The 47,329-nt window shown below is 65.4% G+C and carries 36 protein-coding genes, 1 tRNA gene, 5 pseudogenes and 1 other annotated feature (2 of these 43 cut by a window edge); of the genes and pseudogenes, 25 read left to right on the top strand and 17 right to left on the bottom strand.

Annotated elements, in window-relative coordinates; translation table 11 throughout:
• Window positions 1-725, bottom strand: the 5' portion of a protein-coding gene (locus tag QE360_RS07450; protein WP_309700464.1) for an aldehyde dehydrogenase (NADP(+)). The gene continues 799 nt to the left of window position 1, outside the view; the window shows 725 of its 1,524 coding nt (coding positions 1-725); its start codon is at window positions 723-725; its stop codon lies beyond the left edge, outside the window.
• A 107-nt stretch (window positions 726-832) separates the two neighbouring features.
• Between QE360_RS07450 and QE360_RS07445 the strand changes: the two genes are divergently transcribed.
• Window positions 833-1,624: a FadR/GntR family transcriptional regulator gene (locus QE360_RS07445; protein ID WP_309700462.1), complete on the top strand. Its 792-nt coding sequence runs from the start codon at window positions 833-835 to the stop codon at window positions 1,622-1,624.
• 57 nt (window positions 1,625-1,681) lie between these two features.
• Here the strand turns inward: QE360_RS07445 and QE360_RS07440 are convergent, their stop codons facing one another.
• From QE360_RS07440 to QE360_RS07430, 3 genes are read right to left on the bottom strand one after another with little or no spacing between them, the layout of a single operon-like run.
• Complete coding sequence (locus QE360_RS07440) at window positions 1,682-2,545, bottom strand: SMP-30/gluconolactonase/LRE family protein (RefSeq protein WP_307101293.1); 864 nt, start codon at window positions 2,543-2,545, stop codon at window positions 1,682-1,684.
• A gap of 29 nt (window positions 2,546-2,574) precedes the next feature.
• Complete coding sequence (locus QE360_RS07435; protein ID WP_309690705.1) at window positions 2,575-3,360, bottom strand: SDR family oxidoreductase; 786 nt, start codon at window positions 3,358-3,360, stop codon at window positions 2,575-2,577.
• Between the two features lie 14 nt (window positions 3,361-3,374).
• Window positions 3,375-4,520, bottom strand: a complete 1,146-nt coding sequence (locus QE360_RS07430) for a fumarylacetoacetate hydrolase family protein (protein WP_309700458.1) — start codon at window positions 4,518-4,520, stop codon at window positions 3,375-3,377.
• Between the two features lie 186 nt (window positions 4,521-4,706).
• Here QE360_RS07430 and QE360_RS07425 point away from each other — a divergent pair, with 186 nt between their 5' ends.
• On the top strand, window positions 4,707-5,081 hold the full coding sequence (locus QE360_RS07425) for a hypothetical protein (protein WP_309700456.1): 375 nt from the start codon (window positions 4,707-4,709) through the stop codon (window positions 5,079-5,081).
• Window positions 5,082-5,164: 83 nt separating this feature from the next.
• Here QE360_RS07425 and QE360_RS07420 read toward each other — a convergent pair whose 3' ends face one another.
• Complete coding sequence (locus tag QE360_RS07420; protein WP_309700454.1) at window positions 5,165-6,955, bottom strand: IlvD/Edd family dehydratase; 1,791 nt, start codon at window positions 6,953-6,955, stop codon at window positions 5,165-5,167.
• A gap of 13 nt (window positions 6,956-6,968) precedes the next feature.
• Window positions 6,969-8,063, bottom strand: coding sequence for an aldose epimerase family protein (locus tag QE360_RS07415; protein WP_309700452.1), 1,095 nt, complete (start codon window positions 8,061-8,063; stop codon window positions 6,969-6,971).
• Between the two features lie 182 nt (window positions 8,064-8,245).
• On the opposite strand from QE360_RS07415, the gene QE360_RS07410 reads away from it, so the two are divergent.
• Both QE360_RS07410 and QE360_RS07405 read left to right on the top strand, forming a co-directional pair.
• Complete coding sequence (locus QE360_RS07410) at window positions 8,246-9,550, top strand: sugar MFS transporter (RefSeq protein ID WP_307101306.1); 1,305 nt, start codon at window positions 8,246-8,248, stop codon at window positions 9,548-9,550.
• A gap of 137 nt (window positions 9,551-9,687) precedes the next feature.
• Window positions 9,688-10,296, top strand: coding sequence for a DUF1826 domain-containing protein (locus tag QE360_RS07405; protein WP_309700450.1), 609 nt, complete (start codon window positions 9,688-9,690; stop codon window positions 10,294-10,296).
• A 268-nt stretch (window positions 10,297-10,564) separates the two neighbouring features.
• On the opposite strand, the gene QE360_RS07400 is transcribed toward QE360_RS07405, so the two are convergent.
• Genes QE360_RS07400 through QE360_RS07380 form a run of 5 tightly spaced genes read right to left on the bottom strand, consistent with a single transcriptional unit; the run spans window position 10,565 to window position 15,105 of the window.
• The gene (locus tag QE360_RS07400; RefSeq protein ID WP_309700448.1) at window positions 10,565-11,989 is read right to left on the bottom strand and encodes a copper resistance protein B; all 1,425 of its coding nucleotides are present in this window, start codon (window positions 11,987-11,989) and stop codon (window positions 10,565-10,567) included.
• Window positions 11,986-13,788, bottom strand: a complete 1,803-nt coding sequence (locus QE360_RS07395; RefSeq protein ID WP_405052578.1) for a copper resistance system multicopper oxidase — start codon at window positions 13,786-13,788, stop codon at window positions 11,986-11,988. The genes QE360_RS07400 and QE360_RS07395 overlap by 4 nt, the downstream gene beginning before the upstream one ends.
• Before the next feature lie 32 nt (window positions 13,789-13,820).
• Complete coding sequence (locus QE360_RS07390) at window positions 13,821-14,381, bottom strand: RNA polymerase sigma factor (RefSeq protein WP_309700446.1); 561 nt, start codon at window positions 14,379-14,381, stop codon at window positions 13,821-13,823.
• A complete protein-coding gene (locus tag QE360_RS07385) occupies window positions 14,378-14,809 on the bottom strand; it encodes a periplasmic heavy metal sensor (protein WP_309700444.1) in 432 nt (143 codons plus the stop codon). The genes QE360_RS07390 and QE360_RS07385 overlap by 4 nt, the downstream gene beginning before the upstream one ends.
• Before the next feature lie 8 nt (window positions 14,810-14,817).
• On the bottom strand, window positions 14,818-15,105 hold the full coding sequence (locus tag QE360_RS07380; protein ID WP_309700442.1) for a hypothetical protein: 288 nt from the start codon (window positions 15,103-15,105) through the stop codon (window positions 14,818-14,820).
• 504 nt (window positions 15,106-15,609) lie between these two features.
• Between QE360_RS07380 and QE360_RS07375 the strand changes: the two genes are divergently transcribed.
• From QE360_RS07375 to QE360_RS07320, 12 genes and pseudogenes are all read left to right on the top strand, one after another.
• Entirely contained in the window at window positions 15,610-16,128 is a 519-nt protein-coding gene (locus QE360_RS07375; protein ID WP_309700440.1) for a hypothetical protein, read from the top strand.
• A 1-nt stretch (window position 16,129) separates the two neighbouring features.
• A complete protein-coding gene (locus QE360_RS07370; RefSeq protein WP_309700439.1) occupies window positions 16,130-16,771 on the top strand; it encodes a hypothetical protein in 642 nt (213 codons plus the stop codon).
• Window positions 16,768-17,166 carry a hypothetical protein gene (locus tag QE360_RS07365; protein ID WP_309700437.1) on the top strand — a complete coding sequence of 133 codons (399 nt, stop codon included), beginning with the start codon at window positions 16,768-16,770 and terminating at the stop codon, window positions 17,164-17,166. The genes QE360_RS07370 and QE360_RS07365 overlap by 4 nt, the downstream gene beginning before the upstream one ends.
• A gap of 69 nt (window positions 17,167-17,235) precedes the next feature.
• A complete protein-coding gene (locus QE360_RS07360; RefSeq protein WP_309700435.1) occupies window positions 17,236-17,736 on the top strand; it encodes a hypothetical protein in 501 nt (166 codons plus the stop codon).
• 166 nt (window positions 17,737-17,902) lie between these two features.
• Window positions 17,903-18,831: pseudogene (locus QE360_RS07355) on the top strand (tyrosine-type recombinase/integrase).
• A gap of 7 nt (window positions 18,832-18,838) precedes the next feature.
• Window positions 18,839-19,018: pseudogene (locus QE360_RS07350) on the top strand (transposase zinc-binding domain-containing protein); the annotation flags it as partial.
• Between the two features lie 246 nt (window positions 19,019-19,264).
• Window positions 19,265-22,411 (top strand): SNF2-related protein, encoded by a 3,147-nt coding sequence (locus QE360_RS07345; RefSeq protein WP_309700433.1) that lies wholly within the window; start codon window positions 19,265-19,267, stop codon window positions 22,409-22,411.
• Window positions 22,408-26,412 carry an Eco57I restriction-modification methylase domain-containing protein gene (locus QE360_RS07340; protein ID WP_309700431.1) on the top strand — a complete coding sequence of 1,335 codons (4,005 nt, stop codon included), beginning with the start codon at window positions 22,408-22,410 and terminating at the stop codon, window positions 26,410-26,412. Before QE360_RS07345 ends, QE360_RS07340 begins: the two co-directional genes overlap by 4 nt.
• Entirely contained in the window at window positions 26,412-27,968 is a 1,557-nt protein-coding gene (locus QE360_RS07335) for an AAA family ATPase (protein WP_309700429.1), read from the top strand. Before QE360_RS07340 ends, QE360_RS07335 begins: the two co-directional genes overlap by 1 nt.
• Window positions 27,969-28,033: 65 nt before the next feature.
• Window positions 28,034-29,566: an ATP-binding protein gene (locus QE360_RS07330; protein ID WP_309700427.1), complete on the top strand. Its 1,533-nt coding sequence runs from the start codon at window positions 28,034-28,036 to the stop codon at window positions 29,564-29,566.
• A 337-nt stretch (window positions 29,567-29,903) separates the two neighbouring features.
• A protein-coding gene (locus QE360_RS07325) for an IS630 family transposase (protein WP_309698743.1) occupies window positions 29,904-30,850 on the top strand; the annotation gives its coding sequence in 2 pieces (ribosomal slippage) (window positions 29,904-30,240 and window positions 30,240-30,850; 948 coding nt in all).
• A gap of 78 nt (window positions 30,851-30,928) precedes the next feature.
• A pseudogene (locus QE360_RS07320) lies at window positions 30,929-31,860 on the top strand (IS3 family transposase); the annotation flags it as partial.
• Window positions 31,210-31,326, top strand: a sequence feature (AL1L pseudoknot). (Overlaps the previous pseudogene by 117 nt.)
• Window positions 31,861-31,867: 7 nt before the next feature.
• Here the strand turns inward: QE360_RS07320 and QE360_RS07315 are convergent.
• Window positions 31,868-33,277: an IS30 family transposase gene (locus QE360_RS07315; RefSeq protein WP_309698497.1), complete on the bottom strand. Its 1,410-nt coding sequence runs from the start codon at window positions 33,275-33,277 to the stop codon at window positions 31,868-31,870.
• 44 nt (window positions 33,278-33,321) lie between these two features.
• Here QE360_RS07315 and QE360_RS07310 point away from each other — a divergent pair.
• A pseudogene (locus tag QE360_RS07310) lies at window positions 33,322-33,624 on the top strand (integrase core domain-containing protein); the annotation flags it as partial.
• A 312-nt stretch (window positions 33,625-33,936) separates the two neighbouring features.
• Here QE360_RS07310 and QE360_RS07300 read toward each other — a convergent pair.
• Window positions 33,937-35,102 (bottom strand): IS3 family transposase gene (locus QE360_RS07300; RefSeq protein WP_405052577.1). Its coding sequence is split into 2 segments (ribosomal slippage): window positions 33,937-34,841 and window positions 34,841-35,102, totalling 1,167 coding nucleotides; the frame shifts between segments, so codons are not numbered across the junction.
• 73 nt (window positions 35,103-35,175) lie between these two features.
• Between QE360_RS07300 and QE360_RS07295 the strand changes: the two genes are divergently transcribed.
• The 3 genes from QE360_RS07295 to QE360_RS07285 all read left to right on the top strand — a co-directional run bounded on the left by QE360_RS07295 (window position 35,176) and on the right by QE360_RS07285 (window position 39,913).
• On the top strand, window positions 35,176-35,589 hold the full coding sequence (locus tag QE360_RS07295; protein WP_309700423.1) for a hypothetical protein: 414 nt from the start codon (window positions 35,176-35,178) through the stop codon (window positions 35,587-35,589).
• A 224-nt stretch (window positions 35,590-35,813) separates the two neighbouring features.
• On the top strand, window positions 35,814-36,716 hold the full coding sequence (locus QE360_RS07290; RefSeq protein ID WP_309700421.1) for an HNH endonuclease: 903 nt from the start codon (window positions 35,814-35,816) through the stop codon (window positions 36,714-36,716).
• A 260-nt stretch (window positions 36,717-36,976) separates the two neighbouring features.
• Window positions 36,977-39,913 (top strand): MobA/MobL family protein, encoded by a 2,937-nt coding sequence (locus tag QE360_RS07285; protein WP_309700419.1) that lies wholly within the window; start codon window positions 36,977-36,979, stop codon window positions 39,911-39,913.
• A 174-nt stretch (window positions 39,914-40,087) separates the two neighbouring features.
• On the opposite strand, the pseudogene QE360_RS07280 reads toward QE360_RS07285, so the two are convergent.
• Both QE360_RS07280 and QE360_RS07275 read right to left on the bottom strand, forming a co-directional pair.
• Window positions 40,088-40,489: pseudogene (locus QE360_RS07280) on the bottom strand (recombinase family protein); the annotation flags it as partial.
• A 148-nt stretch (window positions 40,490-40,637) separates the two neighbouring features.
• Window positions 40,638-40,889 carry a hypothetical protein gene (locus QE360_RS07275; RefSeq protein WP_309700417.1) on the bottom strand — a complete coding sequence of 84 codons (252 nt, stop codon included), beginning with the start codon at window positions 40,887-40,889 and terminating at the stop codon, window positions 40,638-40,640.
• A 518-nt stretch (window positions 40,890-41,407) separates the two neighbouring features.
• Between QE360_RS07275 and QE360_RS07270 the strand changes: the two genes are divergently transcribed.
• From QE360_RS07270 to QE360_RS07255, 4 genes are all read left to right on the top strand, one after another.
• The gene (locus QE360_RS07270) at window positions 41,408-42,724 is read left to right on the top strand and encodes an AAA family ATPase (protein ID WP_309700415.1); all 1,317 of its coding nucleotides are present in this window, start codon (window positions 41,408-41,410) and stop codon (window positions 42,722-42,724) included.
• A gap of 81 nt (window positions 42,725-42,805) precedes the next feature.
• On the top strand, window positions 42,806-43,129 hold the full coding sequence (locus QE360_RS07265; RefSeq protein WP_309700413.1) for a helix-turn-helix transcriptional regulator: 324 nt from the start codon (window positions 42,806-42,808) through the stop codon (window positions 43,127-43,129).
• Window positions 43,126-44,370 carry a type II toxin-antitoxin system HipA family toxin gene (locus QE360_RS07260; RefSeq protein WP_309700412.1) on the top strand — a complete coding sequence of 415 codons (1,245 nt, stop codon included), beginning with the start codon at window positions 43,126-43,128 and terminating at the stop codon, window positions 44,368-44,370. The genes QE360_RS07265 and QE360_RS07260 overlap by 4 nt, the downstream gene beginning before the upstream one ends.
• 299 nt (window positions 44,371-44,669) lie before the next feature.
• Window positions 44,670-45,980 (top strand): hypothetical protein, encoded by a 1,311-nt coding sequence (locus QE360_RS07255; RefSeq protein WP_309700411.1) that lies wholly within the window; start codon window positions 44,670-44,672, stop codon window positions 45,978-45,980.
• Between the two features lie 193 nt (window positions 45,981-46,173).
• On the opposite strand, the gene QE360_RS07250 is transcribed toward QE360_RS07255, so the two are convergent.
• Both QE360_RS07250 and cpdR read right to left on the bottom strand, forming a co-directional pair.
• Window positions 46,174-46,248, bottom strand: a tRNA-Val gene (locus QE360_RS07250).
• A 45-nt stretch (window positions 46,249-46,293) separates the two neighbouring features.
• Window positions 46,294-46,671: a cell cycle two-component system response regulator CpdR gene (gene cpdR, locus QE360_RS07245; protein ID WP_307104665.1), complete on the bottom strand. Its 378-nt coding sequence runs from the start codon at window positions 46,669-46,671 to the stop codon at window positions 46,294-46,296.
• A gap of 100 nt (window positions 46,672-46,771) precedes the next feature.
• Between cpdR and QE360_RS07240 the strand changes: the two genes are divergently transcribed.
• Window positions 46,772-47,329, top strand: partial view of an N-formylglutamate amidohydrolase gene (locus QE360_RS07240; protein ID WP_309700408.1) — the 5' portion only. Its footprint extends 300 nt past the window's final position; 558 of the gene's 858 nt are visible here — the first part of the coding sequence; its start codon is at window positions 46,772-46,774; the stop codon falls past the right edge of the window.

Raw genomic sequence — 47,329 nt, 5'->3', positions numbered from 1 at the left:
GGGATCGGCCGCTCCTGCGCGATCTTCAGCAGCGCCAGGCCGCCCGCGCGCGAGCCGGTGAAGCCGACCGCCGCGATGCGCGGATCACGGACCAGCGCGCCGCCCAGTTCGTTGCTGGGGCCGGTCAGATGGCCGAACACGCCCTTGGGCAGGCCGCAGGCCTCGACCGCGCGCTCGATCGCGGCGGCAACCAGCGCGCCGGTCTGCGGATGAGCGGGATGGCCCTTGACGATCACCGGACAACCGGCGGCCAGCGCCGAGGCGGTGTCGCCACCGGCGGTCGAGAAGGCGAGCGGGAAGTTGGACGCGCCGAACACCGCGACCGGACCCAGCGGCACCATGCGCAGGCGCAGATCGGGGCGCGGCAGCGGCTGGCGGTCGGGCATGGCGGGGTCGATACGGACCTGGAGATAGGCCCCGGCGCGCAGCACCTTGGCGAACAGGCCGAGCTGGCCGACCGTGCGGCCGCGCTCGCCCTCCAGGCGCGCGCGCGGCAGACCGCTTTCACGCATCGCCGCCTGGATCAGATCGTCGCCAATGGCCATGATCTCGGCACCGATCCTGTCGAGGAACACGGCGCGCTCCTCGCGGCTGGTGGCGCGATAGACGTCGAACGCCTCCTCTGCCGCGGCACAGGCCGCATCGACATCGGCCGGTCCGTGCACCGCAAAGGCGTCGCCCACCGGCTGTCCGGTGGCGGCGTCGATCGAGCGGAAATCGGTCATAGGGGAAGCTCCTTTATATTACTCCGACATATTCGTTTGACGGAGCGATGGCAATGTTAAAGGTAATGCGCGAGGATAGGGGCGGAGAGGTACGATCGATGGATGACATGATGACGAACGGGGACGCCGCGCCCGAACCCCTGGTCGATTCCCCGGTCGAGTCCTCGGCCGATTCCGAGGTTCCCGCACCCAAGACCCGGCGCGGCACCGGCCGCCGTCTGCACGGCGCGATCGCGCACAAGCTGGGCGCGGCGATCGTGTCGGGCGAATATCGCCCCGGCGACACGCTGTCGGGCGAGGTCGCCTTTTCCGAGGCGCTCGACGTGTCGCGCAGCGCCTATCGCGAGGCGGTGCAGGTGCTGAGCGCCAAGGGGCTGGTCGAGAGCCGACCCAAGACGGGCACCCGCGTCCTGCCGCGCAACCGCTGGAATCTGCTCGATCCCGATGTGCTGGCCTGGGCCTTTTCGGGTGAGCCCGACATCCAGTTCGTGCGCAGCCTGTTCGAGCTGCGGTCGATCGTCGAGCCCGCCGCCGCGCGGCTGGCGGCCGAGCGACGCGACAAGGCCGACCTGAAGGAGATGCGCGACGCGCTGGCCGCGATGCGCCGCCACACGCTGGCGACCGAGGCGGGGCGTACGGCGGATCGCGAATTTCACAACGCCGTGCTGGCCGCGACCCGCAACGATGCGCTGGTCGTGCTGACCGCCAGCATCGGCGCGGCGGTCGCCTGGACCACCCAGTTCAAGCAGCGGTCGCGCGCGCTGCCCCGCAATCCGGTGCCCGACCATGTGAAGGTCTATGACGCGATCGCCGCGGGCGATGTCGAGGGCGCGGGAGAGGCCATGCGGCTGCTCGTCGATCTGGCGCTGGAGGATACCCGCAGCGCGATGGAAGGATAGAAGGCCCGCCCCCGTTCAGGAGCGGGCCACCCGAGACGCCGGGTTCGGAGATGGGGGTCAGAAGGCCGCGCGGTGGAGCGGCTTGGCCGGGACTGCGACCCGGAAGGTGAAGATGTCGCCCGCCTGGACCTGCTCGGCGAGTTGCTCGTCCGACAGGCCCTGCCGCGCGGTGGTGGCATAGGCGGTGCGGCCGTCGGGGCCGCCCAGCGCGATCTTGGTGATGTTGGACACGGGGAAGCGCACCTCATCGGTCATCACGCCGTCGGGGCCGTAACGCCGCGCCGCCCAGCCGCCGTAAAAGCCGACCCACACCCCGCCCTCGGCATCGCAGATCGCGCCGTCGGGATGACCGTCCGCATCGCCGAAGCGCGCGAACTCGGTCGCGGGGCCGAGCGTCCCGTCCGCCAGGATCGCATGAGCCAGGATCACCTTGCCCAGCGTGTCGACATGATAGAGCGTCGAATCGTCGGGCGAGATGGCGGGACCGTTGGTGATGCACACCGCATCGGCGCTGGACGGCGAGACCAGTCCCGCGACCCAGCTGAACAGGCGGCCCGACAGCGCGGTTTCGTCATTGTCCATCGTGCCGAACCAGATCCGCCCCTGCCCGTCGACGCACGCATCGTTCAGGCGGTTGGCGGGGAGATGCGTATCGACCTCGGCCATACGCTCGAACCCGCCGGTGGCGGGATCGAAGTGATGCGGGCCCGACTTCAGCCCGGCGACGAATCCGCCGCGCTGCGCCGGCACCACCCAGCCGACCATTTCGGGCGAGTCCCAGTGATCGAGCGTGCCCGCCACCGGATCATGGGCATAGATGCGCTGCTGCTTGATATCGACGAACCACAGCAGGCCGTCGACCCAGATCGGGCCCTCGCCCAGCGTCGCACCCACGGTCAGACAATGTTCGGCCTGCTGCATCACTCTCTCCTATGCTCTCGCCCGGTCTGTCAGCGCCAACCGGCGTCGATGAAATAGTCGTGGCCGGTGCACATCCGGGCATCGTCAGAGGCCAGGAACAGCACCAGCGCCGCGACATCGGCGGGTTGGATGCGGCCGTCGAGGCACTGGGCCGCGACGATCTCCGCCTCGCCTTCGGGCGTGTACCATTTTTCCTGGCGCGGCGTCTGGACGTTGCCCGGCACGATGGTGTTCACGCGGATATTGTCGCGCCCCAGATCGCGCGCCAGGCTGCGGGTCAGGCCCTCGATCGCGGCCTTGCACGTCTGGTAGAGGACCAGGTCGTTGAGGCCCAGGTGCCAGCTGATCGACCCGAAGTTCAGGATCGCGCCGCCACCGGCGCGCTTCATCGCGGGGATCACCGCCTGCGCGGCAAAGAACTGGTGCCGCAGATTGACGTTCAGCCGCTCGTCCCAATAGGCCGGGGTCACGTCCGCGATGCTGTGGCGGTCGTCATTGCCCGCATTGTTGACCAGGATGTCGACCCCGCCCAGCGCCTCTTCCAGCTCGGCGAAGATCGTCTTGAGATGGTCGAGATCGGTCAGGTCGCAGCGGCGATGGATCGGCGCATGGCGGGCATCGCCCGACAGCCGCTCGACCAGCGCCCGGCTCGCTTCCTCGGCGATGTCGACGAACGCGACGCGGGCGCCCTGCGCGACGAACGCCTCGACCAGCCCCTCGCCGATCCCCGAGCCGCCGCCGGTCACGATCACCCGCTTGTCGGTCAGGCTGGGATAGCGCGCGACCAGATCGGCGGCGCTGGTCTTCTGCAACATGTCTTGAGTCTCCGTCACAACAGGCCACGCTTGGCCAGGTTGCGCATCAGGTCGCCCAGACCGAAGGTCCAGGCCGGGGCGTCGGCGCTGGTCATCACCGGATTGACCAGCGTGCCCAGACGCGGGTTGGCGATGACGACGGTGTCGCCGACCTTGTGGGTAAAGCCGCGGCCGGGCTCGTCACGGTCCTGGGTCGGCGCGAACAGCGTGCCGAGGAACAGGACGAGGCCGTCCGGATAATGATGCTCGCTGAGCGCCTGGCCCAGCAGGTCCTCGGGATCGCGGCTGATCTGGTCCATCGAGCTGGCGCCTTCCAGCACATAGCCGTCGGCGCCGGTGATGGTCAGCTTGACCTCGCTCGACCGGACATCGTCCATGGTGAAGCCGTCGTCGAACAGCCGGACGAGCGGCCCGAGCGAGCAGGAGGCGTTGTTGTCCTTCGCCTTGCCCAGCAGCAGCGCCGAGCGCCCCTCGAAATCGCGCAGATTGACGTCGTTCCCCAGCGTCGCGCCGACCGCCTTGCCATGCGCGTCGGCGACCAGCACCACCTCGGGCTCCGGGTTGTTCCAGGTCGAATCGGAGCGGACCCCGACCGGCATGCCCCAGCCCACGGTCGACAGCACCGGCGACTTGGTGAAGATCTCGGCATCGGGGCCGATCGCGACCTCCAGATATTGCGACCACAGCCCCTCGGCGATCAGCACGTCCTTGAGCTGCGCGGCCTCGGGCGAGCCCGGCACCACCGAACGGATATTGCCGCCCAGCGCCTGTTCCAGCGTGGCGCGCAGCCCCGCCGCCTTGGCATGGTCGCCGCGCGCACGCTCCTCGATCACCCGCTCCAGCGCCGACACGGCGAAGGTCACGCCCGCCGCCTTCACGCATTGCAGATCGATCGGCGAGAGCAGGCGGTTGGCCGCGCCTTGCTCGGGGGACAGGTTCAGGTCGCCCAGATCGCCCAGCGATTCACCCTGCCCGGCCTCGATCGTACCGGCCGCGATCAGCGCCGAAACGGTCGGGGCGACGCGGCTCATGTCGAAAACTTCCCCGCCCTGCACCAAAATAGGACATGGCCCCTCGCCGCGATCGATACGGCCGACGAAACGGCCCGTCCGCCAATCCTCGGGCAGGGCATCGATCAGAGGAGTGGAATTGCTTGCCATGTCTTACTCTCCGCGATTTTTGTTAGCGGTATCGAGTGCCGCCCGGTTCAGGTCAAGAGGCGCTCGCGGTCGTCCAGCCGTCACCGCCATAGCGACATTTGGGTCATTCCCAATGGGTCCATTTTGGTTTTAACCACTTGGACAGCGACGCCATGCCATCTGGTGCCGGAGGGGGAAAACAGGCCCATGCGAATCGACGACCCCGGATTCTCCGTCTGGCTGGACGACGGCTTCATCATTCAGGTCCGGACGCGAACCGCGTGGACCGTCGAGATCGCCGACCGCTACTGGGCCTGCTTCCAGCCCTTCCTCGACGCATCGCGTGCGCAGTGGGGCCATGCCAGGGTGCTGGTCGATCGACGCGACACCCCCATCATGCCGATCACGATGGTCCAGGTGATGCGCGACGGCATCATGGCATTCTATCGGCCCGGCGACCGGCTGGCGCTGGTCGTCGATTCCAGCCCCCTGAAGATGCAGGTCCGGCAGAATTACCAGCTGCCCAATATCGACGCCTTTCTGTCCTACGACGCCGCCCTGGCCTGGCTCGAGAACAGCTAGACGAAACGGCCGATCCCCCGCCGGGCGGCCGGACGGGATGGACCCGCCCGACTTTCCTGCACCCGATCAGTGCCTGCGCCCCATCAATGGTTGTCGCGCGGCAGCCCCTGGGTCTGGGCGATACGCTGATACTTCTCGGCCCCCTCCAGGATCGCGCCGGTCGACATCTGGCCGACCACCGAACGCTGGATTTCCTGCCACGGGGTCTGCGACGCGGGATATTTATACCCGCCCGCCGCCGCGAGGGTCTTGCGACGCTCGGCCAGTTCCTCGTCGGAGATGAGGATGTTGGCGGTGCCCTTGTTCAGGTCGATGCGCACCCGGTCGCCGGTCTCGATCAGCGCCAGGCCACCCATCGCCGCCGCTTCCGGGCTGGCGTTCAGGATCGAGGGCGAACCCGAGGTGCCCGACTGACGCCCGTCGCCGATGCAGGGCAGCGAGTGCACGCCCTCGGTGATCAGATAGGCGGGCGGGCGCATGTTGACGACTTCCGCCGCGCCCGGATAGCCGATCGGCCCCGCGCCGCGCATGAACAGCAGCGTCTGCGGCGTGATGCCGGTCGCGGGATCGTCGATCCGGTGGTGATAATCCTCCGGCCCGTCGAACACGACCGCCGGACCTTCAAAGGCATCGGGATCGTCGGGGTTGGACAGATAACGCTCGCGGAATTCCTCCGAGATCACGCTGGTCTTCATCACGGCGGCGTCGAACAGATTGCCCGACAGGACGATGAAGCCCGCCTCTTCCTTCAGCGGCTGGGCGAAGGGGCGGATGACCTTTTCGTCCTCGATCGCGACGCCCCGGCAATTCTCGCCCATGGTCTTGCCATTGACGGTCATCGCGTCCTCGTGGATCAGCCCCTGCTCGATGAGCTGGTTGACCACGGCGGGCACGCCGCCCGCGCGGTAATAATCCTCGCCCAGATATTCGCCCGCCGGTTGCAGGTTCACGAGCAGCGGGATCTTGTGCCCCTCGGTCTCCCAGTCCTGCACGGGCAGGTCGACGCCGATATGGCGCGCGATGGCGGCGAGGTGGATCGGCGCGTTGGTCGAGCCGCCGATCGCCGAGTTCACCTTGATCGCGTTGTGGAACGCTTCCTTGGTCAGGATGTCGGAGGGCTTCAGGTCCTCGTTCACCATCTCGACGATGCGCTTGCCGGTCAGATACGCGACTTCCTGGCGATCGCGATACGGCGCGGGAATCGCGGCCGAGCCGGGCAGCGACATGCCCAGCGCCTCGGCCAGCGAGTTCATCGTGGTCGCGGTGCCCATGGTGTTGCAATAGCCGGTCGACGGCGCCGACGAGGCGACCAGGCGGATGAATTCCGCATCGTCGATCTCGCCCGCCGCCAGCATCTGGCGCGCCTTCCAGACGATGGTGCCCGAGCCGGTCCGCTCGCCCTTGTGCCAGCCGTTGAGCATCGGCCCGACCGACAGCGCGATCGCGGGGATGTTGACGGTGGCGGCGGCCATCAGCGCGGCCGGGGTCGTCTTGTCGCAACCGATGGTCAGCACGACCGCGTCGAGCGGATAGCCGTACAGCACCTCGACCAGCCCCAGATAGGCCAGGTTGCGGTCGAGGCCCGCGGTCGGGCGCTTGCCGGTTTCCTGGATCGGGTGGACCGGGAATTCCAGGACGATGCCGCCCGCCTCGCGCACGCCCTCGCGCACCCGCTCGGCCAGCACCAGATGATGGCGGTTGCAGGGCGAGAGGTCCGAGCCGGTCTGCGCGATGCCGATGATCGGCTTGCCCGACTGAAGCTCCTCCAGCGACAGGCCGAAGTTCAGATACCGCTCCAGATAGAGCGCGGTCATGTCGATATTCTCGGGATTGTCGAACCAGGCGCGGCTGCGCAGTTTGGGCGTGTCGGTCATGTCAGGCTTTCGGTCAGCGAACGGTGGAGAAGCGGTAGATCATGGTATGCCGGTAGGGCTTGCCGGGATCGACGCGCGGCGAGACGAAATCGGGCTTGTTGGGCGAATCGGGGAATTTCTGCGGCTCGAGCGCGATGCCGTCGCCCATGCGGTACAGATGGCCCTTCTTGCCGACATAGGTGCCGTCGAGGAAATTGCCCGTATAGAATTGCACGCCCGGTTCGGTCGACAGCACCTCGAGCACGCGGCCCGAGGCGGGGTCCTCCAGCCGGGCCGCCAGCTGCGGCGTCGCGGTCAGCCCCTTGTCGAGCGCGAAATTATGGTCGTAGCCCTGGCCATAGCGGATCTGCTGGTCATTGCCGTCGCGAATGCCGTCGGCGACCACGCGCGGGCTGCGGAAGTCGAAGACGGTGCCCGCGACCGGACGGCGCTCGCCGGTCGGGATCAGCTTGGCATCGACCGGGGTATAGGTCGTCGCCGGGATGGTCAGCTTGTGGAAGGTCGCGCCCAAAGGCGAGCCTTCGCCGTTCAGGTTGAAGATCGCGTGGTTCGTCATGTTGACGATGGTCGGCTTGTCGGTCTTCGCCTCGAACGCGATGGTCAGCGCCCCCGCCTCGTCGAGCGAATAGGTGACGGTCGCATCGACCTTGCCCGGATAGCCCTGGTCGCCATCGGGGCTGGTCAGCGCCATGACGACGCTTGCGGTCGGGCCGTCCTTCATCGAGACGATGCGCCACAGATGCTTGTCGAAGCCCTTGGTCCCGCCGTGCAGCGAATTGACCTTGTCGTTCAGCGTCAACTGATAGGGACGCCCGTCGAGCGTGAAGCGGCCGCTGCCGATCCGGTTGGCGAAGCGGCCGACCGTCACCCCGAAGAAGTTGGGATGGTTCACATAATCGTCGGCCTTGTCATAGCCGAGCAGGACATCGGCCAGCTTGCCGTCGCGGTCGGGCGCCATGACCGACTGCAACGTGGCGCCGTACGTCAGGACGCGCGCCGACAGCCCGGCCTTGTTGGTCAGGGTCACCGCCTCGATCGCGGCACCATCGGCCAGTTGCCCGGCGGGGGCGCGTTTCGCCTCGCCCGCCAGGGCCGCAGTCGAACTCATTACGGACGTTACCGCTACCAACGTGAAAAAGGTCTTGATTGACGCCCTCGACATGCCTCACCCTTTCGTCGCCAGACGCCATTGACGCGCCTTTTGCGTCACTATAGTCAGACAAAATATCAGGAGCAAGCCGGTCTGCGAACAGTTTTTCGCGAGATTACCGGTCCGAAGGAGAGGATTGCATGGCCGCACCCGTCGTTTCCCGCGCCAACGGCGCGTCGCCAGCCGCGGGAGGGGGCAGATACGGCTCCGCACTGGCGCTGCTGGCCAGCCTGTTCTTCATGTGGGGCTTCATCACGGTCATCAACGGGACGCTGCTGCCGCACCTGCGCAGCGTGTTCGAGCTGAGCTATTTCCAGGCGTCGCTGATCGAGAGCGTCTGGTTCATCGCCTATTTCTTCGCCTCCATCCCCTCGGCCAAGCTGATCGAGCGGATCGGATACCAGAAGTCGCTGGTGACGGGCCTGCTCATCATGGCGGCGGGTGCGGTCGGCATGATGCTGGCGGCGTCGCTGCCCTCTTATGGCGTCACGCTGCTGATGCTGTTCGTGATCGCCAGCGGCATCACCCTGCTCCAGGTCGCGGCCAACCCCTATGTCGCGGTGCTGGGCCCGGCGGACACGGCGTCGTCACGCCTCAACCTCGTCCAGGCGATGAACTCGATGGGCACGATGCTGGCCCCGCTGTTCGGCGCCTATCTGATCCTCGGCCGGTCCAAGGGCGGCACGGCGCAGGCCGGTGAGGCGCTGACCCAGGCCGAGCGCCTGGCCGATGCGCATGCGGTGGTCCTGCCTTACGGCCTGGTCGCGATCGTTCTGGTCGTGCTGGCGCTCGTCATCGCGCGCTTCCCGCTGCCCGCCATGGGTTCGGCGACCAGCCGGATCGCCAAGGAGGAGCGTAAGAACCATTCGCTGTGGAAGCATCGCAACCTGGTGTTCGGCATCGGCGCGATCTTCATCTACCTGATCGCCGAGATCGGCGTGGGCAACCTGTTCGTCAACTTCGTCAGCCGCCCCGACATCGGCAACATGACCACCGAGGCGGCGGGCCGTTACCTGACGCTGCTGTGGGGCGGGATGATGGTCGGCCGCTTCGTCGGCTCGGCGATCATGCAGAAGGTGCCGGCGGGCGCGGTGCTCGCGGTCTTCTCGATCGGCGCGTTCCTGACCATGCTGGTCACCGTGTTCGCCGATGGTCACATCGCCATGTGGTCGCTGATCCTGGTCGGCCTGTTCCACTCGATCATGTTCCCGACCATCTTCACGCTGGGCATTCGTGGTCTCGGCCCGCTGACCGAGGAGGGCTCGGGCCTGCTGATCATGGCGATCGCGGGCGGCGCGCTGGTCGCGGTGCATGGCTGGCTGGCCGATCATTACGGGTTGCAGCAGTCGTTCCTGCTGACCGCGGTGTGCGAACTCTACATCCTGTTCTACGCGGTCTGGGGCTCGAAGCCGACCAACGCCTTCCCCGACGAGGACGCAGGCTGATACCGGACGATCCTCGTTCGAAAACGGGGGGCGGTGCCGCAGGGTGCCGCCCCCTTCTGCTTTGGAGCGGCGGTATCTTTCGCCAATGGGTACGGCGTAGTACGATACATCATACCATTTAGCCGAGTATCCCGCCCTTGTCCCCTTCCCTCGACCTGCTCCACGCCGCACCCCTCGCCCTTCCCGATCATGTCCGCCTGGGACGCGACTCCAGCGTGCTGGGCGCGATCGACGATCCGGCGGTGACGCTGGCGATATGGAAGCGCGCGTCGCCGCTGCCCCGGCCCGATCTGGCGGGGTTTCCGGCGCTGCGCTTCGCGGCCGATGCCGGATCGGTCGCGGCGAAGGTGCGGGCCACGCTGGCGGATGCGGTTCAACAGGACTGGCATGACGGGCTTGCCCGCGATGTCGAGACGCTGGCCCGGCATTATGCCACGCTGACCGGCGAGGACCGGGTCGAGGTCCGTATCGAGCGGGTGACGGGCAATGGCTGCTGGAAATTCCATGCCGACTATGTCGCGCTGAGGATGATCACCACCTATTGCGGGCAGGCGACCCAATGGCTGCCCCATGGCGCCGATCCACAGTCCCCGCCCCGCGCGCTGGCGCCGGGCGATGTCGGCCTGTTCAAAGGCCGCGAGCGCGCGGGCGACCGGGCGATCATCCACCGCTCTCCCCCGATCGCGGGCAGTGGCGAGGACCGGCTGTTGCTGGTCATCGATACCGAATGGCCCGACCGTGGCTGACCTACGCCGGTCTGCCGCGACCAAGATGCCTTCTTCTTACCTCTCCCCTCGCAGAGGGGAGAGGGTTGCGCAGACTTGGTCTTTGCGAAAGCAAAGGCTTAGTCGGAGCTGGGTGAGGGGTGGGCGCTCGCCTTGCGAGCGCGCGAGCCTTTAGGCTCGCTCAACCCCTCACCCAAGCTGCGCTAGCCAGCACGCTGGCAAGCTCCGCTAACCCTCTCCCCTGTCCAGGGGAGAGGGGAAGAAGATGCAATACTAAATGGCATCCGGCCTAAAACCAGCCACGGATGCCCAGCGCCAGCGCCGCGCCGCTGCCCCGGGCGGGGCCGTAGCGACGTTCCCAATTCACCCCGACATAGGGAGCGAATTCGCGGGCGATCTCGTAGCGCAGGCGCAAACCCAGCTCGATATCGGAGACGCCCGCCGCGATCCGCTGATCGGGCACGTCCTGCGCGGCGAGATTGACCTCGATGCGCGGTTGCAGGATCGCCCGCTGGGTGATCCGCTGGTCCACCCAGGCCTCGGCGCGGGCCAGCACATCGCCCCTGTCCGACAGGAACAAGGCGCCCTCGACATCGAACCAATAGGGGGCGAGCCCCTCGACCCCGACGACCGCATAGGTGCGCCTTACCCCGCTGCCGACATCCTGCCGGACGCCCGCCTGGAGGTTCCAATAGGGATCGATCGCACGGGCATAGAGCGCCTGCACCTCCGCCGCGCCGATCCGGTCGCCAAAATCCCCCTCGCCCTCGCTCTTGACGACCAGCCGGTGGATGTCGCCGCCGAACCAGCCCTCCCCGTCCCAGCGATAGCCGTCGCGCCCGTCGCGGACCTGGATCTCGGCCAGGTTGAACAGGATCTGGTGAAAGGCCATGCCGCCATGCTCCGCCCGCATCCGGCGGTCGGCGGCGGCCATGACGGCGGGGTCGTAGAAGCGATCCGCTGCGCGCGTCGTAGGTGCGGGCGGCGGCGGGACATGGCCCACCATTGCCGCTGGGGTGGCAGCGGGCTGGCAATGGCCCATCGCGGCATGTTCCGGCGGACAGGCCTCCGCCCCCATCGCCATGCCCGGCATCGCGACGGGATCGGCTGCGCGGGTTTCGGCCGCCGGTGCAGGTTTGCAGTGGCCCATGGCGGCGTGCTCGGGCGAACAGGCCACCGCCCCCATCGCCATGCCGGGCATCGCGGCGGGATCGGCTGCGCGGGTTTCGGCCGCCGGTGCGGGCTTGCAGTGGCCCATCGCCGCGTGCTCGGGCGAACAGGCCACCGCCCCCATCGCCATGCCGGGCATCGCGGCGGGATCGGCTGCGCGGGTTTCGGCCGCCGGTGCAGGTTTGCAGTGGCCCATCGCGGCGTGCCCGGGCGGACAGGCCACCGCCCCCATCGTCATGCCGGGCATCGCGGCGGGATCGGCCGCTCCTGCTTCCAGGGCCGGGGTCGCCTGGCAATGGCCCATCACCGCATGTTCGGGGGAGCAGGCCGACGCCGCCGCCTTATGCTCCATGGCATGATGCGCCATTCCGGCCTGGCCCGGCGCGGCGTGCGGAGCGCGGGTGGTCTTTTTCCGGGGCCTGGCCTTGCCCGGCTTGCGGAGCTCGGCGGGCTTCGGAGCGGCCATCGGCATCGTCATGCCGGGCATCGCCATGCCCTGATGCTGCATCATCGGATCGGCGAGCAGAAGCGACAGCAGGATCATGCCGCATCTCCCTTCGTCGCCGGATCGGGCCGAACGGTCACCACCTGCATCATGCCCGCATGCATGTGATAGAGGAGGTGACAGTGGAACGCCCAGTCCCCCTCGGCATCGGCGGTCAGGTCGAAGGTGACGGTCCCCCCCGGCGCGACATTGACCGTATGCTTGCGCGGCGCATGATCGCCATGCCCGGTCACCAGCTCGAAGAAATGACCGTGCAGATGGATCGGGTGCGCCATCATCGTGTCGTTGACCAGCGTGACCCGCACCCGCTCGTTCAAACGAAAGGGAATGGGCGCGGTCACGGCATTCAGCTTCACCCCGTCGAACGCCCACATATAGCGCTCCATATTGCCGGTCAGATGGATGGTCAGCGCGCGCGAGGGCGTGCGGCGATCGGGATTGGGCCGGGTGCTCGCCAGGTCGCGATAGGTCAGCACCCGGTGCCCGGCATCGGCCAGCCCTTGTGGCGGCTCGCCGGTGCGGTCGACCGGCATCGGCGAAACCGTCTGGACGACCGGCGTGCGCGGCAGGCCGGGCGCATTGGCGAAGTCGCGCATGCCGTGCTTCATCGCCCCATGGTCCATGGCTCCAAGGTCCATCGCGCCATGATCCATGCCGCCCCCGCCGGGCTGGCAATGCCCCATCGCGGCATGTTCGGGCGAGCAGGCGGCGGCGCCCTGGTCCATCCCGCCCATCCCCATATCCTTCATCGTCGCCAGCGGCCGGGGGCGCAGCGGCGGCACCGGCGCGACCATGCCGATCCGCGGCGCCAGCGTGGCCCGCGCCATGCCCGACCGGTCCCAGGTCTCGGCGACCAGCGTATAGGCGCGGTCCTCCGCCGGGGTGACGATCACGTCATAGGTCTCGGCGACCGCGATCTGGAGCTCGTCGACCGCGACCGGCCGCACATCCTGCCCGTCCGCCTGCACGACGGTCATCGCCAGCCCCGGAAGCCGCACGTTGAAGATCGTCATCGCTGACGCATTGACCAGCCGCAGCCGCACCCGCTCGCCGACCGCGAACAGCCCGGTCCAATTGTCCGCCGGGCCATGGCCGTTGACCAGATAGCGATAGGTCGAGCCGGTCACGTCCGACACGTCGCTGGGGTCCATCCGCATCGCGCCCCAGCGCAGCCGCTCGGCCAGGGGCTGGTCGCGCCCCGCCAGCAATCCGCCGACGGTCTGTTTCTGATAGTTGAAATACCCGCCCTGCAATTTCAGGCGGCGAAAGATCGCATGCGGATGCAGCGCGCTGTGATCGGACAGCAGGACGACATGCTCGCGCTCGGCGACGATCGGATCGGGTTCGGCGGGATCGATGACGATGGGGCCGTACAGCCCCTCCTGCTCCTGCAACCCCGAATGGCTGTGATACCAATAGGTCCCCGCCTGGACGACCGGAAACTCATAGGTGAAGCGCCCGCCCGCCGGAATGCCCGGAAAGCTGATCCCCGGCACCCCGTCCATCTGGAAGGGCAGGAGCAGCCCGTGCCAGTGGATCGAGCTTTCCTCGTCCAGCTGGTTGACGACGGTGATCCGCGCCCGCTGCCCCTCGCGCAGCCGGATCAGCGGCGCCGGGGCCGAGCCGTTGATCCCGATCGCGTGATAAGGCTTGCCGTCGATCATCATGTGCTGGCGCGCGATGGTCAGGGTGATGTCGGGGCCACTCAGCTCGGGGCGCGCCATATCCAGGCCATGCGCATGGCTCTGCGCCCAGCCCGGCACCGCGACCAGCGCGCCCAGCCCAGCCCCTCCCGCCAGCAGATCGCGGCGGCGCATCATCGTCTTCGGATCGATCATGCCCCCTTATACGCAGGCCCGGCGTGCGCCCCTCACCCGGTCCTGTCGCGCAATTCGGCACGGGCCCGGCGGATGCGCAGTTCGACCGCCTTCACGCTCAGCCCCAGCGTCTCGGCCGCCTCGGCCTGGCTCAGCCCCTCGATCGCGCACAGGATCAGCGGCGCGCGCAAGGCCTCGGGCAACGTGTCCAGCGCGGCCAGCGTGCGCGCCAGCGAGTCGCGCTCGATCGCCGCGGCTTCGCCCCCGATCCGGTCGTCGGCCACCGCCTCGGCCGCCTCGACCGGCAGGAAACGCGCGATCACCGCGCGCACCCGCCGCCGCCGCGCCCAGTCGCGGCATTTGTTGAGCGCGATCCGGCTAAGCCAGGCGCGCAGGCTGCGCGTCGTATCGAACCGCGCCAGCGCGCCGTGCGCGGCGACGAAACTCTCCTGCACCAGGTCCAGCGCCTCCTCGGCGTCGCGGACATGCGCCAGGATCAGGCGATACAGCGCCGCCTTGTGCCGGGCGACGATCGCGGCATAGGCCTCGGGCCGACCGCCCCGCACCAGCGCGACCAGATCGCCGTCGGACAAGCCCGCATAGTCCCGGCTCACCGCCCCGTATCGGTCAGCTTGGAGACCACCAGCCGGTCGAAGGTCGCCGCCTGGTCGGGCCGCAGCACGCGGCGCATCGCAAAGACATGCGCCAGCGTCGCCTTTTGCAGGTCGCCCATGCTGTGATGCACCGCGTCGATCGCCTGGGTCACGCGGGGACCGTCGCGATGCTCGGCCTCGATCGCCGCCGCCAGCCGGGCATTGTCGCCGCGCAGCCGGGCGTCGAGCGCGGCGCGCGTGGCGGCGAACTGCGTCTCCAGCCGGTCGAGCGCCACCGCCTGCGCCGGGTCGAGCGCGATTGTCTGGTGGACGAGCGTATGGATGTCGCTCGCCTGCGGCTCGGTGGGCATCAGCAACCGGCATCCGATCGCCACCCCGGCCAGCGCGGCGACGAAGGCGATCACCATGGTCAGCACCGCCCGGCGCATCTCGCCCCTCACCGGCCCAGCAACAGCGTGGACGGCGCCAAACCCCCGCTCAGCGCGACGGCCGCCGCCCCGGGCCGCTCGCGCGCCTCGCTCCGCCCGGCCATAACGCCCCCGCCCGCCAGGCCCAGCACCATGGCGGCGGCGGCCGACAACGCCATGCCCCGCGCCGAGAGCGTTCCGGCAGGGATGGGCGCCGCCGCGATCGTCGCGGCGACCCGCTGCTCCATATCCGCAAGCGCGGCGGGCGGCATGCCCCGCGACAATCGGGCGAGATCGTGGTCGATGGGATCGGTCATGACGGGACTATACGCGACAAAGCGCCAAACCCCTCATGGGGATAAGATCCGCCGAAAAGGGCCATCGGGCAGTCGATCTGCACCGCATAACAAAAACCCCGCTAAGCCGTTTGGCCTAGCGGGGTTTTCGATGGTGGGCGTGGCAAGGATTGAACTTGCGACCCCTGCGATGTCAACGAAGATGGGACGGCCTAAGCTATTGTTTTTGCGTCATCCGAGCGCGCAGATACAAGAGAACGAGACGAGAACAGGCCGTGAATGGCGGTCCTTTTCACGCAAAACACACGCAAGTCAAATTCTGAGCCAGTATCTTTCTAAATGAGTAACTTATTCACTCGCCCGGTGCTGGACGTCGTTGGTGGATGTGGCCCGAGCTGCCAGCAGCGCGGTTAAGGACATAGGGCAAATGAGAGGTGCAGCGAAGCTGCCGGGCAAAGGAAAAAGTCAGGCGGCCTGATCCGGACCCGCGACGGGCCGGTGATCCTCTCGCCGAAAGTACCAAAGATGTTGACGTCCCCGATCGAGCCGTCGCTCGATCCCTCGTTGCGCGTCCTGTCGTTGCCCCTCGCCGCCCTTAACGAGGCACCCCTGCCGATCGGCGCGTTGGCCGGCCTGCCTGCCGGAGCGCTGGACATCGCTTCGGCCAATCTCCTGATGGCAGCGACACCGTGCGACGCCCCGCTGTTCGACGCGAATGTGGAGGCAGCCTGCACCCGCTTCAAACGCGACGTCATGCTGGTACGGACCGGACTATTTCCGGAGACTCTGAACCCCGTCACGGTCGACATCGCACTGGTCGGGCCCGACGGGCCATTCACGATGAAGGGCCTCACCTTCATGCGGCAATGCAACGGCGGCCTGTGGCTGGTGCCAGAACAGGCTGGTGCGTTCGTCGAGATCAGTAGCAAAGGGCTGGCGCTACACACGGCACCGCCATTCGTCACTTGGGATGAGCGTTGCGACGGGGTCTGTCGCGCGGCGGGCGAGATCGTCTGCATCGTGACCGGCCGGCGAGGCCGCTGACATGGCTACGCGCAAGCCCCGCAAGCTGCCAAGCAAGCCGACGCCCACCGACGTCGATCCGCAGAGCTGGCTCTACCTCAACCCGGCCGGGCCTTCTCCGTCGGGCACCGTCTTCGCCGTCCTGCGCCGTGCCTATGCCGGTCGGATCAATAGTGCGCTGGAGTTCGGCTATCGCAAGGCGCATCTCGGTCCCGCCAACGCGAGTGCAGACACCACTGTCTGGTCGCCGAATGTCGAGCGGATCGAGGTGCTTCTCCCCGCGGGAGCTGACGATGGACTTGCCGATCCGGCAACCCTCCTGGGTCAAATGGACGCGCATGCCGTCGAGCGCGAGAAGGCGTTGCTCACCTACCTGACGCTGCCGCTGGGCGACGTCGACCGGGTGCATATCGGCTGGGAACGCGCACGCGCCTTCCTGCGCGAACGGTTCGCTCGCGATCGCGATCTCGCATCGGTCCTGATCCTGCATGCGCCCGGGACGATCAACGCGGCCTTCCCGCTGCATGCGCACGCCCTGATCGTTCCGCGGCGCGTCACAGGCCTCGGCATCCGGCAGGGCCTGTATGACGAGGATATGATCCATGATCGCGGACAGGCGATCATCGAGGCGATGTGGGCCGAACACCTGGCGAACTTCAGGTGACCGGCTTGCAGGACGAAGCCCACGCCGCGCTGGTCGATCTTGCCGGCCGGATCATGCTGACCCACGGTATCGATCCGGACCACGCCATGCGCCTGCTCAGCATCGATAGGGCTGAGGCGGAGGATATGATTCATCTCGGTCGACTGTGGTCGCCCGTAGGTGTTGTTCGCGCAGAGCGACTGCGGCTGTTCATCAACATTCTCATACGCCTGGAATGGCGCCTCAATCACGACAGCCGCGCGATCCGTCATGCCATGAACCTACCGCTCGATGCGTTGGGCGGCGCAGCACCCGCTGACCGACTTGGCGGCAGCCTGGAGGACCTGCGCGAACTGCGCAGCGCGATCGACACTGTCGCCGCGCCCACAATGAAATGGTGGCGGGTCGGTCACTGACCGCCCGCCTTGATGGGAAGGAGGTGAACGCGATCCCGGATTGCGGGATGAAAATAGGAGCAAGTGACCATGACTCAAGACGACGACGCCATCCTCCAGGCTCACACCGTCGCAGCGACCCGACTTCTGCTGGGCAAGCACAAAATGCGACACGGCGTCGTCGTCACTGGTGGCGAAGGACTCGATTTCGAAGGTCGGACGGAGATGGCTCATGCGGTGCTGCGATCGAACCTGGATATGGTCGCGCTGGAGTTCGGCACCACGGCAAACGGTCAATTCGGCCGGACGGGCATCACGATCTACCTGCCACGCGACGGCTTCTGCCGCGTCTACGCCAACTGCAACCTCTGGCTGAGCAAGGCGGGAAACCGCGCTGTAATCTTGCCGCAGCCAAAATTGCGTGGCCACTTCCGCTTGTCTCCCCGCGAGTTAATTCACATCGACGGCAAGCCGACCGACGATACGGCCGATGGCATTCAGCGGGCTGACGCTTGGCTGACGCGTCGAATGGGTACGAAGTTTGCTGAACCAGTGAACGCAAACTTCATCAACCTTCGTGAAGTGGCATGATTGCCTTGCCTTCCCCAATCGCACGTCCGCGTCTGGTGGATGCACGAACCCGCTGCGCGGGAGGGGGGTGTGCGGCGCGGTTGAGGTGATGGAACGGGCGTTGCGCTTGCATTGAGCGCGGCAGGAGTCAGGCAGAGCATCGGGACTCCACCAGAAGGAGCCTGCCATGACCACCCTCGTTCCTGTTGCCGTCAGCCCACTACGCCAGCGTCTCATCGACGAGATGGAGATACAGCGCTTCGGCCGCGAGACGCAACGCAACTACATCCGCGATGTCGGCCGGTTCGCGACGTTCCTGGGGCGCTCGCCGGACACCGCGACGGCGGAGGACGTCCGGCGCTTCCAGATCGAGCAGGGCGAACTGGATGTCCCGGCGCCGACCATGAACGCCATCGTGTCGGCACTGCGGTTCTTCTTCACGCAGACGCTCGACCGGCCGGACCTGGGGTGCAAGCTGGTCCGGATGCGGCATGAGCACAAGCTACCCGTGGTGCTGAGCCGGGACGAGGTAGCGCGGCTGCTCGACGCGACCACGTGCCTCAAGCATCAAGCGGCGCTGTCCGTCGCCTATGGTGCGGGACTGCGCGCGGCGGAGGTCGCCGCCCTCAAGGTCCGTGACATCGACAGCGAGCGCATGCTGCTCCAGGTCGAGCGCGGCAAGCCTGTCCTGAGCTTGTCGAAGGGGGCGGGCGGTATCGCAACGCCATGCTACCGACCGGATTGCTGGCGTTGCTGCGAGAGTGGTGGCGGGTCGGCCGGCGGGAGCGCGTGTTGCACGTCGACGGCTGATTGTTCCCCGGCCAGCACTACCTCAAGCCGCTCAGCACCCGGCAGCTGCACCGCATCGTCGTGGAGGCAAGTGTGGCGGCGGGTATCGGCAAGCGCGTCGGGCCGCACACGTTGCGGCACTGCTTCGCGACCCACCTCCTCGAGGACGGGATCGACGTCCGCATCATCCAGACGCTGCTGGGGCATGCCAAGCTGGAAACCACCGCTTATTACACCCAGGTCGCCACGCGGGTGCTGCGCAACGTGACCAGCCCATTCGACCGGCTGGCGACGACCGCGGCGGAAGGGAGGGCACCCAACGGCTGAGCGGGTGTTGCGCACCTCGATCGAGGTTGCCGACATCTTCCGCGCTGCCGGTCCTGCGTACCGGGCCGCTCGCACTGGCCATCTGAGCCTCGACCAGCTCAAGGTCATGTCGGCCATCGAACATTGCCGCACCGCCGTCATGGGCGGACACGTCGAGGCTTGCACCGACTGCGGGCACTGGCGGGTCCGGACCCATACTGGTTGATGCGCCAGGTGTAACGCGGCGATAACAGTAAGGTGGACGATTGCGCTCACGCCGCTAGACTGGTGACGCGATCGGGCCTCCGCCGATAGGAGATCCGGCGCTTGTTTAGATTGCGGGGCCGGAGTGAAGCAAACGAAGAACCTTTCGGGTATTCGCGACAATCAATCACGAGGTCCGGTTCACGAGTTTCTGACATCGACAGCCGGCCCGGGAAGCGAGTTGTCCATCGTGTCCGCCTATTTCACCTCGGCGGCCTACGGCGTTCAACGCGAGACGCTGGACGGGATAAGGTCCGCGCGCTTCCTGTTTGGCGAGCCTCGCTTCTTGTCCATCGCCGACGCTGATGCGCTCAGTCCGCCGGCCTTTGCCATCACAGACACGGGTCTATCCCTAGCCGACCAGCTTCGCACGCGAAGGGATGCCCTTCAATGCGCTAACTGGATAAGGGAACGGGTGCAGGTCCGCTCGGTGCGCCGGGGCGGTCTGCTTCACGGCAAAATGATTCATGTTCACGATGGCGCACGCGAGCATGCGCTGATCGGCAGCTCCAACTTCACGCTTCGGGGCCTCGGCTTCAGCGATACGCCGAATCTGGAGCTCAACTTGATCGTCGACGGCGACCGCGACCGCGCCGACCTGCTTGCTTGGTTCGACGAAGCCTGGAACGACGATACGCTGACGACAGACGTCAAAGCGGAGGTGCTTGCCCGCCTAGAACGTCTATACAGCCACAACGCACCTGAGTTCATCTACTACAAGACGCTGTTTCACCTGTTCGAGAGCTACCTACACGATCAGGAATTTGAAGATCGCCCTGGCTCTGCGGCACTTACGGGCAGTGCAGTTTGGAAGATGCTGTTCGACTTTCAGCAGGACGGCGTTCGCGCTGTTTTGGGCAAGCTGGACAAGCATGACGGCTGCATCTTGGCGGACAGTGTCGGTCTGGGAAAGACGCTGTCGGCACTGGCCGTCATTCGCTACTTTGAGGCCGCCAGGAAGCGCGTCCTGGTGCTCGCACCCAAGAAGCTGAGGGAAAACTGGACCGCGTACCTCTCGAACAACGCGGCGTTGAACCCGTTGAAAGAGGACGCCTTCCGCTTCGACGTCCTGTCACATACCGACCTGTCGCGGGATGCGGGCCACGTCGGGAACATCGATCTCGCCACGCATGACTGGTCCGACTACGACTTGATCGTCATTGACGAGTCACACAATTTCCGCAACGCTGCGGGATCACGCTATCGTCGACTGGTCGAAAAGGCATTGCGGCCCGGCGTTAAGACTAAGGTCCTGTTGCTGTCGGCGACCCCCGTCAACAACGACCTGGCGGACCTGAAGGCTCAGCTCGACCTCATTGCGCAGGACCGGCCGGACGCTTTCCAACTATTGGGCGTGTCTAACCTGCCAGCCGTTATCGGCGACGCTCGCCGCAAGTTCGCGGCCTGGGCCGGCAGGGGCGGGCGGGATGCGGCGGCGCTGATGAATGCACTTCCGGCGAGCCTGACCACGCTTCTTGATGGTGTGTCGATCGCGCGGTCGCGCCGGCACATCGAACGCCATTACGCGGCGTCACTCGAGAGGATCGGACGTTTCCCGACCCGCGAGCGGCCCCAGTCCATTTTCGTAGAAATCGACAGGGCACGCGCCTTTCCGTCGTTTGCAGACGTGGACGCAACGATCAGCCGGCTCAAGCTCGCGCTCTATAGCCCGATCGCCTACGTCCGCGACGAACACAAGGCGCGGTATGACGAGGCGGCGCGCAGACCCTCGGGTTTCAACCAGGCGAACCGCGAACGCTATCTGATCGCGATGATGAAAATCGGCTTCCTGAAGCGCCTGGAGAGCTCGATCGCGTCGTTCGGACGGACCATGGACCGGATGGAAGCTCGAATCGATGCGCGGCTTGCCGACATCGCACGGGTACGTGAAGGGCTTATCGACAGCAGCGAGACGATGGATGCGGAGGAATTGGAGGGCGACGACGAGCTTGCTGGCGCGTTCGAGGTCGGGCGCGGCCTGCGCTACGATCTGCGCCACATGCGTATCGACGACTGGGCGGCTGACCTCGCACATGATCGGGAACTCATCGCCGACCTGGCGGCGCAGGCGCGACGGATATCGCCCGACCGCGACGCTAAGCTGGCCGAGCTAAAGGCGCTTGTCGCCGACAAGGTCGCCAACCCTACGCGCAATCGCGACGGGTCCGCCAACCGCAAGCTGATCCTGTTTACCGCCTACACCGACACCGCAGCATATCTCTACGATCAACTCTGCCCATTTGCGAAAGGATTGGGCGTCGACGTAGGACTGGTCGCGGGCGACCGGTGCGAGGCGACCTATGGGCGCCCCCGCTTCCAGGAGGTGCTTACGAACTTCTCGCCGAGGTCGAAGCGGCGGGCGGCTCTGAAAGGAGCGGATAGCGAGGGCGAGATTGACCTGTTGATCGCGACGGACTGCATCAGCGAGGGCCAGAACCTGCAGGACTGCGACCGGCTGGTGAACGTCGATATCCATTGGAACCCGGTCCGGCTAATCCAGCGATTCGGTCGGATAGACCGGATCGGCGCGGTGGCGGAGTCAATCCGAATGGTCAACTTCTGGCCTACTGCGGACTTAGATCGCTACCTGAGCTTAAAGGACCGGGTGGAGGCGCGCATGGCACTGGCCGACCTGTCCGCCACGGGAGAGGACAATCTTCTGGCGGAGGCGAGGACCGCAGCCGAGGTCGACCTGCACTGGCGCGACGATCAGCTTCGCCGCTTGCAGGACGAGGTGTTGGACCTGGAGGAAAGCGGAGAAGGCGTCGGTCTGACCGAGTTCACGCTGGATGATTTCCGCGCCGACCTGCTGCATCACGTCAAACAGCATCGCGACGTGCTGGCGGAGGCGCCGTTCGGCCTCCACGCGATCGTGCCGGCTGACGTGGAAGGCGGCAGGCTGGAGCCTGGCGCGATCTTCTGTCTGAGGCGTCGGGGGGAGCCGGACCCCGGATCGGCGCAGGTTGCGCCGCTCGATCCTTTCTACCTAGTCTATGTACGCGACGACGGGTCCGTCCGAAACGGGTTCGCGCAACCCAAGACCGTCCTGAGCGCCTTCCAGGCGCTGTGCGTCGGGCAGAGCGCGCCGGTTGAAGCGCTGTGCGACGCCTTCGATCGCGAGACGGACCAGGGCGCACGAATGGATCGATATTCTGAACTGGTCGCGGCGGCCGTGCGATCGGTTATCGGCGATTATGGCGCGCGAGCTCTGAGCGCGCTGACGAGTCTGCGCGGCGGCAGGCTGGCCGATCGGGCGGCTCAGCCCAAGGATGGGGGAGATTACGAGCTCGTCACATGGCTGGTCGTGCGGCGCGGTTCGGCCGGAGAGCAGCGGTGAGCGGCCGCCTGTCCTCCGTCGCCGCGGCGATCCACGCCTTCGCCACGAGTCCGCTGGAAGAGGCCGGCCGCGGACTGCTCCACAGCCTGGGCTATCGCAGCGCGAAGACGATCCCTCTCGACGGGTCGCCTGCCAGCTTCGCTCGCGACGTTGACCCGGAAGGCCGTCTGAATGCTCGCGCAGCGCAGCTCGACCGGTGGTGCGAGGTGCGCTTTCTGTTCCAGCTCACCAACGACGAGATTCCGATGCTGGGCCGCGGCCAGGCGGACTTCGACTTGGCCGAGCGGTTCGGGCGTAGCATCGTCGACAGCTTCGTCTTTCTCGCGATCGAGCTGGAAGGCGAAGAATGGACCCGCAGTTCGCTCGCCGGCGTGACGCGCGCGGTAAACGCGTGCTTCCCAATGCCGGTCATCATCCTCTTCCGCCACGGTGGCTTTGTCTCACTGGCGGTCAGCGAGCGCCGGGCGAATAGGCGCGATGCCAGTCGCGATGTGCAGACCGGACGTATCTCAATCATCCTCAACATCGTTATCGACCGCCCCCATCGCGGGCACTTGAGCATCCTCGGCAAGCTGGACCTGACCGCCATGCCGCGGCGCCCCGCGAACTTTGACGAGCTCTACCGCGGCTGGCTCCAGGCACTGTCGACCAAGACGCTCAACCAAACCTTTTACCGCGACCTGTCGCACTGGTTCTTCTGGGCGAAGCGCGAAGTCGTGTTCCCACCCGGCGCGGGCAGCCGCGTCGAGGTACCGCTAATCCGGCTGCTTACCCGCGTCATCTTCTGCTGGTTCATCAAGGAGCGTCGACTGATTCCGCCTGAGCTTTTCCGGTCGGAAAATGTCGCGGAGCTGCTTCGTGCCGATCCGGCCGCGACTCCCGCTGAGGGGACCTACTACCGCGCAATCCTGCAGAACCTGTTCTTCGCAACACTCAATACCGAGATGCCCCGGCCCGGCCAGGAGGGCGTGCGGACGTGGATCAATGGGCAACACCTGGTCCACAGCTTGTACCGCTACAAGGACCTGTTCGCCGATCCCGACGCCGCGCTGGCGCTGTTCCGCCAAGTGCCCTTCCTGAACGGCGGCCTGTTCGAGTGCCTTGATCGCGAGCTGACCGAGCGCGACCTAGCTCGGGATCCTGACCTGCTGAAGCTCAGCGACGGCAAGCGGCTTCGTATCGACGGCTTCTCGGATCACCCCAAGAATCCCTTGCACGTCCCCAACCGCGTCTTCTTCGGGGAAGAAATCGAGGTCGACCTGAACGCCGATTTCGAAACCAAGGGCAAGACCTATCGCGCCAAGGGCTTGTTCACGCTGTTCGAGGATTACGTCTTCACGGTGGAGGAGAACACCGCCGCGGAAGAGGAAGTCGCGCTCGATCCCGAGCTATTGGGCAAGGTGTTCGAGAACCTGTTGGCATCCTACAACGAGGAGACGCGCACCACCGCGCGTAAGAAGTCCGGCTCCTTCTACACGCCGCGCTACGTGGTCGATTGGATGGTGCGCGAAACGCTGGCGCACCAATTTACGCGGGCTCTGATAACCGCGCGACCCGCCGAGGCAGGGCTGCGGCCGGACGCGGAAGCGTTCGATTTCGGTTCCGCGCCCGGCGAGCTGGCGATCGATCGGCCACCCTCGCGGCCAACGGCGGCGACGGTGCGCGAGGCGTTCGACGCACGGGTGCGCACCCTGCTCGATCCCGCGGCGGAAACGCCGCGCTTCTCGGGCGCGGAGACGCAAGCGCTGGTCGCCGCGATCGAGGAACTGAAGGTGCTCGACCCCGCCTGCGGCTCCGGCGCCTTCCCAATGGGCATGCTCCAATCGCTGATGGCGGTGCTAAAGCGGCTGGACCCGGACAATGCCCGCTGGCGCGCGACCCTGCGCCGTCCGCTAGAGGATCGCGTCACGCGCGCGCGCGATTATGACGTGACGCGGCGCGAAGTGGAGCTGGAGGAGGCGGAGGCCGCGCTCGCTGCGTTCGACGAGGAGTTCGCCGACCCCGACTTGGTCGATTACGTCCGCAAGCTCCACCTGATCGAGCGCTGCCTATACGGCTCCGACATCCAGCCGATCGCCATCCAGATCGCCAAACTGCGTTTCTTCATCAGCCTGGCGGTAGAGCAGCGGCCGCACCTGGGTCGCGACAATCTGGGCGTGAAGCCGCTGCCCAACCTTGAAACCAAGCTAGTCGCGGCGAACAGTCTGGTGCCGCTGGATCGGCCGCCGCAGGGCGACCTGTTCGCCAATCCGCGAATCCGCGACCTGGAACGGCTGATTGAGGATGCGACGCAGCGCCACTTCGGCGCTCGTACGATGCGCACCAAGCGCAAGTACCGGGCATTGATCGAGCAGCACCGTGACGAGCTGGCGGCCATTCTAGAGGCCGAGCATTCGCTACCACACGACGACGCGAACAAGGCCGCGGCTTGGGACCCATTTGACCAGAACGCCACTGCGCCCTTTTTTGACCCCCTATGGATGTTTGGGCTGCACGACGGCTTCGACATCGTGATCGGCAACCCTCCCTACATCCGGCAGGAGCGGTTCACCGAGCAGAAGCCGCTGCTCCGCCGCCTGTACGAGCGGCGCGACCGCAATGGGCAGGTTGAGGGTAGCTATGCCGGGACCGCGGACTATCTGGTCTATTTCATTGAGCGCGGCGTCTCGCTGCTGAAGGCGGGCGGGGCGTTCAGCTACATCACCTCGAACAAGTGGTTTCGTGCCAAATATGGCGAGAACCTGCGCTGGTGGATGAGCCGGCATACCGACCTTCTGTCGATCATCGACTTTGGCGATGCCGACGTGTTCGAAGGCACCATCGCGTATCCCACCATTGTCACCGCAGAACGGCGAGATGGCGAGGTGCGCGCTGGTCACCGCTTCCGCGCGCTTAACTGGAGCGAGTTGGGGGAGGACGCCGACGAGGAGCGCTTCCCCTTCTACCTGGAGAGCGCCGGGTTTGACATGCCGCAGGTGGCGCTGGAGCGAACCGGGTGGCAAGTCGAGCCCACCGTCAAGCGCGACGTGCTTGCCCGCATCCGGGCCGCCGGCGTCCCGCTCGGCGACTATGTCGAAGGGCGGTTCTACCGCGGCATCCTGACCGGCTACAATGATGCCTTCGTGATCGACGGCGCGACGCGCGCTAGGCTCATCGCCGAGGACGAAGCGGCGAACGAAATCATCAAACCGTATTTGCGTGGGCGCGACGTCAAACGCTGGCGGGTCGAGCCGGAGGACCTCTGGCTGATCTTCACCCGCCGTGGGATCGACATTGATGCCTACCCTAGCGTCAAAGCGCATCTTGTGCAGTACCGTGACGCGCTGGAGCCGAAACCGTCGGATTGGGAGCCGACAGGAGAGGAGACGAGCTGGCCCGGGCGGAAGGCGGGTTCATACCAGTGGTTTGAGATACAGGACAACGTTGCTTATTGGCGCGAATTCGAGCAACCTAAGATCGTCGTTCCCGCAATCGAGAAGCGGGTCGCCTACGCCTTCGATGGCGAGGGCTTCTACAGCAACGACAAGACCAGTATCATCGTTGACGACCGCTGGCGCTACCTACTGGCCTGTCTGAACTCTTCGGTGTCCTGGTGGTACACTCAGGCGCTGTTCGCCAGCCGCACTGGCGGTTTTTACGAGTTTAAGCCGATGTATGTCTCGGTCCTCCCCATTCCGAGCGCGACCACCGAACAGCAACGCCTGCTCGAAGCGCTCGCCACCGCGCTCACCGCCGAGCCGAGCTCCGCCCTCGAACAGCTGCTCAACGGGCTCGTCTACGAGCTCTACTTCCCGGACGACCTGCAAGAACGCGGCCTCCACCTCCACGCCGCCGCCGCGGAAGCCGGCCTCGATAGCCTCGTAGGCCTGGACGGGTCCACGCTCACCACCGCCGCCGCTGCTTTTTCCCGCGCACGCCTGGCACCAGGCGAACCTCTGCGCATCATGCTCTCCGATCTCCAGACGCTCGACGTTGTGCGTATCATCGAAGGAAAAGCTTAGTGGCTCGACCGCGCATTAAAACGCTGGAAATCTGCGATTTTCGCGCTTTTCCTGGTCCTGCCCCCGTGACAATCGAGCTCGCCGGCAAAAACCTCTTTCTCTTCGGCGAGAACGGCGTCGGGAAGTCGACGATCTTTCACGCGTTGGACGGTCTGTTTGCGGTGAACACGTCTGCGGACGAGCTCAAAGCCCTTCTGATCAAGGAAGCTAATCGGTTCACGCCTGGAGATAAGCGCGGCGATAGCCGCGTCGCCGTGACGTATGACGACGGCGAGCTCTCCGCTACGTGGTCAAAGGATGGCCATCCGATCGACGTCGCGCCGGGCCCAGCCAACGAGCGAATCGTTAACACCGCGTGGGCCAAAGCTATATTGGATTATCGTTCGCTGCTGGCGACCAACTACGACCATGAAGATGAGGTCAACCTTTTCTGGGTCTGCGTAGAAGGCCTGCTGCGCGATTACGTCTTTGAAGGCGAGCGGATCGGCGAGGTCTGGCAGCGGCTGCTCGCCATGCTTGAAAGACCGCAACTGCGCGAAGCTCAGATCCGGGAGATCAATCAGGACAGCCGGCGTCTGAACAACGGACTTGCAGAAGCCCTAGATGCGGTCACGCCGTTGATCAATCCGTTACTCGATGACCTTGGCCATGGGGATGTCCGCGTGGCGGCCCTGGTGCCCAAGCGAATCGCATACAACAATTCCGGGAGGAAGGAGTGGCGCGACTTCAACGATTGCGAGATCACGCCCGCGATCACCTTTCATGGCGGGGCGGTTGAGCACCCGCAGCTCTTCCTGAACGAAGCTCGGCTGTCAGCCTTGGCATTGGCCATTTATTTCGCTGGCCGCAAATTGGCCGAGCAGCAGGCTCGCAATGATATGCCCCGAATTATGGTGCTCGACGATGTGCTTATCGGGCTCGACCAAGCCAATCGCCTCCCGCTGCTCGACGTCCTGTGCAAGCACTTCCAAGATTGGCAGGTGATCTTGCTGACGCACGACCGGACATGGTTCGATATAGGTAGGCAGTACCTGCGCAAAGGTGGTCCGCCGCACTGGCGAGGCCGTGCCGACGAGTACTGGACCTTTTGGCAACTTCATCAACACGGCGACCATAGGGACGTGCCTATTGCGACCGAGCTCGGTGCAAGCGTTGCGGCGCAAGCATTGACGGTCGCACGCCGCTTTGTGAAGGACGGGCACGTGCATGCCGCTGGAAATGCGGCGCGGCTGGCAACCGAATTCGCTTTGAGGGAATTTTGCGCCGTCAAGGATGTCTCGGTGCCCTACGTTCAACCGCCAGGCTTCCTTCCTGCATCCAAGTTTCTCGAGTGCATCGAGATTTTCGATAAAGGCAGTCAGCATTACAAATCGATCATCGATTCCGTTCGGATGTACACGACCATTCTGCTCAACCCCTTATCACACGGCGGGACAGCAGAGGTCACTCCGAACGAGGTGCTCGCCGCCATCGAGGTAGTCGATAAGCTGTTATTCTCGCTCACGACCTTGCCAACAGCGGAGATGAAGCGGCGTCGTGCCGAAGCAGGCGACTGAGTCTGGCTCATCTTACGCCTCGCATCTCGAAGGCATAAGCTCCACCTAGTCAAAGGGAGCAAGTCATGCCGAGTCGCAGCATCACCGACGACGAGATCGGCCTCATCAAGGCCATGCTGAAACGCGGTATGGCGAACAAAGATATCCAGTTTTACTTCAATCGTCAGGATCGCGCCTGCAACTCCGGGCGAATCACGGGGATACGAAACCGGAGCTACGGGCCCGAGGTACCACTTGCGAGTGACGAAGCACTCAGTCGTTTCCTCGCCCATTTCAGCTCACCCGGCATTATCGCGCCTACAGTTCAAACCCAAGCGGCTTCTACTGAGTCGCGCGACCCGCTAGACCCCGTTCGGTTACGGTCGCTGTTCGCGCGAAAGACTGATGGCGGGTGGCGCTGCGCCGTCGGCGAGACGGATGAGCATGAATGCAAACAGAGTTTCAACCTACGCCGGTTTACCCCGGCCTTGAAGACTATTGCCGGCTTCGCAAACAATCGCGGCGGCTATCTGTTTTTCGGCGTGAAGGACAAGCCGGACGGGTTCTCGGTATGTGGCTTGGCGGACGACCGATTCACCGAGACTGACCAGAACAAGTTTAGCCAGACCATTCGCTCCACACTTGAGCCAACACCGCGTTTCAGGATCGCTTCCCTCGACTTGGATGGGCTCACCGTCGGGGTCATCCATGTCGAGCCCCACCCAGCAAAGCCTGTCATCGTCAGCAGGAATGAGGGTGAGGTTGCCGAGGGTGCAATTTACTATCGGTATCCGGGCGAGACAAAGCCGATCTGCTATCCGGACCTGCGCGCAATCCTCGATGAACGGGATCGCCACAGCCGAGAGGCTATCATGCCAATGGTGCAGCGTCTCCTGGAGCTCGGGCCGAACAATGCGCTGGTTGCGAACCTCGCCGACGGCAGGCTGGAAGGCGGTGACCGACCGATCCTCATCGACCAGCAGTTGGTCGATCGCATTCGCTTCATCCGCGAAGGTCAATTCGACGAGCGAGACGGTGCGGAAACGCTGCGCCTCATCGGAGATGTTGGAATGGTCGATCTTTCGGGCGTGACCGCCACGAAAACTGTCCGCACAGAGGTGACGGAGGAGGCGATCATTCGCAACTTCGTCGCCCGGGTACCGGTAGAAGAACCGCTGTCTTATGTTCGGCAGGCAAGCCACGAGAATTCGTACCTTCTGCCAATCTTTTACTACCTCCACCTAGCTGGCGAAACACGCGCTGGCGCTATTGCGAGCCTGAGGAGGCACAGGGAAGCAAAGCCAAAAACCCGTGACGAAATCATCAAGCGGCTACAGGGGACGCGAACGCTGTTTGACCAAGCGCGAGCCAAACGCCTCGCTGTCCTGAATGACATAAGGCTTGGCAATCTCGCTGGGGTGACGACACCGGCTGAGGCTGTAGCTATGCTTGGCGCATTAACTGGACTGCGCGGGGATGATGCGCAAACCTACGAGTTGGCGAACGAACTTCTGCGGCAGGCGCTTAATCTCTGGAGTGGAGATCGAGCATTTCTCAGTCATCTGCGTCGAGCGGCCTCCCGTCTTGATGAGCTAGTCTATGGTCCGCTAGTGACGTAGCCACTAGAAAAGGATAACCAGCATTCTTTCGAGTGGCCCTATGGTTAAATCGTACGCACGAATGAAAGTCTTGTTTGTGTTGAGCACCATAGAACAATGCAACCGGAGTTGGGTCGTGCCTAATTCTCGTTGATCCGGCCTTGGTCAGGACGGGCCGAGGTCCCGATACTTTGACGCTGGCTATGGCTACCTAGCGCGGCACTCTACCCTCCTGGCGGACGCCCTCGAGGGCGCGGTCTTCGCACTAGAGCAGTTTCCGGCCGATCTGAGTCGATGCGGGATTCCCATTGGTGCAGTGATCTGATTCAAGATGCTGGCTGGATGGAGGCCGGCATGAATGGGCAAGCCGTTGTCGATGGACCTGCGGTCGCGAGCGCTAGCCGCGGTTGACGAGGGGATGAGCTGCCGGGCTGCGGCGCGGCGGTTCGGGGTGGCGGCCGCGACGGTGATCCGCTGGCACGATCAGCGCCGCAGCACCGGTGGCTATGCCGCCAAGCCGCAGGGCGGCGATACGCGGTCGCGGCGGATCGAGGCGTACGCGCACACGATCCTGTCGCTGCACGAGGCCCGGCGCGACATCACCTTGGACGAGCTGCGCAGCGAGCTGGGCCGGGCGGGGGTGACGGTCGCAATCTCGACGCTGCATCGCTTCTTCGCCCGTCACGGGGTCACGCGCAAAAAAAGACCGGCCATGCGATCGAGCAGGACCGCGCCGACGTCCTGAGCCAGCGGGAGGCATGGTTCGACGGCCAGCCCGATCTCGACCCCGCGCGTCTGGTATTCATCGACGAGACCTGGACGGCAACCAACATGACCCGCAGCCACGGCCGTTGTCGCCGGGGCGAGCGACTCCGGATGGGCTACCCGCACGGCCACCGCAAGACGACGACGCTGGTCGCAGGCCTGCGCACGACCGGCATGGTCGCGCCCATGGTGCTCGATGGCCCGATCAACGGCGACTGGTTCGAAGCCTATGTCGACCAAGTGCTCGTGCCCGACCTCAGGCGCGGCGACATTGTCATCATGGACAACCTGTCCAGCCACAAGCGCGCCAGCATCCGCGACCTGATCGAGGCGGCCGGTGCTCGGCTCATGTTCCTTCCGCCCTACAGCCCCGACTTCAACCCCATCGAAAAGGCGTTTGCCCGCCTCAAGGCCATGCTCCGCAAGGCCGGCGAGCGGACCGTTTCCGGGCTGTGGTCCCTCATCGGCAAGTTGGTCGACCTGTTCCAGCCGCAGGAATGCGCCAACTACTTCAGCTCCTGCGGCTATGACCCAGACTGAACGGAAGCCGCTCTAGAGGCTGTTATGAACCGCCCCGGGTTTGTCGGAGGCTCCAACTCCTGAGAAGGTGGAGCCTGTATGAGTAAGACGACGAACAAGTTTGCGCCTGAAGTCCGCGAGCGAGCGGTAAGGATGGTGCTGGATCACGAGCGCGATCACCCATCGCGATGGGCAGCGGTAGTTTCCATTGCCGAGAAGATTGGCTGCGTTCCGCAGACGCTGCATGAGTGGGTAAAGAAGGCGGAGGTGAACAGCGGCAAGCGCGCTGGCGTTCCGACCGAGGTCGCTGACAAGATGAAGGCGCTAGAACGCGAAGTCCGCGAGCTTCGACAGGCCAACGAGATCCTGCGCAAGGCATCCGCATATTTTGCCCAGGCGGAGCTCGACCGCCCATTCCGGCGATGATCGCCTTCATCGACGATCACCGTAAATCCTATGGGGTCGAGCCGATCTGCCGCGTCTTGCCGATCGCCCCATCGACGTATTTCGAGCGTGTCGCGCAGCGGCAGGATCCAATGCGCCTGTCGGCGCGGGCACAGCGGGATCAGGTTCTCAAGCCCGAGGTGGCGCGTGTGTTCGCCGAGAACTTCGCGGTCTACGGCGTCCGCAAGGTCTGGCGGCAGATGATGCGCGAGGGCTTCCCGGTCGCCCGCTGCACTATCGAGCGGCTGATGCGCGATATGGGTCTACAGGGCGTGATCCGGGGCAAGCCGGTTCGCACGACGATGAGCGACAAAGCAGCGCCGTGCCCGCTGGATCACGTCAACCGCAGGTTCTACGCGCCAGCGCCGAACATGCTGTGGGTGTCGGATTTCACCTACGTCGCTACCTGGGCGGGGTTCGTCTATGTCGCCTTCGTCATCGACACTTACGCGAGACGCATCGTCGGCTGGCGGGCGAGCAGGACAGCGCATGCCAGCTTCGTCCTCGATGCTTTGGAACAAGCGCTTCATGACCGCCGGCCGGCCCATCGAAGCGGTCTCGTCCATCATAGCGACCGTGGGTCGCAAGGCGGATTCAACCGGTCGTCGCAACGCCGTAATGTTTGATCTTTGCGAGGCATTGGTCAAGCGCCTCGGCCGGTGTTCTCCAGCCAAGCGTCTTGCGTGGTCGATCATTGAGGGTCGCTGCAACCGCCGCGAGCGTATCGGCGCTATGTGCACTGAGGTCGGTGCCCTTGGGGAAGTACTGGCGCAGTAACCCGTTGGTGTTCTCATTGGTGCCGCGTTGCCAGGGGCTTTGGGGGTCACAGAAATAGACCTGCACGCCTGCATCGATCTTGAGACGGGCGTGCTGCGCCATCTCCGCGCCCTGATCCCAGGTGAGCGAGCGGCGCAACTCCCTGGGCAAGGTGGTGATGGTACGGGTAATGGCATCCCGCACGGCCTCGGCGCCATGCCCAGCCAGCGCCGGTCCGTTTTTGATACGCGGCTTGGCGTCGTGACCATCCATACGGGGCAGATGGAGCAGCATCGTGAAACGCGTCGACCGTTCGACCAGCGTCCCGATCGCCGAGCTGCCGACCCCGAGGATGAGGTCGCCTTCCCAATGGCCCGGCACCGCACGGTCATCGGCTTCGGCGGGCCGTTCGCTGATCATGATCTCCGGCGTCACGAAGCCCTTGCCGCGCTGACCAACCCGCGCCCGTGGCACGCGGAGAGCCCGGCCGCTGCGCAGGCATGCGGTGAGGTCACGGCGCAGGGCGCCGCGGGCTTGCACGAACAGCGCCTGGTAGATGGCTTCGTGGCTGATGCGCATGCTGTCGTCGTCCGGAAAGTCGATGGGCAGACGACCGGCAATCTGCTCCGGGCTCCATGCCGTTGACCAGCGCCGGTTCTGGCGCCGTCCATGTCGCCGCCCTTTCCATGATGCCACCGTCGGGCCGATGACAGACGGGCCACCGGGTCTGGCAACGACGCCGCTCAACCGATCTTCCACCCAGCGCCTCAGCCCTTCATTGGCTGCAAGCTTGGCGACCTTGGGACGGCGTGCCGCCCGCTCGGCATGCCACTGGGCCGTCGTCGCACGATAGTCGAAATTGCCGCTGCGCGTCGCGGCATTGCGCCGGATCTCGCGCGAGATGGTCGAGGCAGCACGGCCGAGCCGGCGGGCTATCTCACAGACGCCATGCCCTTGAACCAGCAACAGCGCGATCTCCTCGCGTTCCGCCAGCGACAGGTATCTGCCCGATAAGGGCTTCGCCGATGGCCTGAACGCTGCCGGTGGCATCCCGCCTGCCTCCCGAAACCAGCGGCTGCCAACCGGTTGTGACGCTCCTGCCTTCACCGCTGCCGCCTCGCTGCTCATCCCGGCAGCTACATACCGCCAGAACAGTTCACGCTCTTCCCGATTGGCGACTGGCGGCCGTCCCGGAGACCGCAACTGTGACCGTGTGCACCGGTCCGAACGCCGCTTCTTTATATCCATCGTCCGCCTCCATTTTCGAAGCGTTGCGACGACCGGTTGAATCCGCCCAATACGTCTCCATCAAATACACCGAGCGCCTCGCCGAAGCCGGGATCGAGCCATCGGTTGGCAGCGTCGGCGACAGCTACGACAACGCTTTGGCCGAGACGATCAATGGCCTCTACAAAGCCGAGGTGATCCACAGGCGTGGGCCGTGGCGCAGCTTTGAAGCCGTCGAATACGCCACGCTCGAATGGGTCGACTGGTTCAACCATCGCCGGCTGCTGGAGCCCATCGGCAACATCCCGCCTGCCGAAGCCGAAAAGCAATATTATGCTGCCGCGGAGAACCTGGATATGGCAGCGTAACTCACAACCCACGGCCTCCGGCAAACCCGGGGCGGTTCATTATGGATTTGTAGGGGCGTCTGACTCATCCAGGATGGATGAGCATTTTCCGCAAGCCGTATCCGTCTGACGTCAGCGACGAGAAATGGTCGCTGGTTGCACCGTACCTGTTGCTGCAACGCGCGGATGGGCGAGGCTGAGCCACGCGCCGGGCGACGAGTGGAGGCGGACGCCGATCGCGGACAGGTTCGGGGGGGCGTTGCGTATCGGGGCGACCCTCGACGCCTGGCACGCCGCCGCCGAGGTTGGGGCGGGTGACGTGACCCCAGTCTTTCAACCAGCGGCAACCAGAGACCGACCGGTGTTGTCGCGCATGAGCGCAGGTGAAGCAACGGGCGGGGTTAACCCCGCCCGTTGCTGTTCGAGCCCGGCAGCGAATGCGGCCGGGGTAGCGTAGCCGAGCGACGAGTGCGGCCGCTCGGTGTTGTAGTCGTCGATCCAGCTGGCCAGGATCGAGCGGGCTTGGCCAATGGTGAAGAACAGCGTCTCGTTGAGCAGCTCGTCGCGCATGCGACCGTTGAAGCTCTCGACGAACCCGTTCTGCGTCGGTTTGCCTGGCGCGATGTAATGCCACTCGATGCTGGCATCGGCGGACCAGGCGAGCACCGCATTGGAGGTCAGTTCGGTCCCGTTGTCGCTGACGATCATCTTCGGCCTGCCACGCTCGGCGATCAGATCGGCCAGTTCGCGCACGACCCGCCGGCCCGAAATTGACGTGTCGACTACCGCCCGGAGGCATTCGCGCGTCACGTCGTCGACGATGTTGAGCACACGGAACCGCCGCCCGGTGACAAGCTGGTCGTGGACGAAGTCGAGGCTCCAGCGCTGGTTGGGGAGCGCCAGCACCGGTGAAGGTGCCCGCGCGCCCACGGCGCGCCTTCGTCCTTTCCGGCGCCTGACCGTCAGACCTTCCTCCCGGTAGAGCCGCTGGGTCTTCTTGCGGTTGATCGTGATGCCGTCCCGGCGCAGCAGGATGTGCAACCGTCGATAGCCGAACCGCCGACGCTGCTGTGCCAACTCGCACAGCCGCGACCGCAGGTCGCCATCATCTGCCCGGCACGAGCGATACCGCATGCTCGTGCGATCCGCTCCGACAACCGCGCATGCCCGCCGCTCACTCATCCCCAGGGTCGCCTGGAGATGCGCGACCGCTTGCCGCTTCGCGGCGGGCGTCACCACTTTTTTGACAGCAGGTCTTTCAACCCCGCGTTGTCGAGCATCGTATCCGCGAGCAGCCGCTTGAGCCGGGCGTTCTCCTCCTCGAGCGACCGCAGGCGCTTCGCGTCGGACACCTCCAGGCCGCCGAACTTCGCCTTCCACGCGTAATAGGTCGCGCTCGACATCCCGTGCTTGCGGCACAACTCCGTCACCACTGCGCCCGCCTCGGCCTCCTTCAGGATGCCAATGATCTGCTCTTCCGAGAATTGCTTCCGCTTCATTCCGTCCGTCCCTTTGAGGGGCCGGTCTCTAGTTCCACCTGGATGAAGAAACGGGGGTCACGTCACGGGCGACATGCTGGACGAGCACCACGAGGTCGAGCGCATCTCGCGCCTACGGCGGGAGTTCGGTTCCTCCGCGTCGATCGCGGCACGGGGCTATGACGAGCTGTTCGATGCGCTCATCGCGTGCCATGCCTTTCTCGAGCTGCAACGCTTCGTCAGCGGCGGCCTAGATGGGCTAAGGCGCGACTTCGGCGAGCGCAACGCCGTTTCGCAAATCAAGACCTCGCTGACTCATCTTCTGCACGGGCCGGGGTCAACCCTCGAGCGAGCCTACGATTTGATTTACAGCGAGCGGTGGAAGCTTGCCCGCTTTGGCGAGTCGTGCGTCATGGAGCTCTCCGGCTGGCTTGCCCCGAACCGACCTCCAGTGAATGGGCGAACGATGAAGGCGCTAAGATATCTGGGCTTTGCCGTGCCAGCCTGAACCCGGCCTATAAGTCATCGAAGCGGAAGTCTTTGAAGGGCAACAGCTCCGTCCTAATGAACGAACGGCAGCTTCCGGTAGTGGATGAGGCTGCGGTGAGTGACGGCTTTTGGGTCATGGTGACAGCAACCGTGACCGCACGATCGTTAGCCCCCGCAACTGACCCCGGAAGCAAAAGGCTGATACCGATTTGCATGGATCGGCGGCCCCGCTAAGTCATGCTCATGGCGTTCGGCGTTTTCATCCATCGGTTTGACTCGATCTACGACGATACGCCAGCGGAGCGTTACCAGTTTCCGGCCCAGTATCTGAGCCGCGCCCAGGCCTGTCTCGGTGACTGGGTAATCTATTACGAGCCTCGTAAGGTTCGAGACACGCGCGGCTATTTCGCGGTCGCCAAGATCGAGCAGATCATACCGGACCCGACGGTGCCCGGTATGTATCTCGCGCTGGTAGAGCCAGGCAGCTATCTCGATTTCGCTATGCCGGTCCCCTTCGCGGATGCCGATGGCCAAGTCATCGAGCGTGGCGTTCTCAACGAAGCCGGCAGGATTTCTGGTCGTGCCCAGGCCGCTGTACGATCACTGTCTCCAGCGGACTTCAATCGGATCGTATCCGCCGGACTGGACGACATCAGCCCGCTCCTGCCACGCACCGGCGATGTCGGCCTGCCAACCGCCGTGCAGGAGGAGCGCGCGCCCTTCATCTTCGACGAAGCACGCGAACGTGTCGCGACGCTAGTTTCACGAGTCGTGCGGGACCGAGTGTTCCGCCGCATCATTCTGCGCGCGTATGACGAACGCTGCGCCGTCACCGGGCTGAAGCTGATCAACGGCGGCGGCCGCGCGGAAGTCGAAGCCGCCCATATCCGGCCGGTCGAGGCGAACGGTCCCGACATCATCAGCAACGGCATGGCACTGTCGGGCACGGCTCACTGGATGTTCGACCGGGGCCTGATTGGCTTCGACGACGACATGCGGATTCTGGTGTCGCGCCAGGTCAACGATCCAGACAGTGTCCGCTCGATCATCAACCCGTCTGGAGGCGCGATCCTGCCCGCACATTTGGCAAGCCGGCCGCACCCGGAATTCGTGCGCTGGCACCGAGAGCACCGCTTCAAACAGTAGCTGGCGTCGGCCCGACTGACCCGTCGAGGCGGAGTAGTGGCAGGATGATTTGTTGAGGCGCAATTCCGCAAACGTGAACCCTTCACCTTTGCGTGCACCGCCATGCGGCGAGGCGGTTCCGGGACGCCGGGGGCGGCGTCCTCAAGGGCGCGCTGGGGCGCGGCCCGTCGGCGGCTGAGCCCCCTCGGGAAAAATAAGAGGGGGTGATTCACCCCGTGATTCGCGTCCTGTACCATGATGCCGGCAACAGGAGCCCGGCTATGTCGATCCAGCGTCCCCTCGGTCCAATAGGTCATTGTTCCGCTCGGCTGCGACGCGCGCTCGCGATCGAAGAGGAAGAAGCGCTCGGTCGTGCGGTGCGCGTCCGTAAGGATGTTCGTGACCAGGTCAAGGACCGGAAGGTCCGTGGCAATCGCTGGTCGCGCTCCCCCAACTTCGCGGTGCCCGGTGCGTTTCATGAACGCTTCGTCTCCGCCGGGGGCAAGGTCACCTTCCATTTCGAATTCCAGGCGATCAGCAAGACAAGCGACGGCGGGTGCCGCATCACGACGCCGGAGGGAAGCAAGCGCTTGGCGGTCGGCGCACCAGCGGCGCATGATGCCTATATCGATCGGCCGGAAGCGGTGGAGGTTACGATCTCTCCGGACGGCTTCGACCGCTATGCCGTGCGGCCATCCGCCACCGAGGCGATCGATGGCGAGCGCGCGGTCTTCACAAATATCTCGCAGGATCCCCAGGAGCGGCAAGCCTATTGGCGTGCCGTGCATCGCCATGAACGCACACCAGGCGCGGACCGACTGACGCTGGTGCCCGAGAGGGCGTCACGTGCGGCGTGGCGTGCACTGGCAGATGCACAGGACGTTCCCGGTGCCGTGGGTGAGGTGGCAGCAAAATTTGCGAATGACAGAGGCAAGCGCAGGACCCGCACGATCCCGCTCGATGAGCTGGCGGTCGACCGTGTTGCCGCACGCAAGCTGGCGAAGACACTTGCCAGCATTCTCGGGACCACGAAGGGCAAGCTGCCGGTTCGGCTCTCGGAGGCGCGCGGTGGACGGTCGCAGTATCGGCTGACGGCAGAATTTCCAGATGGCCTTGATGCCGCTGGTCGGCGGGCGGTGACCGAAGCGATGTGCGCAGAACTGGAAGAGATCGGCATGATGTACGTCGCGGCGATCCATGCGCCCGATCACCATAATGACCGCCGCAATCATCATCTGCACGTCGCCTGTCATGACCGACCGGCCAGGAGGATTGGGAACCGATGGGACTTCGAGATCGCCGAGCCGGTTGAGGGTCAGCATGAGCGGGTGCGTTATCCGTACGCGCAAAAGAAGATCGCGGAATGGTCGCGAGACAGCGATGGCGGAAATTACCGCGCCTATGGCACCGCTTCGATCGCCGACATGCGCCGCTTCTTCGCCGAGCGGTGCAACGAAGAACTCGACCGGTTGGGCGTTACCCGCCAGCTCCATCCGGGTGATCTCCGCTCGCTGGGTTGCGAGCGCCAGGCGCAGAAGCCGCTTGGCACCCGCGCGGCTCCACTCGACGCAGTCGGCGTGTTGACCAGCCGCGGCATCGAGAACGCCGAGATACTCTGGTCCGCGTTGCTGCGCGAGGCGTGGACCGCAGCCGAGGAGCGGGCGAAAGCCCGGGCGGACCTTCGGCGTCGGCTGCTAGAGGCGGAGCGCCTCTGCGTGGAGGGATCGGTCATCGATCAGGCTCGGACGGCCTCCATCCGCGATCTGATCGCCCGGTTCGATGCGGCCAGCGTGGTCCTGCAACAGCACGATGCCGAATGCGCCGAGTATGACGTCACGCTCGCCATGGCGCGGGCTCGGCCGGACAAGACGATCGCCGTATGCCGCCGGATGCTGGAGGCTATCGAGGGCGGGACGGCGGACCGGGCGGAGCAGCGAGCGAAAGGAGCGATCGTCGCGCGCGCAGACGAGGCAGAGGCGTTTCTCGCCGGCATCACTGCGATCGAGCACGACCATGCCCCGGTCCTGACCGAGCATCGAACCGCCGTCGCGAAGGCACAGGCGGCGATCGACGAGATCACGTCAGCGGCGACGGCGCTGATAGACCGCCCGAAGCCTCGGCGCGCGTCCAAGCCCGCCCGCCTAGACGCGCGGTCGACGCTCGATGCCCTGTTCGACAGGATCATGAAAGATGACATCCCGGTCCTCCTGCCGGAGGGGCCCGTGACCGAGTATAGGGTACCCGGCGTAACTCGGGCCGAATTCACCGCCCTTACCACACCCGCACTGGCAGAAATGGCGCAGAGGCGTCTCGCCACTTTCGCCGACCTCCAGGCCAAACGGATGATCGCCGCAGCAACGGACGTGGCATCGGTAGGCCTGGACAGCCTGCAACGCGCCGCCGCAGGTGGTGACGCGAGTGCGGCGCGAACGCTGAAACATGTTCGCGCCTATGGCGAGCATCCCGTCTATCGGCGCGTCCTCGCCGAGAAGCGATCCGTCGAGCGAGTCATCGCCGTCGGTACATCGGAAACTGGTCGTGGATGGCGCGATTGGGTCGGAGGGCTGCTGGGCCGGAGCCCGCCAATCCAATCGCGTCCGCCGATCGAGCCGGCGCAGCCGCATCCGATGCCGGAACCGGCGAAGGATGCGGTGCTGTCCCAGCGCGACGAGGCCGTGGCAGCGCTAGCCGCCGCGCTGTTCTCCGAACCCGCCCTGCGGGTCGTCGAAGGGGAGCATGGGCTCGTCATCGACGCTACCCACGCTCCCGACTGGCGGTTTGCCGCCAACGCCTTCGCCGACGAGCCTGCCGTCGCCCATGCGATGCGGCGGCGTCATGCGTCGCCGTGGCTTAACAACAGCGTCGTCGAGCGGAACCGCCTGCTGGCCGATCTGCGCGCTGCCCTGATGAGCGCCGCCCGGTCTCCACTCCGGAAGGTCGGGAAAGAGTGGGAGGTCGACCTCGCCGACGAACGGCTCGCCACCCTCGTCACCGCGTGGCGTGGGTACAGGCGCCTGGAGGACCTGCTCGCCGACGTCGATCGTCAGCGGCACGGATCCGGGACCGACCGATATTTCGTGGAGGAACCCACCCGCGCTGGTGTCGGCGATGACGTGGTCAGCCGCGCCACCGATCTCGTCGTCAGCCGTAGCGGCATGCCGAGCGACGATCTCGCCGCCGTCATCACTGACTGGCGGGGACGTGACTGCGGACGCTAGATAGCGCTTCACCGTCGCCGCGCTGATGCCGAAATGGCTGGCGGTGGCGGACAGGCTCGCCGCGTTGGTAACGCGCCAGGCGGCGACGCTGACGGGATCCGCCTTGAGCGGCCGCCCCAGGCTGGTCTTGCCCCGGTGCGTACGACCGGTGGCGGCGAGCGACTGTTTCGCGACGTCCAGCCCGGCCCGGGTACGGGCGCGGATGGCTTCGCGCTCCATTTCCGCGATCTGCGCCAGCACCGCGAGGATCAGGAGCCCCGCGCCCGACGTGATCGAACCGAGCCCGCACACCACGACCTCGACGCCCTTGTCCATGAGCGCGCGGACCGTCGCCTGGATGTCCAGGGCATCACGGCCCAGCCGATCGATGGCGGACACGTGCAGCCTGTCGCCCTCACGGACATAGTCGAGCATCGCAGAGAAGCCCGGCCGGCTCCGGGCCAGGACCGAGCCGCTGACGCCTTGGTCTTCGAACTCCTTGTCGAAGGGGCGGCCCATCGGTCCGGCCAATGCTCCGCGTTGCGCCGCGATCGTCTGGCCTCCGGTCGACACGCGGTAGTAGGCAATATCACTCATTCTTTTTCATCCTGGGGTGAAAGGTACCCCAGCACTTCCAAACCTAGCTCAATTGCCTTCTTCCTACCTTCTGCGCCCAAGTCGACGCTGTTCGAAGTCCTGGTGCAAAAGCTCCAAGTTCTGAACAGCGTCGCGCGGGCAGCAAGCCTCAGCGCCTTGGCACCTGGATCATGGGCTGGCCCCGCATCTTGGCCCAGTATCTCGCCGTCTGCTCCTTCATCAGCGTCTGGAACTGAAAGTTACCAACGCGCTCAACGGAGATACCGAACGCGCGTGCGGTTCGGGCGCGGCTGGCCTTGTTGTCGACGATCCAGCGGCAAACAGCCTCTCGAAGCGCGTCGTCGGCATACGCACGGGCTTGGCGGCGGTCTGCGTCGACCTGCTTTGCATTCAGTCTCATCTTTTCCTCCAAAGGATAGTTGCTCCTTTGAAGATCCCATCCTCGCCGCAGGCAGAGCCTTCACTCCCCTCCTGTGGTTACCGCGACACGTGCATCACAGAACGAAGGGGTCACCTTCTCTGGGTAAGGTGTAGAGGACCGGGTGGCAGCTGAATGGGCACGGCGGTCCTGCAACCAGGCTCGGGAAGCTAGGAGGCAAACGAAATCGTGCACCAGCGCAAAGGGGTTTGCAGGGTCTCAGGGCTGACCTGTTGGATCATGCCGAACGGGCGTGACGCCCCCATCCGTCAGCGACGCGCATCGGACGCAGGTCGGATTAGAGAGGAGGTGGGGTGTAGTCGTTGGACCCGAGTCCTTCGCCTCCACCCCACCTCCCTCTATATCTGAAACGAATCTTTCGTTTTCCTTAACGCCGTCGCCGTTTTGCGACGAACGGTGGCGGCCTATCATCGGCCGTCGATCGTCATATCCCCTTAAGCCCGTGCCCTTAGAACCGCGCATCAAAGGGAGAATGACAGATGACCGATGAAAGCTGGACGGTTCGGGCGCGCAAGGGAGACTATCGGGCGATCGATGCCGCGTCGCAGAACCGCCAGATGGACTATGCCGTGGATGGCCTGATGCCAGCGACCGGTGCGACCATATGGTTCGGAGCCGGATCGACCGGGAAGACGCAGCTACTGCTCTGGATGGCCGCCCATATGGCCGCGACCGGAGATGCCGCACCACGCCAGTGGCTCGGTGCTGACCTTGGCGTTCGCGGGAACATCCTCGTCCTGACCGCAGAAGATTTGCGGGAGCATCTTCTGCTGCGCATCGGCTCGATCGCACGCCGCCTGATGCGGGAGAACGGCGGTACCGAGGAGGATGCCGTCGCTCTATGCCAGCGCATCCACGTCATGGCGTTCCTGAGCATGACGCAAACCGAGTTCCCGGAGCCGAACGCGTGCCTTTTCGAGCACGGTCCTGGCGGCCGCTGGCAGCCAAGCCCCGTTCTGAACGGCATCGAGGCCTTTCTCGACGAGTGGAACAAGCAAGTCGAAGAGGACGGACGGCCGGAGGATCGCATCGTGGGCGTCATCCTCGACTCTGCGGTATCGATGGCAGGCTTCGAGTTAGCCAACTCGGAGGCGGCCACGAACTTCCTCTTCCATCTGAACAGACTGTCGTACCGGCAGAAGATGTTCTGGGCGGTGATCGGTCATACGCCCAAGGATGCCGCTCGGAAGACCGAGGACGCCGCGATCGAACGACTTCGTGGATCAGCCATGTGGTCTACCACGCCACGCTCCGTGGTCGAAGTGCGGCTCGCCGGAGCGTCCGAAAACCTCGAGACAGTCCGCGCCGTTCATCCGGGTCTGACGGACCGCGATGTCGTCATCGTCGAGGTGGCCAAGGCGAACTCGCTCGGGGCGGATCTTCGACCTCGCGCGCTGCTGAGGCGCAAGGACGGCGCCTATGATCACATCACGGCCGACTTCCCCGGCATCTTCGGTACGGCGTTGCTCCAGCCACGTGGCAAGAAGGGCGTGCATACGGAGGAACTCCGGAAAGCAGTGCTCTCGCTTCTGGCATCGTTCGACGGCGGCAAACCCAACACGGTCATCGAACGGGATGCGCTTCGTGCCGCATTCAACACGACGAAGGCCTCCTGTATGGTCCTGGCCACGATCACCGACGAGGTAGACGGCGAGAAGGCGAAAACGCCAGGCACTCTGGCCAGGGAGTTGGCGCTGATAAGCAAGGACGGCCTGATCGATACGCGCCGGGGCAAAATCCGGATCGTCAACCTCGGCTTCAACCCACCGGAGCCGATTGCAGAGGCTGCTGAATAGCACCGCTATACTGGCTCATCGGGTCGTCCGTATATGGCCTCTAAAGTTGCCGAAATGGCAATTACGGGCCATATACGGACAATGATGTATGCGCCGAGCGAAATCTCTGTCGAAATCGGGCAGAAGGTCCAGCGCCGCCGACTGGCGATGAACCTGACACAAGTCGATGCGGCAGCCCGCGCCGGGGTCTCCTATCGCACTTGGCGACGCCTGGAGACCGAGGGCAAGGCGTCGATCGACGACCTCGTCCGCGCGGCCGTGGCGCTACGGTGCGAGCAGGATCTGTTCACCCTCTTCCCGGAGCCGGTGGCCAGTTCGATGGATGCCCTGCTGGAGCAAAACCGGATGACCGAACGCACCGCGCCGAAGCGTCGCCGCCGGGCAGTGTCGAGGATCCCATCGTGAAGCTGAGGCCGGGGGCACCGCTGGGGCTGGCGCTGGCGTTCGACGACTCCGCGCCCGTTGCGCCAGCTGGCCGGGTCGTGATGGCCAATGGTGTCGCCCAGCTCGAATGGTCGCCCGACGTCATCCGCAGCGGCCTGCCCGTCGCCCCGCTGCTCTATCCTCCGGAACCGGGCCTGCACGCCGCGCGGAGCCGGTCGTTCGGCGGCCTGCACGGCTTCCTGGCGGACAGCCTGCCCGATGCCTGGGGACGGCTGTTGCTGCGACGTCGCCTCGCCAGGATCGACGTCCAGTTCGACACGCTGAACCCGGTCGATCAGCTGGCCATCATCGGCGCAGGTGGCCGTGGCGCGCTGGTCTATCAGCCCGCCACCACACCCGACGAAGCGATCGGGACGATCGACCTCGATGCCTTGGCCGAGGAATCGCGACTGCTCCTCGCCGGAGACGAGGGTGCGCTGGCCGATACGCTGGCGGCGCTGGGCGGCGCGTCGGGCGGCGCTCGCCCAAAGGTCCATGTCGGCTTCGCCCCCGATGGCGCGATCAGCGTCGGCGAGGCCGCGGACGGCCATGACGCCTGGATCGTCAAGTTCCGTGCGACCGGCGACCCGATCGACATCGGCCCGGTCGAGGAAGCCTATGCGCGCATGGCCCGCACGGCCGGTCTGACGATCGCAGAGTCCCGCGCCCTGCCCGAGCGCGATGGACCGGGCTATTTCGCGACGCGCCGCTTCGACCGCCCCGCCCCCGGACGCCGGCTGCACATGGTGTCCCTCGCCGGGGCGGCCGAAGCGCCCTCGGAGATGCCGAGCATCGACTATGACGGATTCCTGCGCGCGACCATGGCGATCACCCGCCATGCTGGCGACGTCGAGCAGGCCTTCCGCCGCATGGTCTTCAACGTCCTGTCTCACAACCGCGACGATCACACCCGGCAGCACAGCTATCTCATGGGACCGAACGGCGAATGGCGCCTCGCCCCGGCCTATGACCTGACCTTCTCGGTCGGTCCGGGCGGCGAACACTATCTCGCGGTCGAAGGCGAAGGCCGCACGCCGACCCGTGCGCACGTCCTTACGCTGGGCCGCCGCCATGGCTTGTCGGATCGCGTCATCGGCCAGATCATCGACCAGACGCGCGGCGCGCTGGCCGAATGGCCCGTCATCGCCGCCGATGTCGGCGTCACCGTCTCGCAAAGGGAGATCGCGGATCGTCTGAAGGCCACCGACGACCGCTTCGGATGAGAAGAAGGCCCTGCACGTGGGGGTAACCCACGCCAGGAAGGAAAAGACATGACGAGCATCGACGCGGACGCCGGCGGCACCGTCACGATGACCCCGGGGACCGGCTCGGTCCTCCCCCAGGATATGATCGACGCGGCAACCGCCGACGCCATCCTGCAGCTCGACCGCAAGATCGCCCGCGCGATCCAGACGGACCGGGGCATCAATCTAAAGTCGGAGGATCTCGACCTCCTCACCCTGGTAGGCGCAGTAAAACTGATCGGCGAGGCGCGAAGCGAAATCCTGAAGGAAAAAGCGCAGTGCCGTCACCGGAAGACCTCTATCGCCGCGGCGAATTCTACCTCGATCGAGTCCGTGGCAAGGACGGCGAGGTTGTCAGCCCGAACCTCTACATCTGCTGGTACGATCCGGTCACCGGCCGGATGCAGCGGCGCAGCACGCGCACGGCTGATCTTCGCCTAGCGGTCGAGGTGCTCGACCGTCACTATCTGGCGTTCCACCAGCCTGCTGACGACGACAAGGTGGCCTACACGGTCCATCAGGCCATGACCGACTATTGGACGCTGCACGGCGCCGAGCAGGCCAGCGCCGACGCGATCCGCGCCCGGCTGAAACTGGTGAACCGGTTCATCGATCATGAGATCGCGATCGGTGTACTGCGTGAACCCGTGCTGCCGACGGTGCTGGACGCCGAATGGCTGATGCGATTTCGAAAATGGGGGACCGAGATCAATCCCGTGACCCAGCGGCGGCGTAACCCGGAGACCGGCGAATGGACCGTGTCGACCCGCAAACGGGCGAAGTCGACGGTCGAGGAGAGCATCATCCAGCTGAAGGCAGCCTTGCGGTTCAACGTGAAGCGTATGGAGGCGGTGCCCGAACTGAAGCACCTGCCCCGCGCTGCCGTGACGCCGGAGCGCAACTTCCGCCTCTCGCTCGACCAGATCGCCGAGATGCTCGACTATACGGCGGAAGGAGACCCGGAGCTCAGCCCGGCGCATCCGGCACGACTGATGCCACTGCGCCGCTACCTGATCGGTGCGATCTGCACGCTAGCGCGGCCGGACGCGCTCTACGATATCTCGGTGCGGCCTGACCGGCAGCAATGGCACCGCGACGCCGGCGTACTCGACCTCAACCCAGCGGGGCGGATCCAGACGCGTAAAAACCGACCGGCGCTCCCCGTCACATCGCTTCTGGCGAACTGGCTGGAGGCGACGGACGACCGGCTGGTCTGTCACGAGAGCGTTGCAGAGGAGGATGAGGACCGTTGGGTGGTTCAGCGGCCCGTGGCGGACGTCAAAAAGGCGTGGAGCGTCATGGCAAGGCGGTTCGGGGTGCCGATCGGCTTCGGCCCCAAGCTGATGCGCCACAGCATGGCGACCCTGATCGCACAGCGCGGCGTCTCGCAGCAGGAGATCCCGCTGGCGCTCGGGCACGTGGTACTGCCCCCGTCGACGCGACGCTACGTGATCTTCAGCCCGGCTTATCTCTCCGAGACCCGACAGGGGCTGGAGGACATTGCGTCCGAGCTGGCGCGGAAGATGGCGACGCCGCTTCACGCAAAACCCACGCAAGTCGGTCCCGATGGACGGCGGCGGCAGGTATGATGGCCAGTCGTTTTCACACCATCGCTACCGGTCCCAATCCGCTGGCAAGGCCGCCCTAGCGCCTCCGAGGCCCTCGTGAGCCCGGATGTTCCACTCGGCATGACACGCAAAAGGCACGCAAAACCTTGACGCGCAACTCGGGGGGCTGAAAACCAAAAACCCCGCTAAGCCGTTGGCCTAGCGGGGTTTTCGATGGTGGGCGTGGCAAGGATTGAACTTGCGACCCCTGCGATGTCAACACAGTGCTCTACCACTGAGCTACACGCCCGCCGGAGGCCGGCCAATTAGCCGGGGTGTGGGGGGCTGGCAAGCCCTAAATTGCACCATCGACCGAATTTGTCTGAAAAAGGCGATCCACCTCCATCACCAGGTCGCGCAGGTGGAAGGGTTTGGACAGGACGCGGGCGTTGGGAACCGCCTGCCCGGCCTTCAGCGTCACCGCCGCAAAGCCGGTGATGAACATCACGCGCAGGTCGGGCACCATCACGGCGGCGCGCTGGGCCAGTTCGATGCCGTCCATCTCGGGCATGACGATATCGGTCAGCAGCAGGTCGAACCGTTCGCTCTCCAGCAGCGGGATGGCCGCCGTGCCGCGATCCACCGCCGTCACCCGATAGCCCGAGCGGGTCAGCGCCCGCGTCAGATATTCGCGCATGACCTCATCGTCTTCGGCCAGCAGGATGTGAAGCATCTCTTGATCCCGATTCATGTGGCGGCCGTTCTAGCGGCCAGGCCGTTAAGATTTCCAGACCATTGCTTGCCTTGCCGCCCCACCATAGGATCATCCGCCAATGGCCCAAGCGAACCCCGGCCCCTGCTATGACGGTTACGGGCTGGCCCTGCCCGCCGGTCCGGTCGTGCTGTCGGTGCCGCATGGCGGGCGGGACTATTCCCCGGCGCTGGTCGCCGCGCTGCGCGTGCCGCCGTCCGCGCTGATGGCGCTGGAGGACCGGCTGATCGACCGGGTGGCGATGGCGGCGCGCGGCGACGAGCCGATGCTGATGCAACGCACTCCGCGCGCCTGGATCGACCTGAACCGCGACGAGGGCGAGCGCGATCCGCTGATCGATGCGGGCGCGCGGATCGGCGGGCGCAGTTCGGCCAAGCTGCGCAGCGGGCTGGGGCTGGTGCCGCGCCGGACCGCCGGGCATGGCGACATCTGGGCGCGGCGCTTCACCGATGCCGAGATCGGCGCCCGGATCGAGACGGAGCACCGGCCCTATCACCAGGCGCTGGCGGCCTGTCTGGCGGCGGTCCGGGCGCGGTTCGGGGTGGCGGTGCTGCTCGACCTGCATTCGATGCCGCCGCTGGGCCGCGCGACGGTCAGCCCCCGGGTGGTGATCGGCGAC

It is taken from the genome of Sphingomonas sp. SORGH_AS_0789 (assembly GCF_031453055.1).
In the GTDB taxonomy this organism is placed as follows: domain Bacteria; phylum Pseudomonadota; class Alphaproteobacteria; order Sphingomonadales; family Sphingomonadaceae; genus Sphingomonas.
This window is presented reverse-complemented; position numbering and strand designations above follow the sequence as displayed.

Excerpts from the sequence above, each read along its gene's own strand:
- QE360_RS07445 (WP_309700462.1), top strand. The coding sequence starts at position 833 with ATGATGACGAACGGGGACGCCGCGCCCGAACCCCTGGTCGATTCCCCG.
- QE360_RS07440 (WP_307101293.1), bottom strand. The coding sequence starts at position 2,545 with ATGCAGCAGGCCGAACATTGTCTGACCGTGGGTGCGACGCTGGGCGAG.
- QE360_RS07435 (WP_309690705.1), bottom strand. The coding sequence starts at position 3,360 with ATGTTGCAGAAGACCAGCGCCGCCGATCTGGTCGCGCGCTATCCCAGC.
- QE360_RS07430 (WP_309700458.1), bottom strand. The coding sequence starts at position 4,520 with ATGGCAAGCAATTCCACTCCTCTGATCGATGCCCTGCCCGAGGATTGG.
- QE360_RS07425 (WP_309700456.1), top strand. The coding sequence starts at position 4,707 with ATGCGAATCGACGACCCCGGATTCTCCGTCTGGCTGGACGACGGCTTC.
- QE360_RS07420 (WP_309700454.1), bottom strand. The coding sequence starts at position 6,955 with ATGACCGACACGCCCAAACTGCGCAGCCGCGCCTGGTTCGACAATCCC.
- QE360_RS07415 (WP_309700452.1), bottom strand. The coding sequence starts at position 8,063 with ATGAGTTCGACTGCGGCCCTGGCGGGCGAGGCGAAACGCGCCCCCGCC.
- QE360_RS07410 (WP_307101306.1), top strand. The coding sequence starts at position 8,246 with ATGGCCGCACCCGTCGTTTCCCGCGCCAACGGCGCGTCGCCAGCCGCG.
- QE360_RS07400 (WP_309700448.1), bottom strand. The coding sequence starts at position 11,989 with ATGATCCTGCTGTCGCTTCTGCTCGCCGATCCGATGATGCAGCATCAG.
- QE360_RS07395 (WP_405052578.1), bottom strand. The coding sequence starts at position 13,788 with ATGATCGATCCGAAGACGATGATGCGCCGCCGCGATCTGCTGGCGGGA.
- QE360_RS07385 (WP_309700444.1), bottom strand. The coding sequence starts at position 14,809 with ATGCGCCGGGCGGTGCTGACCATGGTGATCGCCTTCGTCGCCGCGCTG.
- QE360_RS07380 (WP_309700442.1), bottom strand. The coding sequence starts at position 15,105 with ATGACCGATCCCATCGACCACGATCTCGCCCGATTGTCGCGGGGCATG.
- QE360_RS07375 (WP_309700440.1), top strand. The coding sequence starts at position 15,610 with ATGTTGACGTCCCCGATCGAGCCGTCGCTCGATCCCTCGTTGCGCGTC.
- QE360_RS07370 (WP_309700439.1), top strand. The coding sequence starts at position 16,130 with ATGGCTACGCGCAAGCCCCGCAAGCTGCCAAGCAAGCCGACGCCCACC.
- QE360_RS07360 (WP_309700435.1), top strand. The coding sequence starts at position 17,236 with ATGACTCAAGACGACGACGCCATCCTCCAGGCTCACACCGTCGCAGCG.
- QE360_RS07330 (WP_309700427.1), top strand. The coding sequence starts at position 28,034 with ATGCCGAGTCGCAGCATCACCGACGACGAGATCGGCCTCATCAAGGCC.
- QE360_RS07315 (WP_309698497.1), bottom strand. The coding sequence starts at position 33,277 with ATGGATATAAAGAAGCGGCGTTCGGACCGGTGCACACGGTCACAGTTG.
- QE360_RS07295 (WP_309700423.1), top strand. The coding sequence starts at position 35,176 with ATGCTGGACGAGCACCACGAGGTCGAGCGCATCTCGCGCCTACGGCGG.
- QE360_RS07290 (WP_309700421.1), top strand. The coding sequence starts at position 35,814 with ATGGCGTTCGGCGTTTTCATCCATCGGTTTGACTCGATCTACGACGAT.
- QE360_RS07285 (WP_309700419.1), top strand. The coding sequence starts at position 36,977 with ATGTCGATCCAGCGTCCCCTCGGTCCAATAGGTCATTGTTCCGCTCGG.
- QE360_RS07275 (WP_309700417.1), bottom strand. The coding sequence starts at position 40,889 with ATGAGACTGAATGCAAAGCAGGTCGACGCAGACCGCCGCCAAGCCCGT.
- QE360_RS07270 (WP_309700415.1), top strand. The coding sequence starts at position 41,408 with ATGACCGATGAAAGCTGGACGGTTCGGGCGCGCAAGGGAGACTATCGG.
- QE360_RS07265 (WP_309700413.1), top strand. The coding sequence starts at position 42,806 with ATGATGTATGCGCCGAGCGAAATCTCTGTCGAAATCGGGCAGAAGGTC.
- cpdR (WP_307104665.1), bottom strand. The coding sequence starts at position 46,671 with ATGCTTCACATCCTGCTGGCCGAAGACGATGAGGTCATGCGCGAATAT.